The following is a 57,419-nucleotide window of genomic DNA, read 5'->3' on the forward strand; positions in this document are numbered from 1 at the left end:
TTGGAGCGGGTGAAGGGAATCGAACCCTCATCATCAGCTTGGAAGGCTGAGGTTTTACCACTAAACTACACCCGCATATAAAATTATGATGGTCGGGAAGACAGGATTCGAACCTGCGACCCCTTGGTCCCAAACCAAGTGCTCTACCAAGCTGAGCTACTTCCCGTCAGAAAAGCATATGTATAACTGTGTGTATGATACTCGCTAGTAGAAATTAGATGGCGCGCCCGAGAGGAGTCGAACCCCTAACCTTTTGATCCGTAGTCAAACGCTCTATCCAATTGAGCTACGGGCGCATGATGTTTTTGTAATCTTTTGGTGCGGCCGAGAGGACTTGAACCTCCACGGGGTCGCCCCCACTAGGCCCTCAACCTAGCGCGTCTGCCATTCCGCCACGACCGCGTTTTAAAGCGACAAACACTATTATATCGAGGATAATCTATATTGTCAACAACTTTTTGAAAAGTTTTAAAAGTGCGGGTGAAGGGACTTGAACCCCCACGCCTTGCGGCGCCAGATCCTAAGTCTGGTGCGTCTGCCAATTCCGCCACACCCGCATGAATCTGTGATATTTTCGCATTGGCGAAAATGATACTGGTTAGATATTTGCTAATGCAAAAATCTATGGTGAGCCATGAAGGATTCGAACCTTCGACCCTCTGATTAAAAGTCAGATGCTCTACCAACTGAGCTAATGGCTCGTAATGGCTGGGCTAGCTGGATTCGAACCAACGCATGTCGCAGTCAAAGTGCGATGCCTTACCGCTTGGCTATAGCCCAATACTTCGTTAAAAAGTGACGAGGTTTATATAATAGCATGTGCACCTCGATGAAGTCAATAACTTTTTTGAAAAAATCTGGCGGTCCGGACGGGACTCGAACCCGCGACCTCCTGCGTGACAGGCAGGCATTCTAACCAGCTGAACTACCGGACCAGAGTTTTTTGCGCCAGCAAAATAACTTTCATTGCCTTGCGCCAGCAAAGTAACTTTCATTGCCTTGCGCTAGCAAAATATTTCACCTTACTTGCGCCAGCAAAATAGATTCCCTTACCTCGCGTTAGCGAAATATTTCATTAAATAAAAAGGAAATGACCCGTACGGGATTCGAACCCGTGTTACCGCCGTGAAAGGGCGGTGTCTTAACCGCTTGACCAACGGGCCGCGTTTTAAAAGTAGTAATGGCGGAGAAGGAGGGATTTGAACCCTCGCGCCAGTTGCCCGACCTACACCCTTAGCAGGGGCGCCTCTTCAGCCACTTGAGTACTTCCCCATAAAGATGGCTCCGCAGGCAAGATTCGAACTTGCGACCGATCGGTTAACAGCCGATAGCTCTACCACTGAGCTACTGCGGAACGTGAAGTATTTTTACGCTTAACTCGTCTTATCGACTCTTTAGATTATAATGACTCATCGATTTCTTGTCAACTACTTTCAGACACTTTTTTCCCGATAAACGGGCTGTAATCGATAGGCTCGTTTTTCATCTTTTTTCAATCACCATTTCCTTCTCCAATCGAAGCTTCCCTCTGCAGCGGCCACAAACATATTTAGTCGTATTAATCTTTCGCTTTCTTTCAAATTCCCATCCGCACTTAGAACAGACATAAAGTAATAATCGATGCCTCGTCTTCACACTGGGCAGCGAGGAACAGTGTCTCGGCCCCCCCACTTTTTTTTAGAAGACTCTTAAATTCCTGATCTCCATGTTTATACCCTTTTCCTTCTATATGCAAATGATAATGACACAGCTCATGTTTTATGATGCCTATCAATTCATCCAGCCCATGCTCATCAAGATATTTGCGATTAATATCGATGTCATGGCTTCTTAACATATATCTTCCGCCTGTTGTTCTTAATCTCGGATTAAAGTACGCCTTATGAAGGAAGGGCTTGTGGAACGACTGCATTGAAATTTTCTCAACCAACTGTTGTAACTCGGCATTCGTCATCTGAAATCCTTCTTTCTTAATTAGAACATGACAACCTATTATAGCATAAACTAGGTATCACCCTTACTGTTTAGACGCGACAATCTACTCTGGGAATTGCCTTTTTCACTAATGCTTTCTTAGAGACAAGGAGGTTCATCCATGCCTAATTGGCTTGTCAATCAATTAAGGAAAGCTTATTTTGAAAAGGATCGTTATCAAATTAAGCTCCTTAATCAGTGCTGGTACTTTTATCGAAAGAAGAACTGTTCTTCATGAATGCGACCAATCCTAAGGTCGTTCAATCCCATATAGAGAAAAAAAGCTGACCCCCTGATAGTTACCTTATCACGCGAGTCAGCTCCCATTTACTATTTACTCCCTACTGAACCATCGTCAGTGAGACTCTCCCTTTGTGGACGTCAACACTATCCACCCAAACCGTTACGACATCTCCAACAGATACCACATCTAATGGATGTTTAACGAATCCATTTTTTAATTTGGATATGTGGACTAGTCCATCCTGTTTCACACCAATATCGATAAACGCTCCAAAATCAACGACATTTCTTACAGTCCCTTGGAGTTCCATCCCTTGAGTAAGGTCCTCTAATTTCAGGACGTCCTTTTTCAGTAATGGCTTAGGAAACTCGTCCCTTGGATCACGACCGGGCCGAACGAGTGAATCAACGATATCCTTCAGTGTCAATTTCCCGATCTCAAGTTCTTCTGAAACTTTGTTTAAATCCAATTGACTAAGCGCCTGCTTTAATTCTTCTGAACCAATGGCCTCAACATTTAATTCCACTTTAGCAAGAAGCTTCTTCACATCATGATAGTTATCCGGGTGGATCGGTGTGCGATCCAGAAGTTCTTTTCCATCCACGATCCGGAGGAATCCGATGCACTGTTCATACGTTTTGGCCCCAAGCCGTGGAATTTTCTTTAATTGGGCCCTCGATTGAAACCTGCCTTCTTCCTCTCTCTTTTTCACGATATTATTTGCCACCGTCTTTGAGAGTCCTGCTACATATTGAAGCAGAGAAGATGACGCCGTATTGACGTTCACCCCTACTTTGTTCACCGCTGTTTCAACGACAAAGGTTAAGGATTCATTCAACTTCTTCTGAGAAACATCATGTTGATACTGGCCGACTCCGACGGATTTAGGATCGATCTTCACCAACTCTGCCAACGGATCCTGCAATCTTCTTGCAATGGAGACAGCACTCCTCTCTTCAACCTGAAGATCAGGGAACTCTTCTCTCGCCACCTCTGACGCGGAATACACACTTGCCCCTGCTTCATTGACAATCAAATAAGAAATGTTTGCATTTAGATCTTTTAATACATCCACCACGAATTGTTCTGTTTCCCTCGAAGCTGTTCCATTTCCGATTGCGATGACTTCAATCGAATGTTTCTTCAAAATGCTTTTTATTAATTCTTCTGCCTGACTTCGTTTTGATTTAGGCGGGTGTGGATAGACCACATTGATATCAAGGGTTTTCCCCGTTTCATCAATGACAGCCAGCTTACAGCCCGTACGGAAGGCAGGATCTACACCCAATACCATTTTCCCCTTCATAGGGGGTTGAAGCAGTAATTTCCTTAAGTTTTCAGAGAAGATATGGATGGCTTGGTCTTCTGCTTTGTCTGTTAATTCATTACGGATTTCCCTTTCCACCGATGGCTGGATAAGCCTCTTATAACTATCCTCCACGGCTTCTTTCACTAAAGGCGCGGAAATGGAATGAATATTTTTGATGACCTGCTTTTCTAAATAGTGTTGAATACCTTCTGCATCAGGCTGGATATTCACTTTGAGGATGTCTTCCTTTTCTCCTCTATTCATTGCCAGCACCCTGTGGGGAACCACTTTATGAATAGGTTCCTGATAGGAATAATACATTTCAAATACTCTTTTTTCGTCGAGCTCTTCCTTTTTTACCTTCGTTTCAATTAATCCTTTTCGGAATGTGTGTTTTCTTATGTAGTCCCTATATGATGCTTCATCTGAAATGTATTCTGCGATGATATCCCGCGCTCCGTTCAATGCTTCTTCGACAGTCTTCACTTCGTTTTCTCCAGAAATATATCGAGTTGCTTCGCCTTCCAGGTTTCCGTTTGAAGGGAAAGTCAGGATCCATTCAGCAAGGGGTTCCAATCCTTTTTCTTTTGCTACGGTCGCTTTGGTACGTCTCTTTTGTTTATAAGGACGATATAAATCTTCCACCATTTGAAGCTTGTCTGCTTTTTTTATGTTTTGAGCTAATTCATCCGTTAACTTACCCTGTTCTTCTATAAGCCGGATGACTTCTTCTTTTCGCTGTTCAAGATTCTGCAGGTAATTCCATTTATCCATGATATTACGGATCTGCACTTCATCGAGTGCACCTGTCTGTTCTTTCCGGTAACGGGCGATGAAAGGAACTGTATTCCCTTCCTCCAGTAAGGAGATGACGTTTTTTACATTTTTTATTGATAGGTTCAATTCTTTGGATACTTGGTTAAGTAAAGGTTCTTGAATAGTTATGGTTGCTGCCAATTGTATTACCTCCATTTAAAGGATTCCTATATATTTTACCATAATTGTCTTTGAGGTTTGAAAAGCTGCTATTGTAAACATTGCAGCTTTTCAAAGAATCAGGTAGTGGCTGATTGAAATGAAAGATGCCCGCTTTCTAAGGGGGCTGGTGGCGAGACTCCTCGGGCTAAGGCTTGGCTTTATCCAAGGCAAACCTTAGCCTGGGTAACTTATTCTAAAAGAGCCTAATGATAAATAATAAATAAAAAAACTTACCCTAAGACTGTTAGAGTAAGTTTCCTATGATATATGTTGTATCATCTGATGTACCGTCGACTAACGACTGAATATCGCCTAATGCTCCGTGAAGCGTTGGATATCTTTGCAGGATATTCTTTACACCGGAGATGTTTAACCCATCCGAGTGAATGAGGAATCTCGAATTAGGATTGTAATGAAAGCGTTGGGTTTTATACTTCTGCGGTCTTCCAGACAAATAACCCGTCACCGGCAGGGGATAGGTCATCTTTCCTTCAGGTGCATACATATAAAAACGGATATTTCCTACACAACTATACACAAACTCTTTGGAGTGGTAATAGGCCTTGATAATCGCTACTGCAGCCCCGCGTTTTCTTTGAAGGGCTTCGTTACACCGCGTCATAAGTGTTTCCACATCTTCGTGGTGATGTTCTTCAACAATTTCCACGACTACATGTGAAGATTCATAGGCAAACTTACCACTTCCCAAACCATCGGCCAGGACACAGATAAAGTACTCGCTTGTAGACGTATAGTAATAACTATCGCCACAAAAGGGGTTCCCATTTTTCGATACTTGTTCTGCATAAAGCTCTATATCATTTTGTTGAAGATAAGCCATTAAAAGTGACTCTCCGAATCATTCATCTCTTCTTGAATGGCTTCCCTTAGCTTTTTAATCGCTCTTCTTTGCAGTCGGGAGACATGCATTTGTGAGATTCCGAGCTTTTCACCGGCTTCCTTTTGGCTTAAATTATCTAGGTAAGTGTGTTGTATAATAGCTTTTTCCCTATCAGTTAGCACATAAAGAACTTTTTCCAGAACAAGCCTCTGGTTTACTTTCTCATAACCCTCATCCTGATCTCCCACAATATCCAGTATCGTTACCGTACTGCCCTCTGAATCAGCCTCAATGGAGTGATCCACAGACAGCGCCTGATAACTTCTGCCCATTTCCATTGCTTCGAGTACCTCTTCTTCACTCACTTCCAGATACTCTGCAATCTCATGGACCTGGGGAGAACGCTCCAATCTGTTCGTCAACTCTTCAACTGTCGATTTGATTTTCGGACCAAGTTCCTTAATTCTACGGGGAACGTGTACACTCCAGGTTTTATCCCTTAAGAATCGTTTGATCTCTCCGATGATCGTCGGTATGGCGAAGGCTTCGAATGATCTGCCGAATGACTCATCATACCTCCTGATTGCACCCAGAAGTCCAATCATCCCCACCTGGATGATATCCTCATGGAAAGACCTGCCCTTGGAGTACTTTCTGGCAATGGACTCAACGAGATTTTGGTAGTGCAGGATAAGTTGACTTTGGGCATCATCATCCTGTGTTTCCTGATAATCTTTGATCCATTTCAGTACTTTTTCTTTTTGAGCTTGCTGGTTAGGTTGAGATAGTTTTTTCATCCCTCTCCACCTGCTCCCCTGATAGGAATTTAGTCATGAAGACTGTCACTCCCTCCTTGTGATGCACTTTAACATCATCCATCAGGCTCTCAATAAGGTAAAGACCTAACCCACCTTCTCTTAAGAACTCCACGGAATGATCGGCATGATAAGGACCAACAGCACTTCGGATTTCTTTGAAATCAAAACTTTCACCGTGATCTGCAACCATCACCTCAAGACGATCCTCATACAGGGCAAACCCGACAACAACTTCACCATCATTGTCCTTGTAGGCATGCTGTACCGCATTGGTGATTGCTTCACTTGTAGCAATTTTCAGATCCTCAATGGCATCATAATCAAACCCCATACGACTAGCAATTCCAGAAAGCGTCAAACGAATAACCCCTACATATTCCGGCTTTGCAGGGATCTTCATTTCGATGTAATCAAAAGCTTGCATCATTCCACTCCACCTTCTACCTTGGAATTAATATTCATAATATCCCCTAAACCTGTAATATCAAACAGTCTTCGTAAACGTTCAGACAATCCTACAAGATGGAGCTGTCCGCCCCGTGCTTTAACCGTTTTAAACAGGCCGACGAAAACCCCAAGGCCCGTACTATCCATATATGATACTTCGGAAAGGTCGACTGTAATATCTTTATTATCGGCTTCAGCTGATGGTTGAAGCGTTTCTTTAAGTTTTGGAGCAGTATATGCATCAATTTCTCCGGCCACTTTTACAAGCAGCTCGTTTTCTTTTTCTTTCATATCTATTGATAAGTTCATAAAAAGACCACCTTTTTTTGGCAACATTATAATAAGTCTTTATATATTTACCCTGTTTCAATTAAGGATAAACTTCTTTATGAATTTCTTTTTATGATGATCAACGTGAAATCATCCCTGAGTTCAAAGTGCTGAAGCTTCTCAAGTTGTTTATACACCTTATTTACAATCTCCTGCGTAGGCAGATGAGTATATCGGCTAATTAATTGGACCAGGTCCTCCCTCTCGATGAATCCTTCTTCTGTTCGGCATTCCGTTACGCCATCGGAAAGGAGGATGATCATATCTCCAACTTCTACCCGTCGTTCGTACTGCCTGTACTTCGCTTTTTTATCGACTCCCAATAGAAGCCCTTTTGCATCAAGATCTTCATATTCATCGGTTGACGCTCTATAAAAAAAGCCAGGTTCATGCCCAGCTGATGAATATGAAAACAGATGTTTCTCAGTATTATACACCCCGTAGAACATAGTGATGAACATACTTGCATCCACGTTCTGCTCCACGACTCTATTCAAGCTTTCCAACACGGCATTCGGTTCATGGCGATACTCGGGCAGGCTGTCCATCGCGTATTTAATCATGGACATGCAGAGCGCAGCCGGTATGCCCTTTCCAATTACATCTGCAATAGCCACACTGACATGATCATTCTCGTCCTGGACAAAGTGGTAATAATCACCATTCATCTTCTTGGCAGGGACGCTCACAGCTCCAATATCCAGCCCTTCCACTGCAGGGATGACTGTACCAAGCAGGGTCTGCTGCATATTGGATGCTACATCTATTTCATTATTTAATTCCTGTTGTTTCGTTCTCAGGCTTTGGTGCTCACGGTAAGCAAAACCATATCCAATCATTACTTCGAGCAGTATATCGAATGAGTGCAGTACCTGATGCGGTATATCCGGTTCCATTTCCAGTATGACATTCTTATGAAGACTGATAATTTCTTCGGGTGATACGTGATGTTCAATTGATTTACGACTGAATTTCTGCCCCAGGTAAAGGGCTCTTTCATCTTGATCATTTAAATAATGCTCTATAATCTCTCTATATTTTGAATCCATTAATTCTCTGAAATTCATCTAACTCCCCCTAGCGGAGCCACTTAGTTGCCCGTATATCTGTCCCTTCACCGGGTACAGATTCTACGTTAAATTCGTCCATTAAACGCTTGACCCCAGGCAAACCTGCTCCTAATCCGCCTGATGTTGAATATCCATCTTCCATGACCTTCCTGATATCAGCAATACCAGGCCCTTCATCTAAAGCTATGATGCGTACCCCCTTTTTTCCGGAGTCGAATAATTTTTCAATGCAAATTTGACCATAGCCGGCATATAAATAGATATTCCTTGCTAATTCGCTGATAGCCGTAGTAATACGAGCTTGGTCAACGGTGCCGAATCCGAGCTCTTTCGCTACATTCCTCCCTAACTGGCGGGCAGCAACGATGTCCCATTCATTCGTGATTTTCACGCAGGATTGGCTATCCATACCTAGTCCCCCAGTTCCAATTGTAATTTCTCCAGACCTTTTTCCAGGTCGAGAGCGGTTAGGACGTCCTCTAACCTGATTCCAAGCTCGATCAACGTAATGGCTACAGCAGGCTGAATGCCTGTGATGACCACTTTAGCCCCCATCAATCTCGACATGTTGATGACATCTCCAAGAACTTTGGCGATAAAGGAATCTATAAAATCGATGGAGGTAATATCTATCACGACTCCCCTTGCACTCGTCTCGTGAATCTTCTGTAGAAGATCCTCTTGAAATTGAAGGGCTGTTTGATCATCCAGCTCCCACTGAATGGAAATTAACAAACAATCATGCAGCTTTAAAATTGGTATTCTCACTCTAATCCCTCCGCCGAAACAATTTTTCGATTTGTCATTTCAAGAGCCTTTTCTATTCCTTTTCTTAACGTACTATTCGTACTGAACTGATTAAGATCAATTCCTAAGTTGACGATCGTCTGGGCAATCTCCGGTCTGATTCCCACAAGCATACACTTCGCACCGACTAAGCGCACAGCCTCTGCCGCCTGAATGATATGATGGGCAACCATCGTATCTACCACCGGGACACCTGTGATATCAATCAGGACAACTTCCGCCCTATGCTTCACTACACCGTTTAACAGGTTTTCCATGATTAGGCGCGCCCTTTCGGTATCAATCGTCCCAACAAGAGGCATGATGGAAATTTTTTCGAAAACCGGTATGAGCGGCGCCGATAATTCCTGTAATGCGATCTTCTGAAGAGAAACCGTTCTTTCCCAAGATTCTGTATAGGCCTTTACTACCTTGTTGTACATCGGTGTCAGCCACTTATCGAATTTTTCAACCTGAGCAGCATAGTTCTCTTCTGAGATCAGTTGTTCATACTTCATGCCCTCGAATACCACTTTACCAAAGGTACCCAAAGCCGTTGTCACAAACGTCAGAGGCCAACCCAATCTGACAACCTTCTCAGCGAAATCTTCCAAGCGGCTGTCAAATTCTTTCGAATCTCTCAGATTGGAAGCAATCATTTCAACAAACTCATGGCTTGTCTTGGTGAAAACCTGATCAGAAACGACTTGAAGAAATTTCTCATCCGCTTCATTTCTCATTCGTTCCATCCAAATACTAGTGATCTCTGATTTATTATTTTGAACATAATCCGTGACTTCACTAAACATTTAGTTCTCCCCATTCTATCATATGAAATTTAACCTCAGTATTTATGCCGGGTGATGTAATCCAAATTTAAAGTAGTTTACATCCGTGGACGAAAAATGACGTAATTAAGTTAATAGTAACAAATAAACATGGAAAAGAAAAAACCTATGCCTTTTTGGGTATTTCACTGTCTTTTCCCATTATAAATTGTTTACCTTGTTTTGTCATAAAATTGTCTATATTTCCTGTAACCATATTCTTCTTACTTCCTGAATCGGGACGAGAAATGGGTCAGAACATAAAAAAAGGCAAAACAAAAAGGCTCAATGATCAAGATGGTGTTGATCAGCAAGCCTTCTGGTTTGCAGTAATACTGTCCCTATTGTACATGTAGGCATGATTACACACAAGATCGAAAAGAATCCTGGTTAAAACTGGATCAGACCTACACTGATCTGCAGGGCGTCGTCCACTTTTTCCATCATCTCATCGTCCAAGTGGGTTATCTTATCGGTAAGACGTTGTTTATCAATCGTTCGAATCTGTTCAAGCAAAATAACGGAATCACGTTCAAAGCCATAACGTTTTGCATCAATTTCAACATGAGTAGGCAGTTTTGCTTTTTGAATTTGTGCGGTAATGGCAGCTACAATAATGGTGGGACTGAACCTGTTCCCTATATCGTTTTGAATTACAAGTACCGGCCGAACTCCGCCTTGTTCTGATCCTACAACAGGAGAAAGGTCTGCAAAGTATACGTCACCACGCTTTACAATCAAAGGATTAACCTCCGCTTACTAAGCGTTCGACTGTATGTTCTGCCTCATATTCTGCTTGGATCGCTTCTGAAGCGATTGCAAGATTAATCTTCGCCATTTCCATATAGCCGCGTCTCATAGATTCACGTAATTGTCTTTTCTTGCGCTCTCTTAAATACATTTTGGTTGCACGATAAATAAACTCATTGCGATTCACATTTTCTTGATCTGCAAAGCCGTCTAATTCTGTAACGAGCTGTTGCGGTAGACGAATTAAGATTTCTGTTGTTGCGCTGGATTCAGACACAAACTACACCTCCACCAATCACTACATACCGTTTCTGTTCATTAACATATTTATCATACCATCAATTATAGGGAATGAAAAGTTAATTTATCAATCTCTTCTATTATCCGCCATTTAAATTATGAATTATTCATCGGGTGGGCCGTTATTTTCCTGTTGACTGCTTACCCCTGGCTTTAAGAGTTTATTCGATACTTCCGTTGCTTCACCATTTCGAATATAGATGCGAGGGACTCTGGTGGAAATGATGCAGGGTATCTCATAATTAATGGTATCAAGCTTTCCCGCGATTTCATCCATTGTTATGGAGTCATTCCCCTGGCTGCCGATTAACGTGATCCGTGTACCGATTTCCTCGAATTCAGACAGGCGGATCATGCATTGATCCATACAAACCCTTCCAACAATTGGAACTCTCTCTCCGCGAACCAAAACGTCCTGTCCTTGTAATTTCCGGAGCCATCCATCAGCATACCCGATGGGAATCGTCCCGATCCATTCCTTATTGTCCGTCTGATATGTTGCTCCGTAGCTGACTTTCTCCAAAGCTCCGAGCTCTTTAATATGAATGAGTCTCGAATGAAGGGAGAAGACCTCCTTTAAGGGAAATGGAAGCTCCGGCTTCATCTCAATAGAAGGGGTGAGTCCGTACATGGCAATTCCCACCCGTACAGCGTTGAAAAGGGTGTTCGTCTTCCGCAGTGTAGCTGCACTGTTGGAAGAATGAATATAAGGTGGAAGAGATTCCAATTGTTCAAGCATGTGTTCGAATCGTTCCAATTGCTCCTCTAGATAGTCATCATTCAGTTCATCTGCTGTGGCAAAATGGGTGAAGATCCCTTCAAGCTCAAATCGGGAATGGGCTTGGATATACGTCTCGATTCCCTTCAACTCTTCTATTGTCCGGACCCCTATCCGGCCCATACCGGTATCACACTTGATATGAAGGTTTAAACGCTCCCCTTCAGACAATTGCTTTTCAGCTTGGATTAGCCATTCCTTCTGAAAAACGGTTAATGAAATGTCCATATGCGCGGCAATCTGCACGTCTTTTGGCCGAGTAGCACCCAATACCAGGATCGGAGCGGTGATGCCTTCCCTTCTTAGGGAGATTGCTTCATCCAGGAATGCAACAGCCAGGCCGTGCGCCCCCGCGGCAAGTGCCGTCAGAGAAGTTTGTACATCCCCATGCCCATAAGCATTGGCCTTCACAACGGCGAATACATTCACATCATCAGGGATATGCCCTTTAATATTCTTTACATTTTCATATAAATGATCTAAATTAATTTCAGCCCATGTATCTCGAAAGAATTGCGTCTGGGTTTCCACTCTCTTCACTTCCTCATATCTTTACACAAAACAGTGTCATTCTATTCAAGAATACCATGGATTATTCATATTATCATGGATTGTGGTAAGAAGTTTTTCGGGGAAAGGGGATCCAGCATAGAGGCTTCAGGGGAGTATAGGTTTAAGAAAGGACTATGTTCACTCCGAATAGCTTGCATCTTGAAGTCTGTAACTATATATTATCGTATTTCTGAATATAATATCGACTTACAACTTATTTGATTCACTTACGCTGTTTGCTCTTGATTCCTTCCATTGAAAATGAGAAGGGACGGGCTCAAAGAGCCCGCCCCGATCATAGAGTTTATTTCACCATTGAACCTTGTACAGACTGCGCAACCATCACCATTTCCGATGGGGTCAGATCATTTGAAGCAAGCATATAATCTACGCCGTTATTGGTCCATCTGATGGATTGGTCCGTCATGGCCGCTACGGTAAATCCAAGGTCCACTACCTCCCCTTTCAATGAAGTCGATACGGTCATCGTCGGAATGACAGTGGTCTTCTCCTGGACGATCGTAAACGATTTTTCACCATCATAAGTTAGGATCACACGTTTCCCTGTATCCGTTGACACTTCTTTCTCTTCAACCAATTCAGTCCCTGTGATTTCTGACATCGGGTAAAGAACGGTGAACTCCGTATCTTCCACAGCTGCTGTAACAGGAACCTCAAGTTGTGCACCAGTCATGTTCTTCTTCATGTCGAAATCTTTCTTTTCAAATGCCGCTTTCATATCCATTTTGGAGAATTCCACTTTCACAAGTGGGTTTTGGTCTGAATCCATGACGCTTACAGATGCAGGTGTCAAGTCTTTCTTGTTAAAGGCAATTTCCTGTGTAGGAAGCATCTGACTGTTCTGGTAACGTGTTTTTGTCGTAAAGACATAATGATTTTTCGTTTCCTTGAAGGTGGCTTCCTTGTCTTCTAACACATCTTTAACAAGGGATTCGTACAAGTATGCCTGACTGCTGTTTTCAGGCCAGTTGCTTTGGAATCGGAAACTCTTGTTCAAAGCCGGCGTCAGAACGAACACTCCATCGTCATTTCTCAGGATCATCTGGCTTTGATCTTTCGTAGCGTTCTTTAAGGCTACACGGTAATAATTAGGGTCATTATGCCATACTTCTACATCATAGGTCTGGGGTTCATCCCCCACTTGAAGAGTCATCTTGGCATCCGCCTTATACCCCTTCATATCCTCTACTTTTGCCTTAAGGTCCTTGGTTACATCTTCTTTCGATTGTTCTCCACAAGCGGCGAGCGCAAGCACCGCTAGCATGGCGATCACTAGTATCACTAGCTTTTTCTTCATTTTTTCAACCCCTTTTGTCCCAGGATATACGTAATTGAGAGAGGGGAAGGCCAGTCGTCAAAGAATGGACGATCCTTGAAAGAATGCCCGGTTCCATTCGCCAACGAACCGCGATTGTGAGACACCTGACCTTGTCTCTCCTATTGCACTACTGAATATATGAGACAACCCGGGGGATTATGCTGACAAGCTTAAAATTTATTGCTCTATCACAACCTGAGCAGCCGCAAACTCCCTGCTATGAGTAATGGAAAGATGCGCATTCGTTCCCTCCGGCTTTGAAAAATACGGCTTCCCGCTTCCGTCATTACGGATTTCTATATCCTGAAATGAAATCGCCGCTCCGATTCCGGTTCCATTCGCTTTGGCGTAGGCCTCTTTCGCTGCAAAGCGTCCTGCCATGTATTCTATTTTTCTTCGTTCATTCAATGAGTGGAATGAGTCCTCTTCTCTCTCAGTCAATATCCTTTTCACGAACCTTGGTTGACGATCCAGCATTTCCCGGATGCGCCCGATTTCCACTATGTCCATCCCTATTCCTTTAATCATCTGTGACTCCCCTTCTACTTTTGTCCTATACTGCATATTTTGAATAATGAACTCTACTCGTGATTTCTGCCGTTTTCTTATACTATAGTACTAACTAAGTTATTTATCATGCCATGATCTTGTCTAGGAGGATACACTATGTTTGTACGAACGGAAAGCTTTTCTCAATTCTTACGGTTCTATCCTATTATTTCCCTGATTGTATTGATTCATATCGCCCTTTACACAGTCAGCGCCCTCCCCATTTTCCCTCAATTGTGGGTATATGAACAACTGGCAGGAGTGAATTTGTTTATAAAAGAAGGAGAATGGTGGCGATTGATTACCCCCATTTTCGTTCATATGGGCTTTGCCCATCTGTTATTCAACTCCTTCTCCCTTGTACTGTTCGGTCCTCCCTTGGAAAAGCATCTTGGAAAGGCGAAGTTCCTTGCCCTCTATGTAGGGAGCGGGGCGTTTGCCAATATCATCACGTTCCTGGTGAAGCCACTCACCTACAGTCATGTCGGGGCATCCGGAGCGATATTCGGTTTGTTCGGTTATTATATCGCCATGATTGTTCTGAAGAATCATTTCATAACGAGGGAAAGCCGGCAGATCATCCTGCCCATCGTGATCATCGGGGTCGTCATGACTTTTATGCAATCGGGAATTAACATTACCGCCCACATCTTCGGATTGATTGCAGGATTCCTTATCGGATGGATCTCAGGAAGGAAGTAACGAATATGTAAGAAGCGGCCCGCATAAGCTGGCCGCTTCTTCTCTTATTTATTATGGGAAAACCAGGAAGCGATTCTTTGTATATCTTCTTGATCAAGATCCCTGACAGGACTCGCATAGCCCGCTACTCCCGATTTAACTGTGGTCGTAAGACTCCCCAGTTCATTTCTCGATTGGAACCAGCTCACTTTCGCATCCAGTGACTGAATTCTACTCTTCTTCATATACATCGTATTCTTCAGGACGCCTCTATAACGTAACGTTAATTGCCCCCCATCAATCCTAAAGCCTCCTGCACGGTATTGGAAATAGCCAAGAATACCAAAGGGCAGGGCCAAGAGAGTTGCCCAAAGACCATATGGCCAATAGAAATAACAGGCAATTGCGGTCGGCACCAATACCCATGCTGTTTGTCTGAATACATACCTTCTCATGGAGCGTCCCGGCAGCCCCTTGAAATCATTTTCAATGATATAGTCGGGTAACAGACCTGCCAACAACCCAGGTACCCGCTCCTTCTTTACAATCGGGAATAACTTAATGCTCATGCTATCCTTCTCCAAAACAGATCCGCCCGCATTTTCAATATGTACGGTACAATAACCGATCAGCTGCCTGACTGGATTCTCCACAACCCTGATTCCCTGAACCCGATTAAGGGGAACCGTCACCTGCTTCTTCTCAAGGAGCCCCCTGGTGATCACGATATGATCATCGACTACCCTGATCTTAAAATCACCATAAACAATGAATGTCCAAATGATCGAAAGCAACCAGGCAAGAAGCAGCCCCACAAATGCAGTCAATGCGACAATGAAAACTCCATTTTGGATAAAAACGGCCACTTCTTTATACAGGGCCTCATACGGAATAAGTTCATTGAATTGGGACAGGAAGATAGCTACACCCGAAATGATGACACCTACTCCACCAGAAGTTGCCGCCAGTACCCAGATGTCTTTAGACCCCAGGGTGAAAACGGGTTTCTCCTTCCGCTTTTCGGGTTGTTCTACCGGAAGATCCTCTGGCACCTTTTGGCCCTTCTTCTCCTGATAAATCAACTTTTCTAAGTCGGTTGCTTCCTCTTTTGAAATGGCCGTCAGTTCTGCTTCCGATTCCCTGGAGTTTGAGGAACCGGCTGTTTCGACTTTCACCTTCACTAGACCAAACGGACGATGAAGCACCCCTTCTGAGAAATTCAGGCTCTGGATCCGGTCGATCGGGATATACCGTTTTTTCTTTACAAAAAGCCCATATTCAATCCGGAGCTCACCCTCTTCTACCCGGTATGTAAATCGCAGCCATTTAATGATTCCGAATACGAGGACGACGATGAGAACGACAGCCATGGATAAAAGCGGGAGATAATCCCAAAACCCGTTTTTCTCTCCCCGATTGTTTATGACAAACAGAAATACAAAGGGTACAATCAAATCCTTTAATTGCTTAATGAAACTTGCCACTGCCGAAATGGGATGAAGGCGTTTGTGCTCAGACATCATCTTCCGCCACCCTCGCCAATTGTGATATTGAATTCCTCAGCTCATCGGCTTCTTCCATGTTCAATGCCGGAATCTCATGAACGGTGGCTGCAGTCGATATTGTAATCGTTGATAGCCCATACCTTTTTAAAATCGGCCCCTGCACCGTATCGACGTGCTGGACCCTTACCATAGGAACGAGCGTACGCTTAACAATGAAGATTCCCCGCTGCAGTTCAATTTCCTGCTCCCTCACTTCATATCGCCATCTTTTCCATTTTATCTGCGGCAGCAAGTGAGCAAACACATATGTAAAAATAATGAACACCGTGACTGCTATGAAAGTTACCCATTGGGGCCATTCAAATATGTAAGTGAGTACGATGGCCCCGGCTGCAAGCAATGCTACGGCCAGCGACTCCAACCCCCCATATATTCTCCACACCTTCAAGGCCATGGGTGAAATTCTCTTTTGCGGTTCTCCTATCATGCCAATCCCCCTCACATCTCTCTTACTAAATCTTACAATATATATACGATTTGGAACAGAGATGGTTTCAGATCTATTGTAGAATAAACGAACTCTTATCTACCCATTGAATTTCTTTATGCCCTCTAAGATCCTCCACTAATTTGAACAAAGCGTGATCCTTTTTCTTCGCTTCAATCATACAATCGATTTCCTCCACCGTTCCTTTGATTCCGTGAAGGAAGTCTAGAAACATGTCGGGATTGATAAAATCCGCATGGGCTCTAAATTCTTCCTGTGACCGGGGGCTTGAAATATGCATTTTCACCGGGAGCGGGGACTGACTCCACGTTCCAACGACCCTTTCCCAGTCGAGTAGCCAGTCCCTCTCGTGGTTCGCAAGATGATGATGATAATCAAATACAAGGGGAATGCCCATTTTCTCACACAAATAAAGAGCGTCCGCTGCGCTGAAAACCGCGTCATCATTTTCAAGGATGACCATCCTTTGAAGAGAGGCAGGCGTCAGTCCCCAATTATGAATAAATTGCTCAAGGGCCTTTTCCTTATCCTCATAAGCCCCGCCTACATGAAGAACGCAGCGATGGGTTGGATCGATCCCCATACCTTTTAACAATGCCTCATGCATCTTCAAAGTTTTTAGCGTATTCTTCAGCACATCCACATCGCTCGAATTTAAGAGGACAAAGTGATCAGGATGGAAACCCACCCTCAACGGATGAAGCCCGAGGTAATCCTTTATCTCATGGAGTTCATTCTTTAATGGGGAAATGAAATCCCACCCCTTCAACTCCGGATGATTTGCTAAGGGAATCAACTTTGAACTGAACCGGAAGAAATGGATTTCATTCAGGACATTATGCTTTAAGAGCCTGAGACAATTTTGCAAATTCGACCGGGCGATTCGTTCTAATTTGTTGATCGCTGCTTCTCGGTCTTTTATTCCTGCGAATTGCTTATACGTCATCGTTTGAGAGGGAGAGGCATTTTGAAGATTCATGCTCATGGCTACATAGCCAAGTTTTACGAGTGTCATGGGTGATGGACTCCTTTTTGGGGTTAGTATGTGCTTTAGGTGGGGAATTATCTCGTCGGTTTTGAATAGGTGACAGATTTGGTGCACCCTTGGGTTTGGAGCTGAAAGGATTTCAACAGTTTGTAGGCCGTGTTTCTTGAATTTAGATGGAGGAAGTTTCTTATTTCCCTATTGGTCAGGTGGTTGTTTAGGAGTAAGAAGTATTCTTGGATGGCTTTGGTGTGTGCGGTTTTAGAAGAGTTATGGCACTTAGAGCAGGACCACGATGCACTGATTCGGATCATCGGAATGTGCTGGCAATTCTCGCAGCGTACACCGGTGAGGATATCGTTCTTTGATAGGGAATAGGCAGTTAGGATATCTACTTCTGGTTCTTCGTGATTTCTTAGTATAAGTCTTTTCATTTTTAAAAGTTCTTTATTTGTAACGGTCGGGGTGGGATGTTTCTCGTTGAACTCCTTCATCTTATCGATGACATTTTGAGCATGGATAATCTGCTTATAGGGATTGTTCGGCTCCGGGGGTACGGTGTAATTCAGAGTGGTAGATGGGTTGCTGAATACGACAAGGTGTTCGATCGGGGGATGCTTCAATTTATTGGTGATGAGCCATTTCTGCAGTAATAACTTATACCTCAGCACTTGGGATACCGGGTCGACGAACCCTTCTGTCACTCCTTTATGAGTTCGGGTGAGCTGCTTGATGAAAGGGTCTATGGTGACCACTCCTGATATGTTTTTTACTTCGATGATCAAGATATAAAATGGGGTCAGGAGGAGAAAGTCCATTTGAAAATGATTTAAGAAGATGGGGAGTCTTACATTATAAAAGACCTTGTATCTTTTATCTCTTAGAAAAGTGAGGTGGTAGTAGATCGTGGATTCTCCTTTATAGCCAGCCTTTCTTTTTCTTAAGTCTTTTTCAATGAGGGGGATTTTGGGATGCTGATGGAGGATACGTCCTGATAATGCTTCTGTTTTTTCAAGGATAATCGGGATTTTTAGTTCTTTGCAGATCAATTGATCACTCTCCTTATGTGGTTATGGGTATTTAGTTCGCCGCAGACCGGAATATTCCTTCTTCTGATTTGGAAATATTAACATATTAATAAGGATTGCGTCATTATTGGCCCTGATTGCGTCTTTTTCTTCATAATTGCGTCGTTTTTTTATTTATTGCGTCTTTTTCAGTGATAATTGCGTCATTTTACAAATATTGGAACAACACTCCTCTCAAGCTCTCCCAAAACCATAAAAAAACACGACAACCCCTAAAGGTCATCGTGTCCTATCTAATAATCAAGAATTGTTATAAGATTTACGCTTGCTTGAAGATTGTGGTCTGCCGCCGCCAGTACGGTTGCGATCTCCGCCACGGCTTCCGCCTCCGCGATTTCCACCGCCGCTGCGTGAAGATCCACCGCGGCTTCCGCTGCGAGCTCCACCTTTGTATCCACCGCCGCGATTTCCACCGCCGCGATTTCCGCCACCACCTCTTGATGGTAATGGACGCTCTTCCGTGATTTCAACCGGAGTTGTATCAGGCTCTTTCGTCAATACACGGATCGCTGCTGCTACCGCTTGAACAGGATCGTGATCTCCCAGGAACTCTTCAGCTAATTGATAGTAATCTTTAATATCACTTTCTTTCGCTGCTTCGGCTAATTTTTCTAGAGCCAGGCGTTGTTGACCTTCCAGGGCTTCGTTTAAGCTAGGTGGCTTAAGGGCTGTCATTTTCTTCTTCGTTGTTTGTTCAACAATTTTCAGGTAACCCATCTCTCTTGGTGTTACAAACGTGATGGACATACCCTTCTTACCTGCACGACCTGTACGTCCGATACGGTGAACGTAGCTTTCAGGATCTTGAGGAATATCAAAGTTGTAAACATGTGTTACACCAGAAATGTCTAATCCACGAGCAGCAACGTCTGTCGCGATCAGGATATCGATACGGCCTTCTTTGAACTTCTTAAGAACCGTCATACGACGGGCTTGAGAAAGATCTCCGTGGATTCCTTCAGCCAGGTAGCCGCGGATGCTAAGAGCTCTAGCTAATTCATCTACTCTACGCTTTGTACGACCGAATACAATCGCAAGCTCAGGTGATTGAACGTCGATTAAACGGGAAAGAGTATCGAATTTTTCTTTTTCACTTACTTTTGTGAAGAATTGTTCGATGTTCGAAACCGTTACTTCTTTTGATTTAACCTTGATTACTTCCGGCTCTGACATGAAGCGGTTTGCAATGCGGCGGATTGGATCCGGCATTGTGGCAGAGAATAGAAGTGTTTGTCTTGTGCTTGGGACTGTTTCAAGAATGCTTTCAATGTCTTCGATGAAGCCCATGTTCAGCATTTCGTCTGCTTCGTCAAGTACAAGTGTTTCAACATTTTCAAGGTTAAGTGTTTTACGTTTGATATGGTCAAGTAGACGACCTGGTGTACCCACGATGATATGAGGGTTCTTTTTCATCGCGCGGATCTGACGTTGGATGTCCTGTCCTCCATAGACAGATAACACGCGAGCACGTTTGTCGGCTCCGATACGATATAACTCTTCAGAAACTTGGATCGCAAGTTCACGAGTTGGCGCAATGATAAGAGCTTGAACGTTTGGATTTTTTACGTCGATTTTCTCAATCATCGGAATACCGAAAGCTGTTGTCTTACCTGTTCCAGTTTGTGCCTGACCGATAATATCTTTACCTTCTAAACCTACTGGAATTGTACTTGCCTGAATTGGTGTAGCTTCTTCAAAGCCCATACGTTTGATTGATTTCAACGTAGATGCGCTTAAGTTTAAATCTGCAAACTTAGTCAATGTTACATTCTCCTTTAATTTACATCTTTTATAACTAATCAATATCTGATTATATTTTTAGGTCGGAACGAAATCTTACCCACCGAAAGACTTCGGTATCTAATCTAAAACCGTCTATATGAGATGTTTAGTTTTATGTTTGGTACAAAAAAATACACTCTTCAAATTAGAAGAGCTAGCACGTCCAACAAAATAAGAACTATGTTGTAGTAATGTTACCACTTCTAGAAATGAATTTCAATCTAATGTCAAATAGTCAATCTATTCACTTTGAAGAAATTGGTAGATCTTATCAAAAAGATCGTGCTTATCTTCGCTATGACAAATCAAGTGTTTTGCTTCTGGGGAATAGAATACGTTTTTCTCTTTTGAGGAAATAGTCTCATATATATATTTCGCTGCTTTAGGGGGGACTATTCCATCATTTTGTCCTTGGGCGATAAAGGTCGGGATATTCACCTTACGAAGAAGTGGACGAGCGATACGGACGACTTTCCTGAATTCGTATGTGGAAAGAATGGGAGTTTGTGTCACTTTAAATTTATACCGTTTGTACAGCTCGTTTTCAACTATATTGCCTTGCATTCCTTCTTTGATCAAATTCCCAATATCTTTCAGTATCTGTTTGACATTTATATAGTAGGCTGCGGCGCTTAAGAGCACGAGCTTACCTATGTCGTATTTCACTGAAAGATAGGAAGCAATTAATCCTCCCATTGAGAAACCGATGACATAGACCTCGTCACAGGTATGAAGCAAACCCTTCAGTTCAGTCTCAGCATGTTCAATCCATTCAATATGCTTGATCCCTTTCAAATCGAGGGTTTCCCCATGCCCTGGCAGGGTGGGCACGACGATTTTCCAATCGGTCCGTTCTTGAAGGAACTCTGCCAATGGTTCCACTTCAAACGGGCTTCCTGTAAAACCATGGATTAATAAACAACCGATCATGTTATCCCCACTTACTTATCCTATAGTAGGGAGCGAGCCATACTCCCACATCTTCTACAAGCTCATTTTGTTCATTTTTATAGGGGTTTAAACTCAAGTTTTCAAGCTATCAATGATTTCTTCAAGCTTCATCCCTCTGGACGCCTTGAATAAAATCAGTTCATCCCCTTTAATGGTAGATGCTAATACACTCGTCAGCCTCTCTTTATCTGTAAAAGAATGAACCCGTTCTTCCGGGAAATTCTCCAGGGCACCTGTTGCAATCAAGGTTGCAAGCTTACCGAATGTAAACACTTGCTGGATCTTCTCAGAGTCGATCATACGCCCGATCTCTTTATGAAAATCTTCTTCGTTCTCCCCCAGTTCCAGCATGTCACCAAGAACGAGAATCTTCGTACGGAAACCTTCAAGCTCCGACACAAGCCCAATGGCGGCTTTCATGGAAGTCGGACTGGCATTATAGGCATCGTTAATGATGCTTTCGCCCTTTGTTCCTTCCAACATTTCCATTCTCATTTGGGTCAGCTTCAAGGACTGTAAGCCCTCTTTCATTTCATCTATACTCAGTCCGAAATGACGGCCGATCAGGATTCCGGCAAGGGCGTTATGGATATTATGCTGACCTAGGACAGGCAGGTAGAATGTTTCACCCTCCGCGAAAGACGTTTCAAAGTAGCTTCCTTGATTATTCATTTCGATTTTTGTCGGGTAAATCGTATTGGAACCGCTTCTTCCGAATGTCTCCATATGCTTCAGGCCGAGACTTTTAACACCTTCCTGCAGCAGCGGTTCATCTCCGTAATAGGCAAACAATCCGTCAGCTTTCAGCCCCTTGACAATTTCAAGCTTAGCCTTGGCAATGTTTTCCCGGGAGCCTAGGTCCTGAAGATGGGATTCACCGATATTCGTAATGATGGCTGCATCCGGCTGGGAGATTTCAGATAGGAGTTCAATTTCCCCGAAACCGCTCATCCCCATTTCAAGCACCGCCACTTCCGCGTCCTGAGGCAGGGAAAGAATGGTTAGTGGGAGACCGATATGGTTATTATAGTTCCCTTGTGTTTTATGAACCCGGTATTTCACGGAAAGCAGATTGGCCACGATATCCTTGGTGGTTGTTTTTCCGTTACTTCCTGTAATGCCGATGACCTTTAGTTCCAGTTCATGTCGGTACTTGTTCGCCAATTCCTGAAGGGCAAGGAGTGGATCCTCCACTACCACCACGGGTATGTCCTCAGGGGGATCAGGGACATGAACATCCCAGAGTGCAGCAGACGCCCCATTTTCAATGGCTTGTCGTACAAACTGGTGACCGTCCACATTCTCCCCTTTAAACGGAACAAATAAATTGCCGCTTTCAATTTTTCTCGTATCGATGGAAACACCTTTTACCACTACAGAATCAAACGCGGAAAGATCGTTTTTCACATCAATCATGATACAGATATCTTTAATCGTCTTATCGATCATTCGTTTTCTCCTTTTCCTCTTTTTATCATCAAAATAGAGCAGGGACTGCCTTTTGGCGGTCAGTCCCTAGTTGTTTACATCGTATGTTTAATGGTTTGTTTGTCTTGATATCGTTCCATACCGAGTTCCACAAGTTTCCCGATCAGGGTAGGATAATCGACTCCAGTGTGCTTCCATAGAAGCGGGAACATACTAAATGGCGTGAAACCAGGCATCGTATTCACTTCATTCATATAAATTTGACCATCTTCAGTCAAGAAGAAGTCCGCGCGTACAAGTCCTGAACAATCAAGGGCTTTATAAGACTGGATCGCAATGTTCTTCATTTCATTATAGGTGCCGCCTTCTACTTCCGCAGGGATGATAAGGGCTGTATCCCCATCCTCATATTTCGCTTTGTAATCATAGAAATCTTTCTTAGGGACGATTTCACCTGCGACAGAGCATTCTGGCTGATCATTTCCAAGTACGCCAAGCTCGATCTCACGCGCCTTCACGCCTTCTTCAATGATGATCTTGCGGTCGAATTGGAATGCTTCTGCGAAAGCCGTGTCGAGTTCTTCCCGTGACGTACATTTGCTGATTCCAACAGATGAACCCAAGTTTGCCGGTTTCACGAAACAAGGATAGCCAATCTCTTCTTCCACTTGTTTATAAGCAGCTTCCGGATTTCCTTTCCATGTGCTGCGGATGAACCATGTGTAGTTGACTTGTGGAATGCCCGCCTGAGCAAACAAATTCTTCATGATGACTTTATCCATCCCGGCTGATGAAGCAAGGACGCCATTCCCTACATATGGAAGATTCAGCAATTCAAGCATACCTTGAACCGTTCCATCTTCCCCGTTCGGTCCGTGAAGCAATGGGAAAATCATATCGTAACCTTCAGATTCAGAAGGAGAGATGGATGTACTCAACGCATTAGGGGCGATCTCCTCCCCTTCTTTAAATTGCAATGCTTTCACGTCTTCAACGGGAGCGTTCAATTGTGGACCCTTGACCCACTTGCCTTCTGTCGAGATAAAAACAGGGTGAATGTCATATTTATTTAAGTCCAGGGCACCGATCACGGCCTTGGCTGTTTGCAGAGATACATTATGTTCAGCAGATTTACCACCGTACAGTAAGCATAACTTGGTTTTCATGTATGAGTTACCTCCAATATTCACAATAGATGTTTCTATTTTATCACTTTCATGGGAAAGGGAAAGAATGATTCCATTGGAAATCAAAAATTACCACATTTGTCTTGATTCAAATGGCATTCGGATCAATGCCCACTATATATGTATGCAAACGAAAACCAGTCCTGCGACAGTCTTACCATTATTATTCTGAATACACTTAAGATTTCGCCTATTTAAAAAGCTATTAAAATTTCACTCTATAAGGTGTATAATCCTCCTATTAAAAACATTTGTACTTTCAAGGAGGACACCCAGATGAGAAAGCTCGGTTTACTGCCTAAAATCCTTTTAGGTATTGCGTTAGGTATTGTCATTGGTGCATATGCCCCGGAATGGTTTGTGAAAATCTTCGCTACATTCAATGGATTATTCGGAAACTTCCTTGGTTTCGCGATTCCGCTGATCATTATCGGCTTTATCGCCCCAGGAATCGGATCCATGGGTAAAGGCGCAGGGAAACTTCTTGGATTAACCACCGCTCTCGCTTATGGTTCCACAGTGCTTGCAGGTTTGCTCGCCTTTGTGGTTGCGAAGTCTATTTACCCATCTTTGCTCGCAAATCAAACGTCCCAATCATTTGAAAATCCGGAAGAAGCTCTTCTCAAAGGTTTCTTCACAGTGGACATGCCTCCGGTCATGGGCGTGATGTCGGCACTCCTTATCGCGTTCACCATCGGCCTTGGTATGGCGGCCATCAAAGGGGACACTCTTCAAAAAGGGATGGATGAATTCAAGAACATCATAGAACTTGTGATTGAAAAGATCATCATTCCGCTGTTGCCGATCCATATTCTTGGGATCTTCGCCAATATGACGCAAGGCGGACAGGTGAGCGCCATCATGTCTGTATTCGCAAAAGTTTTTGTCATGATTATTCTATTACATCTTATCTTTTTAGTGATTCAATATACAGCTGCCGGTACATTGCGAAAGCAAAACCCGCTTTCCATGATGAAAGGAATGCTTCCTGCTTACTTCACGGCACTTGGAACTCAGTCTTCTGCGTCTACCATCCCGGTGACGCTGGAACGTTCAAAGAAGATCGGTTCAAGGGAACGCATTGCCGACTTTTCTGTTCCTCTTCTGGCAACGATTCACTTATCAGGGAGTACCATCACTCTTGTCAGCTGTGCCATGGCGGTCATGTTCATACAGGGTGAGGCCCTGCAGTTCACTCAGCTGTTTCCATTCATCTTGATGCTCGGCATCACGATGATTGCAGCACCAGGTGTTCCAGGTGGCGCGGTCATGGCAGCACTCGGATTACTTGAAACGATGCTTGGATTCGGACCGACCATGACGTCCCTGATGATCGCCCTATATCTCGCACAGGACAGCTTCGGAACAGCCTGTAACGTAACAGGAGACGGTGCCATCACATCCATCGTCGACAAATTGACCCAAAACAAGAAAGCACGTGTATCTTCTATTAAAGCAAGCTGACCTGCGAGAGGTCCGTCCCTCCACTTTGAGGGACGGACCTCTGCTTGATGTTTGGAGGATTTGTCCATCTGCCCTTGTAGGTGCCCTTTAAAGAAGAATGGCCCTTCCACCGTTTCACCGGGTTGCTTCTTGCGGGCAAGATCCTTGTTCACTTTCCATCACTGTCCCTTTCATCCCCTCTGCATCTTCCCTGAAGCATTCTGTTATTTTCTGTATAATGGAAATAGTAACATATGAAAGGAGTGCTAATACATTGAAATTAACCGGTCAGCGTGTAACACTTAGAAAAATAGAAGAGAGAGACCTTCCTACCCTATGGGATTATATTTATGGTGATCCATCTCCTCAGTGGAAAAAGTGGGACGCTCCATATTTTGAACATAAGTACGTTCCCTTTGAAGAATATATGGAGTCATCCATCCGGAATAAAAATCGCAGCGATGAATTTCAGCGGATCATCGAGGTCGATGGGGCCATCATTGGAACCGTGGCATACTACTGGGACTATGAACCAACCAGATGGCTTGAGGCAGGGATCGTCATATATGATCCGGCATACTGGAACGGAGGGTATGGAACCGAAGCCTTATCCCTGTGGATCGACCACCTTTTTACCACAAAAGAAATCGGTCGGGTCGGCATCACGACATGGTCAGGAAATGAACGGATGATGAAGGCCGCAGAAAAAGTCGGCATGCAGCTTGAAGGACGCATGCGAAAATGCCGCTATTATGATGGCGTCTACTACGATTCCATCCGCATGGGTATGATCCGGGAAGAATGGGAAGAACAACGCGCTCTCTAAAAAAGGAGATCCTTAATGAAGACAATCATCCTGGTCGGTGGCGGTCACAGTCACCTTCACTGTTTAAAGAAAATAGATGCTCGGGAAGAAAGCGTGAAGTGGATTCTCATTTCCCCTTCCCGTTATCAATATTATTCGGGAATGTTCTCAGGTTACACAGAAGGGATTTACGCACTGGAAGAGACCCGTATTGATTTAAAAAACCTATGTGAGGGGACCGGCTGTGATTTTGTCGAGGGGACTGTCCTCTCCATTGATCCCGATCAACAGCATCTCCTTACAGATCAAGGCGACATTTTCACGTACGACTTTGTTTCCTTCGACATCGGGTCACGGAATGACTCAATGGAAATTGAAGGCTTGCATGAGCACAATCTAGCCATCAAACCGAACTATCGCCTCCCTGAACAGATCGAGAAGCTTCATAACAGCAGAAGAACCGTCTTTATCGGTGGCGGAGCGGCGAGTATCGAAATGGCATTATCCTTAAAGGCATGGAAAATGGACAAGGGTTATGACGAACATTCCATAGCGGTTGTCCACGCCTCCCCCCTTTTAAAAAAGGCCGGGTCCTTATCATCTAAAAAGATGACGGATGTCGCTCTTTCAAAAGGCATTGAGTTGCACCCGGGGCGGGTGACAAAGATTGAGGGGGCTCGACTGCATACTGATGAAGATGAGACCTTAGACTATGATGAAGTGATTTTCTTAGGTGGACCTAAGGCACCACCGTTGTTCGGGACCAGTGTGCTGCTGAACGATGAAAAAGGTTTCCTGTTAGTAAACAGCTATCTTCAATCAGTGGAATATCCTAACGTGTTCGGAGCCGGGGACTGCGCGACTTTACAAGACTTCCCTGACCTCCCGAAAAACGGGGTCACGGCTGTGCGGCAAGGTCCTGTGTTATGGAAGAACCTGACCGGTGCAGCGGCGGGTGGAAAGATTATTCCCTTTGAACCACAAAAACGATACCTTGCGATTATGTCCCTTGGAAATAAGCAGGGCTTCTTAACATACGGGGCATTTTCACTGGTCAGCGGATGGGCTTGGCGGTTGAAAAATTGGATTGATGTGAGGTTTATTGGAAAGTATGAGGGGTGAGGTGATAGGTTTTGATGTTGGTGTTTCCGGTGTTGGGGAGGTTCATGGACTGAACGATCTTAAGAGCTGTCTTTCTGGATGACAAATGGAGAAATTTCCTTACCTGTTTATTCGTTATGCTGTGTCCTAATAATAAAGAATAGTCAACGAAAGCAGATATATGTGCGCCTTTTGATTTACCACCGCACTTTTGACACTCATCGGGAAAGTTTATTAACGGTGTATGCTTTTTCACTAATAAACTTGATATTTTTCTAATTTGTTTAAAGGGATGGTGCTCTCTTCCATGGGATTTCAGGAGAGATAGAATTCTTTCCTCTACATTTATTTAGAAATATACCCCAAATAATAATCTAATTGTAACTCCCCTCTGTATCCGGCTTTTCGTTTAGCTAAGTCAGCTTTGACGACCTCCCATAGTGAATGGTTAGGCCGCAATCTCTCTACTAACCTATCGTTCATTAAAATCCTTCGTGGAGTTTCTCTGTCTTTAGCAATCAATCTATCAACTCCTCCTATTTCATTCTTTATCTATTCGACAGAGGAGAAAAACACCCTTTATTTTTCCAAATATAATAGTGTTTCGTGAAGATTTGTCGGTGTGAACTGCCACCTATAATCGAACTTGTGCCACTTACCGAACATGTGCCACTCGCCAACTCTCCACCACCACACAAAAAAACACGACCACCTCACCAGCGGTCGCGCTCTCCAATATACATCCTTATCGAAATAACTCCACATATTTCTTACTCAACACAGGCAGGACGCCGTCAAACAGTTTCTCTCTCCAATACAAGTCCGCCGTTTGCTGTACAGCTGCTGCGTGATTAGGGTAAGGGTAGACCATATTGGACAGGGAACCGATCTTGCTCCCTTTTTCCATGGCATATATGACGGGCTGCATCCAGTCACCTGCACCGGAACCAACGGCATGGGCGCCGAGTATTTTCCCCCTCGAGTCTGTGATGATTTTGACGAGACCTTCTGTTCGGTGATCGGCGACGAAACGGTCGACCTTGTCCAACGTTGTCTTGTACACTTTATATTCTATTCCTTTTTCCACGGCCTCTCCTTCAGTCAGTCCAATATGGAAGATTTCCGGAGTGGTATAGGTCGTCCATGGCAACTTACTGTAAGAAACCTTTCGTTTCAATCCAAACACGGCATTTTGGACGACGAGCTTCCCTTCCATTCCGGCTCCGTGGGTGAACGGGTAGCGGCCGTTCACATCCCCGATGGCGAAAATATGGGAATGGTTCGTCCTCAGTTCATCATTCACTTTAATGAAACCGTGGTCGTCAATCTCGACTCCGGCAGCGGACAGGTTCAATGATTCTGTCCCAGGTTTGCGGCCGGTTGCTAAAAATAACAGGTCCCCTTCCACAGATTGCTCTACTCCGTCTTTCATATAGTGAACCGTCTTCTGCCCGCTATCCTGCTCTGAAACCCGTTTGATTTCCGCTCCATACACAAACTGAATATCCTTTTCCAGTAGTCCGGTTGCCACTTTACGGATTTCCTTATCTTCTTTCACTAATATCTCATCATTTTGTTCAAGGACCACAGCCTCTGCACCCAAGTGAGAAAATGCCTGGGCAAGTTCAAGCCCAATCGGACCTCCGCCGACGAATACAACCTTACTTGGCAGCTCCTCAACGTCAAATACCGTTTCGTTCGTATGATACTCTACCTCAGAAAGGCCGTCGATATCCGGCACGTTGGGGCTTGATCCAGTCGCCACGACAATCCTTTTCCCTGAAATTCTGTCCTCTTTCTCCACCAGTATGGTGTGAGAATCCAGGAACTCGGCTCCTCCAAAGTAAATATCGACTCCCATTTGCAGGAACCGATCAGGATCATCATGCTGTTGAATATGTGATATGGCGCCTTTGACTCTTTCTTTCACCTTCTTCATATCGACGGTACCGTTGGTTTCGAACCCAAGAGCACTTCCATTCCGGATGGTCGAGACTTCTCTTGCTGCCTGGATGAATGCCTTTGATGGGACACAGCCAAAGTGAAGGCAGTCTCCACCAAGGAGTCCGCTTTTTTCGATGAGGGCCACTTTGGCTCCAAGGGAAGCGGCTCCCGATGCGACGGTCAGCCCACCTGCGCCTCCGCCTATGACTATTAAATCGTATTGTTCCATCTCCATCTCTCCTTATGAAAGTAATCGTTTCGCTTCTAGAAATCGTTGAATACCCGTGTACAATTCAACTGCAAAAAACAGTAAGGTCGTCCACAGGACAATAGACGGAAATAACATCATGACACTGAACAGGATAAATCCTTCCGTCCTTTCTGCTAGCCCCGCCTGGTAATAGAATGACTTCATGCCCTGCTTTTCCGATACAGCTCCGACAGCCAGAAAAACGGTCATGGAAATGATGATGGAAACACTCAGTAAGAGGAGGGCCCACATGATGTCAGGGTGAAGAAAGGCAACACCGAGGATGACGCTGATCTCAACAATCCGATCAAAAGTCACGTCCATGACGGTCCCAAAGGGAGACGGCTTGGTCAACCGGGCCATCGTACCGTCCACTGCGTCGAGGAATCCGGACAACCATAATAAGATGACGGCGGGAATCGGGAACCCCAGGAAATATACCAATCCGGTGACAGCTCCCACGACAAAGGCCGTGACCGTCACTTGATTGGCCGAGAGCCCCTTCTTCAAAAACAGCCTTGCCGTTCCTTCTATACTCGGCTGCACCCATTTGCGGGCGTGTGTGTCTAACATATCGTTCCCATCCTTTACTTATCTTCTTTACCCGATAATCCCAGCCATGCTTTCATCTTCTTTTTGAAAATGATTGGTACGATGATCATGACCAGGAAAAATGCGAGGGCGAAATATAATTTCGTTCGGTCTTCTCCTACCAAGCTTGACCCCAGGAAGACGTAGCCAAACGTACCTGGTAAAATTCCGATGGCCGTCGCGAGAATGAATGGTAGGTATCTCACCTTTCCCATCCCTGCCAAATAGCTGATCAAATCAAAGTTCAGGAATGGCACGAGGCGTAAGAGCAGGACATAGAAGAAGCCGCTCTCATCCATTTTGTCCCGTATCTTCTCTAAGCGTGGGGATGGCCTTTTCAGCCATTTTGCCCCCAGGAAGGTGGCTGCATAATAGGCGACCGTGGCACCACCGAGGGCTCCGATAATAATATAAAAGAAGCCTTCCACAGCACCGAATGCGAGCCCCGCCGCAAGGGAAAGGATGGAAGCAGGGAAAAGGATCAATGGCCGGATCGTGTAAGCGGCGATGAATACAATGGGAGCCCATATGCCAAATGACACAATCCAGTCCCTGATATCATGGGGCTTTACATGAAAGAAATTCCGGCTCAGCCACATGAGGAACAGTAATACCGCAATGAATAACATGATCTTGCCGATTTCCTTCTTCTTCATTATACTTCCCTCCTATTCCTCTATCTGAAACGTTCGAATGTTCTCTTCCTCTGCATAGAGCCAAACCGTATCGTTTATTGAGTCCCAATCAAGGGGAAGGTTCAGCTCCTGCCTTAGTTCTTCAACCCATATTTCATAAATATCCGTTCCTGCCATGAATAATTTTTGGCGTACCCTCCCTTTCCAACAGGGTGAGCTGAAATCCTTTCCGGAAGAAACCACTTGAATATGGGAAGCATGAACAAACCGCTGCCCTTCCAGGATGAGGCCATCACTCATAAATGTCGCAACGAAGGCGGAGACGGGATGGTAATAGACATCCTCGGGACTACCGATTTGCACGAAACGACCTTCTTGTAACACTGCCACGCGATCTCCCATCTCATATGCCTCATCACGGTCATGGGTCACGAATAGGACCGTGGTCTCCTCTTCCTTTAGAATGTTCCGGACCCATTGTCTCAACTCTTTCCTCAGCTGCAGATCAAGACTGCTGAATGGTTCGTCCAAAAGCAATAGTTTTGGCTTCAGTATAAGGGACCGGATAAGGGAAACCCTTTGCTGCTGCCCCCCGGAAAGCTCTGAAGGGTAATGGTGAACGAATTCCCCGAGTCCGACTCTTTCTATATAATCCTTCGCTCTCTTCTTGTTTTCCTTATTGCTCCCTTTCATTTTTAACCCGTACATGACATTTTCAAGAACGTTCATATGGGGGAAAAGTAAGGGCTGTTGAAAGACCATGCCTATGGGGCGGTTCTGGGGCTTGATGGAGGAAATATCGCTGCTTTCTATTAACACTTTTCCCTTCGTGGCAGATTCTAAGCCTGATAGAATGCGGAGTAAGGTCGACTTCCCTGAACCTGAAGCTCCAACGAGTGACAGAATCTCTCCTTTTTCCAAGGCAAGGGTTGTGTCGGACAATATTTCTTTTCCTTTAAATGTTTTGGATATCCCTTGTATCTTTATAAATGAACTCACCTTTTCTTCCTCCCTCTTTGCTGCTGATATGGGAGCATGAACGTTAAACACCCCTCAAGAATGAGATAAAACGCAATGGGGATGAGGGCGAACACAATGGAGAATGCTGCCATGACCGCCTCATCTGCCGTATTGGTAAACGGATAGTACACCATCGCCAGAGTCACCACGTTCCCTCCCCCAATGATTGCCGTCAAAACGTATTGACTTAAAGAAATGACAATCGTCAGGAATAATACACTTCGGATACTTGGTAACAGAAGCGGTAATTCAATATGGTACAGACGCTGAATGGCACTCCCTCCAAGGATGGTCGATTGTTCGATTAATTTGGTACCGATGCGTTCATAGCCTGTTTTAAACATTTTGATGCTGTAAGGGATGGTCGGAACCAAATGAACAAGGGCCACACCCAGCCAGTGATCGGAAAGGCCGTATCGTATGAACGTGATATGAAGTCCGATCGCTACAACCAATACAGGTATAAAGAGGGGGAGCATCAGAAGTGCTTCAAGCACCGCCTTTCCCCTGAAAGAGGATAAGGCAGAGGCTTTTCCTGAGGTGAGCCCGATCAGCAGATTGAGGGCAAGGACAATAAGGGCAATCCAAATCGAAACTCCGATGGAATCGAGGAATTCCCCTTCATGCCATAACAGTCTCCAAGCCCTTACGTGTGGTTCACCCATATCCGGACTCCCCCATACCCATACACCAAAAAAGCTTTTGTAAAGCAGAAAGAGAATGGGAAAGACGAAAAGGATGAAGGAAATACTGTAAAATAACGATTTTCTCATGTTAACACCTCTAATTCCCAATCCCTTTAGTGATGTGCATCCGTATCTTGTTCGTGCTATAAAGGACGGCCCACATGAAGATCCCGATGACGAGACCTGTCAGGACAAGGGAGGCAAACGCCAGTGGACGGTCACTCCAGTTGCCGCTGTAAAACCAGTCATATGCAAGGATTGGAAGCATCTGCGGGGACGTCACCCCAAGCAGCTGAGGAACCTCAAATGCGGTAAATATGAAAGCAAATAATATTGCACCGGTTTCAATAAACACCGGCAAAATCAAAGGCCATTCCGCCACCCAAAAAGCTTGATACGGACCCGCTCCAAGTAAGGAAGCGACCTCTTTATAGCTTTTTGAAAGGGTTGCATATACTGGGAGCAGCATCAGAGTCACAAACGGAACCTCCTTCCATACATATGTCAGGATAATACCGATCCCGCCCCGGTCCTGAACCAAAATCGGAAATTGACTGCGATCGTCAATCCATCCAATCATCCCGGAAATAGTTGAAAAAAACCCGCTCTGATTAAAAAGTAAGTAGACAAGATAAGCCCAGACAAAATGGGGAACGAGCATTGGGATCCACACGAGCAGTTTATGTCTGGTTTCCTTTAATAAAGGAGAGAATGCCTTCACGATCGCCAAGCCGATCACAAGGGCCAGGACGGTGGAGACGGTCGTCACCGTCAAGCTGAAGAGGATAGATGAGACAAAACGATCCTCTTCAAACAACTTTCCGTAATGCCTGAAGGTGAAGACTCCCCCATCCCTAACACTTTCAAGGATCGCAAGGACGATTCCCAATCCCGGAATCAGGAGAAAGAAGAGGATGCCCGGTATGATCAGAACGGCATTATTGACCTTCAGCCACTTCATGGATCCAGTTCTCCTTTAACCATTCTACATAAGCAGCATCGAGCTCACCATTAAAGGATTCTTCAAGCGTAGATGCCTCCAGCACACTTTCTCCACGTTCGATCTCCATGAATTTCTTCTTCCAGTCTTCATCAAGCTTTTCATAAGAAATCGGTGAGCTTTCCCCCCAATAATCCGGCTTCAGTTTCTCGTACTGTGCTTCCGGGGATAGGAACTCATTAATGGCCACCATGGCCCCCTCTTTATTGGGGCTGTTGAATGGAATCGACAGGAAATGAGTATTTCCGATCGATCCGACGTCTTCAAGGAGGAAGGACTTTGTGCTTTCAGGAAACACTCCGTCTTTGATCAAATGCTCAGCCCTTGCTTCGTTATAGCCCATCGTCATCCATACTTCTCCCTGGCTGTACAGCTTATCCAGATCCGTCAGGGTGGAAGGGTAGGTCTCACCATTCCTCCACAGGTATGGCTTCATTTCATTCAATTCGGTCCAGACATCCTTTCCGATTTCGTTCGCTCTTTCTTCATCAAATCCAACCTGTGCCAAATTCTTGTCGGTTTTCGCATAAAGAAGATGTCTAAGAAAGGCATTCCCCGTAAAATCACTCGGGTTAGGATAAGTGAATTTCCCCGGATTTTCTTTCATGAAGGCTTTTAACTCTTCAAAAGTAGCAGGAGGATTTTGCATTTTTTCACTGTTATAGAAAAAGACGAATTGAACTTTTCCCCACGGGGCTTCAAACCCCTCTGTTTCGGTCCCGAAGTCGTATTTAAACGCGTCACTATTTGTATCAAAGTATTTTTTATAGTTCGGCAGTTTGTCCGTGAAGGCTCCTGCCAGGAGATCATTTTCTTTTGCATTTTTAAAATTTTCTCCGTTGACCCAGACGATATCGATCGTTCCCTTTTCTTTGCCTGCCCGCTTCTCAGTTTGTAGCTTCTGAAGGATTTCAGCTGTATTCAATGGTACCCGGTTCAGTTCTATGTTGTTCCTTTCTTTCAGCAAGGGAACCATGACGTCATCAATATACCCGTTGATCCCGTCGTCTCCTCCCCACATGAATAGATTCACTTTGCTCCCTTTCGCTTTTGAAGCGATGCCCTCCCAATCATCGTCCGGAAGTTTACCCGTATCACTTGCATCCGAAGAGCCACAAGCGGATACTAATAGTAAGGAAATCATGCTCATCATAGCCAACCATTTTCTCATCCATCCTACTCCTCTGCGTTTTACTATAATTCTATTGTACTGAACACAATAATATAAAAAAGTAATCTGCCTTACATATAGCCTATTGGAAGAAATGAGGAAGAGGAGGAACACATCCTCCTGTGTCTTCATGCTCATCTTCCATAAGGTGTGTAACCTTTTGCATCATAACATGTCTACTATGGTAAGGAGGTGACGTTCAACATGAAACGACTAATGATGATGACGATCATTCTTATGGCGGGGTTGACCGGATGTGGGACGGCTGATGACAATGGCAGCGGGCCGACGAATAAAGGAACAGACCAGGAAGCAGGTGAAGATATGTCTGTACAGAAAGGGATTGTTGCAGGAGCAATGGAACCTTCATTAACAAAACAAGATTCGGAAGATCAGAATGTTTATGTATATTCAGTAAAAAACCAAACAGAGCAAGAAAAAACGTTTATCTTTTCATCGGGTCAGAAAATCGACTATGAACTGAAGAACGACAAAGGTGAAGTCATATATAAAGATTCGAAAAATAAGATGTACACCCAGGCAATACAGGAAATCACAGTGAAGCAGGCCGAAGAATTTTCTCAGAAGATTGTTCTGCCCAAACTCGAAAGCGGTACGTATACCCTAACGGTTTGGATGACGGCCAAAGGGGATCAAGATTATAAAGCAACGGCAAAAGTCCAAATCAAATAGGTATATAAAAAGGATTAATCTTACACACATTGTGAGATTAATCCTTTTTCGTATATACAGGTATAGGTCCATCCAAAGAGATGCGATCGGGCGTCACGATGCAGCTTCTTCCAAAGAAACGGACACCTTGATATGCGGCCATTTCCATCACCTGGGCAAAATGGGGATCGATTTCAGGCGCGGAGGTGATTCCCCGTAAGTCCTTCCGCTGGGCAATAAATAAGACCGCTGATTGGTAGTTTCCCTTCCTTTGCAAATGGGTGAGTTCCTCTACATGCCTCGCTCCCCTTGCTGTAACGGAATCGGGAAATTTACCTATTCCATTTTCCACCATGGTGACGCTTTTTACCTCAAGTAGTAATTTTTGATCATTTTGTTTATGTTTAAGTAAGAAGTCAAAGCGAGACCCCCCTACCTTATATTCGGCTTTTTCGAGGCGCCAATCGTTTAGTTCCTCTAACGTTTCCAATTGCAGGGCTTCACGTACGAGGGTATTCGGGTATTGAGTATTCAATGAAACATAGATATCGTTTGTGGGATCGTGGGTCATCACTGCCGACCATTTCGTTTTCCTTTTGGGATCTTTGGATTCCTGGAGCCAAATTGGTCCTCCGGGTACCAAAAGGTCCTTCAATCTTCCGGGGTCAGGCAAGTGGACTTTTTCTCTTGAACCTGAAGGAAGCTGACACATTAACACAAACCGATTGAGTCTCTCAAGAAAGATCCCTTGAACCAGGGTATCCTGGAATGGTATCTCTATCAAGGCTTCACGCCCCCTCATTTAAGCAGAGCACTCCAGCTCTTCGTTTTTCGGTCAAAGGATAATAAGCCGTTGGCAGGTGACTTCCGGACCTGTTTATAGTCCTCCGCCATTTCATCCATGTCATAATAATCTCCGATCACCCAGATGGGAATTTCAATCTTCCCTCTGCTTAGTATGGCTTTTTCAAGGGAAATGACCATTCCCTCTTTTAATTTATCTTTGAAGGAATGAATGACTTCTTTCCCGATCACAGGGTAAGGTTTCTCCTTTTTCATGCCGAACAGGCCTTTTCCACCCTTGACGCTGCTGAGCTTTGAAGAAAGAGTCGATCCAAGCATATGATAAAAGTCCTCGAAGTCCCGGTAATATACTTTATTGAACCAGCCATCATCATGGGAAAGATAGGCATATCGATTATTCAGCTTGGAATAAAAAGGAGGATGTAACGGCTGCTTGATATGTCCCATATAGAGGAGTTCTGCAATTTCCTGGCCGTTCAATTCATCGACTCCCACTTCTTCCTCAAAGTCGATCCAGCAGAAATCTCCATAGTTCTGAACCCCATCGTTCATGAGCTTCTTCATTTCTTTCTGCTCCACATATTCCATATGAGTATGTATATTGAAAGAACCTTGTTCGTATTGGTGTTTAATTAGAAGTAAGTTCTTTAAAGGCTTACGGGCATTGTTAACAAATTCATTAAAATGGATTCCGTAAGAAACGACATACTGACGATCCGGATTCTTGTGAACATAGATGATATCTTTAACTTGGTTATTTGCCTTCAAGAACATTCCCTCCATCTGATTAACACGGTGCACAGTTCATATATTCTATTTTATCAAATAACGAAGCTACTTGTACTTTTCTATTTCATTTCAAAATGATGACAAAAGTCGCAGGGAATTGTCGAAAATAGTCATATTATGGTACTTGAGGCTTGATCTATACTAATTCCCGAAGGCTGTGACAAATATTATCAGGAGAAAGGCGCTGGTTGATCTTAAGAATAGCCAATCAATATGTTGGTTTGATGACTTTATTTCTAAAGTCGAGGGTCGATATGGACTTCTAAACTAACAATTAATTTATAAAATCAATTTCAATATTAATCACAAATAAGGAATATGTAATAAATGGAATCTTCTTCCTCTATTTTTCCAATGAATCCTACTGCTATCAACATTCCGAATGAATTCATTTCCACACCTGTTCTGAATACCTGCCACATACCGACAGAAGTTAACGAATTTGTCTGGTCATGAGTAGAAATTTCCCTTCATTTCTATTAGACTAAGGAATGTGAAATCTTTAGAAATTCAGGTGAATAGAATATGGAAACTCGCCAGCGATTTGCTGATAAGATCGATTGGGGTCTTCTCTTTTTACTCATGCTGTTCTTCATCGTAAGTGCAATGGGAATCAGCAGCGCCCAGACCTCAGGGCAATATGGAACAAACTTCGTCATTAGACAGGCATTTTGGTATGTTGTGGGTGGAATCATTATAGGGGCAGCATTATTCCTGGACTCAGATCAGTATAAGCGGCTTGCCTGGTACATATACGGTGCGGGAATTTTCTTGCTCGTTTTATTATTGATTTCACCAGAGAGCATCGCACCTCATCGGAATGGGGCCAAAAGCTGGTTCATGCTTGGACCGCTCGGGTCTATACAGCCTTCAGAATTCATGAAGACATTCCTGATCCTTGCTCTGGCACGCGTCATTACCAATCATCATGAACTTAACCCAAGAAAAACGGTACAGACAGATTTTCAATTGTTAATTAAAATCGGCTTGACCACCCTTGTTCCCCTTGCGTTCATCATGCAGCAACCTGATTTAGGGACATCACTGGTCATCCTTGCCATTATGACAGGGATCATCCTCGTATCAGGTATAACGTGGAAATTAATCGTTCCCATCTATGCGTCCATCGGGGTCTTAGGAGCGGGCATCCTTTCACTGGTGATTTGGGCACCGGAATTATTAGAAAAGTATTTGAATGTAAAACCCTATCAATTCGGACGTATTTATGCATGGCTAGATCCGTATAACTACGCGAAATTAGAGGGTTTTCACTTAATCAACTCCCTTAACGCCATTGGCTCCGGCCAGATTTTCGGAAAAGGTTATAGCGACCGGGAAGTGTATATCCCGGAAAATCATACGGACTTTATATTCAGTGTCATCGGTGAAGAGTACGGATTTATCGGGGCAAGTGTCGTCATCAGTTTATACTTCCTGCTGATCTATCATTTGACCAAGACGGCCCTTGATACGAAAGAACCCTTCAACGCTTACGTGTGCGCAGGAATCATCAGTATGATTACATTCCATGTGTTCCAAAACATCGGTATGACGATCCAGCTACTGCCAATCACCGGGATCCCCCTTCCGTTCATCAGTTATGGAGGAAGTTCCCTCATGGGGAATATGCTGGCCCTCGGACTTGTATTCAGTATGAGGTTTCACCATAAAACGTATATGTTTTCTTCAGAGGATTCTTAATTACTGGTTGCATTCATCCTCTGGATGTGTAAAATAATAGTAATTAGATATCGACATTCAATGAAGAAGAGAGTAATCCTGATGTTGAATCAAAAGCGAGCCGGGGGAGGTGAAAGCCCGGTATGAAACTCTGGATGAACCGCACTTCCGAGAAGTTTTTCTTGAAATCAGTAGGGAAAAACCGGGATCTCCCGTTATACAATGAGCGCCCTTTCGGGAATAAGAGTGGTACCGCGAGCTAAACTCGTCTCTATGTTATATAGAGGCGGGTTTTTTTATGTTTACTATTAATGGAGGTGCACAAAGATGGATTTAAAATCAATACTGGCCCATCAAATAAAGACTCAGCTTTTATCAGATTGGTGCGAAGAAGATCTCTGCAACTTGATCGAAACACCAAAGCATAGCCATTTAGGGGACCTGGCATTTCCCTGTTTCCAACTGGCAAAATCCCTGAAGAAAGCTCCGGCACAGATCGCCAAAGAGTTTGCCGCTGCACTTTCCTCTCCCCTTTTCACCAAGGTGGAGGCAGTTGGACCATATATCAACATCCATTTCGACGGGGCAAAAGCCGGAAAGGAAATCGTGTCGGGAGTTTTGGCGAGAGGAAACAATTATGGTACCCATACCTTCGGAGAAAAGAAAACCATTGTATTAGACATGTCCTCTCCCAATATCGCCAAACCATTCTCCATGGGACATCTACGTTCAACGGTCATTGGCAATGCCATTTCAGCCATAGCTGAAAAATGCGGCTATACAACTGAGAAAATAAATTATGTTGGGGATTGGGGCACACAATTCGGAAAACTGATCGTTGCTTTCAAAAAGTGGGGAGATCCCGAAAAAGTGAAAGAAAATCCCATCTCCGAATTATTTGTTCTTTACAAAAAGTTTCATGCTGAGGCGGAACTCGATCCTGCCCTTGAGGATGAAGGAAGAAAAGCCTTCAAGTTACTGGAAGATGGAGATGAGGAAATAACGGAATTGTGGAGATGGTTCAAGGATGAATCCCTCCAAGCCTTCAAGACGATCTATTCCTTACTGGGGGTGGAATTCGATTCCTACAACGGGGAAGCGTTTTTCAATGACAAGATGGAAGAAGTGGTAAAAATGCTTCAGGAAAACCAACTTCTTGAGGAATCCCAAGGGGCTCAGGTAGTGCGCATGGAAGATGGGAATCTGCCTCCATGCCTGATTACGAAATCGGATGGGGCCACTCTCTATGCCACACGTGACCTGGCTGCTGCCCTCTACAGAAAGCGTCAATATGACTTTGATGAAGCCCTGTATATCGTCGGCCAGGAACAGACCATCCATTTCAAGCAAGTGATGAACGTGCTGAAACTGCTTGGGTACGAGTGGTCAGATGATATGAAGCATATTCCTTTCGGACTGTATTTGAAGGACGGGAAGAAGATGTCGACACGAAAAGGCAGAGTCATCCTGTTGGAAGAGGTCCTTCAAGAGGCGATTAAAATGGCAGAGGAAAACATTAAACTGAAGAATCCCGGCTTAGAAAATGCTCACGTTGTTGCTAGAAATGTCGGGGTCGGTGCGATCATATTTCATGACCTGAAAAATGACCGGCTCAATGATATAGAATTCTCCCTGGAGCATATGCTCACATTCGAGGGAGAAACCGGTCCTTACATTCAATACACCTATGCAAGAACACAGTCACTGCTCAGAAATGCAGGGATCATGTCTCCCATGAAGTTCGAAGGTCTGGCTGATGCCGAAAGCTGGGAAGTAATCAAGCAGCTTCGCCTATTTCCGGAGACCATCGAAAAAGCATGGCAGCATTACGGCCCATCCGTCATTGCCAAATATTTAATCGATACATCCCAAAGTTTCAACCGTTATTATGGTAAAACGAAAATCCTTGCAGGAGATTCACAACAAAACTCCCGCCTCGCTTTGGTTCAAGCTGTCGGGATCGTCCTATCCGAAGGTTTGCGTTTGCTCGGCATGAAATCACCTTCAGAAATGTAGAAATGGAAAGAATTCTGTCACTATTTCCCGAGAAATAGAATGATATGATTGGGATATTTCATGACTCCCTATATGAAAAGTGATATACTTTCTTATGTTCTATTTAAATTGAAAATAACGCTTTATTCATAAAGGAGAGTACTATGTCTGAACTACTTCACACGTTCGAAGCCTGGTTATTGGATTATGGTGTATGGGGACTGATTCTTGTTTCGTTCGCCGACTCATCGTTCTTCCCCATCCCACCTGATGTGTTACTGATCCCACTTTCAATCGCCAACCCAAACAGCGCATTACTTTACGCACTATATACGACGGTCGCGTCCGTCATCGGATCCCTATTTGGATGGTGGATCGGTAAAAAGCTGGGACGACCGATTCTGGTTCGTTTATTCTCAGAGGCCCGCATCCAAAAAGTAGAGGAATATTTCACGAAATTCGGGCCCATGGCACTCTTGATTGCCGGTCTGACACCAGTTCCTTATAAAATCTTCACCATTTTCGCAGGGGTTTCCGGCGTCAGGATTCGCGTACTGGTGATCTGGTCGATTATCGGAAGAGGTATCCGTTTCTTCTTGGAAGGGGCCATCATCCTGACCCTCGGGGCAAAGGCAAAACCCTTTATCGAGGAAAATTTCACATTCCTTACCCTTGCAGCCGGAGGAGTGTTGATTGCTGTATATCTTGTCTACCTGATCATCAAAAAGAAAAAAAGAACCCCTTGATCAAATGACATAAAAGGAGCATGGCGTACGTTACACACGCCATGCTCCTTTTTTCTTTAGTCCGGGGAACCCACTACAAATCGAAGATGCTTCTCCAGCACTTTCAGGGACTGACTGCTCCCCTCATATAGCTCCCCATCCATATCAAGCTTTTCGTCTTGCCCCAGTTCAATATGGGCTTCCTTTGCCTGAATATGCATGATGTCATCATATTCCTCACTGATATTTCCTGTACTTTTAATGACCAGAAATTCCTTCAATAATGGGAATCCACTTTTCTTCACGATATAGATGTCCATCAGGCCGTCACTCATATCGATACAGATTGGCAGGGGATTAGATCCGATGGAACGTCCGTTGGCGACCAACAGCATGACTACCTCTTCTTCCACCGTCTCGTTTTCCGTTGTGACCTTTACCCTGAGAATGGGAGAGTCTTTAATGGACTGGAACGCACTGATGTAGTAACTTAATTTCCCCAGTACGCTTTTTGATCCCACATCGATATTATCGCTCGTCTGGGAGACCAATCCCGTCCCCCAGAAATTACTGAAATACCTCTCCCCCGCCTGGACGATGTCGACGTCCTGTTCGGAAGTCTGTTCCGTTATGAGCCGGACCGCTTGTCCAATGTTCATCGGTATGTGCAGGGAACGGGCAAAATCATTACACGTCCCACCTGGAAGGATGCCCACAAGGGGACGATCTTCGAGGGCAGCCAGGCCATTGATGGATTCATGAACCGTGCCGTCCCCGCCCATGATCACGACCAGCTCATATTGGCTTCCTGATTCCCTGCAAACCCTCTCAGCGTCACCTTTTTCTTTTGTCTTATGAATGATCAGATTCGTGCATATATCCAGTAATGGAGGTACAGCGTCCTTCAACAGGACTTCAAGTGTCCCTTGACCTGCCTTGCCGTTGCATATGAATAAAACATCCGAATATTTCGCCATGAAAATCGTCACCTGACTCTTCAATTAGTTTAATCAATAAAAAGAGGCTGACCCAAAACGATGAGTGATAATCATCCTTATCGGACCAGGCCATAGGCTTTCAGATTACTGCTCTATAACTCGGGGATTCTTGACCGAAAACGTGAAAATTCTTGGATCAGCCTCTTTTACTATGCTGTATTGGAATCATCCTGGGGGACTTGGAGTAAAAATCGATGGGCAATTCCAAGACGCCCTTTAATGTAGCTTTGGGGATCATATGGAATATGCCGATTCTGCATACGATGGAGTTCCATTTCCGCAAACATGGCCAGGGCACGACTAACCTGATCCAAAGCCATGGTTATACTCCCGGGATCTGAAGGCTGCTCCCGGCTCATACAATAGTATGAAATCTCATCTGCCTTCTTTCTGATCTCCTTTAATGCTTGTAGATCAAACATCATTCTCTCCATGCCTAACCCTCCTCTTCACCTTACGTATAGTATATCGGGGAGAAAGAGGAAATATGTCTGTCCAATCATTCTCGGGTGAGCGGGTTTATGAATCTTGTGTTAACGTCTTAGGTAATGGTTGATACTGCTTTAGTGAATGAAGGATTTCCCGTCTTGATTTCGTTTTTGAAATATTAACTCCGACGTTCGACAATTTCGTTATCACTTTTTTAAAGCGATCGTTCTCCTTTACCACGTTATTCACCTCTTTTATAATATCGTTACCTATTTGTACGTTTTACTCTGCAAAAGGTTTCACTTAATGTTATATGATTTCCCTTTTCCCTAAAAATGCAACGATAATCCTATTTTTACACATTTCAGAAGAATAATTTGTTCCGAATTACACAATTTATACTCATGAAGACGAAACTATCCCTCTTTCTCATTACATCAATCCTAGTCTATAGCCTATTTGTTCTACCTATTGCAGCTGCAGAAAGCACGTATTCTGTTAAAAAAGGAGATACTTTTTGGACCATTTCAAGGATATTTCACATGGGATTGTCAGAATTGATCAAAGCGAATCCTCAAGTAACGAATCCAGCTGTCATTTTCCCCGGCCAGACAATTAATATTTCAACAGCCTCAAAGGATTCAATTGAAGACCGGGTCACTGCATTGATCAATCAGGAAAGGCAGAAAAACGGGCTCTACCCCCTTCAGACAGACGGGCTTCTCTCCATGATCGCCCAATACAAGTCCCGTGATATGAGAGATACCGGGTATTTCTCTCACAGGAGCCCAACCTACGGGTCTCCTGATGATATGTTGAAGAGCTTTCACATTTCATACCGGCAGGCTTCTGAAAACATTGCCGCCGGACAGGAGAGTTATGAAGAGGTTGTGAAGGAATGGATGACCAGCCCGGTTCACCGCAAGAATATCCTCAACGGGTCCTATACCCATGTAGGCGTTGGATATGCCAAAGGTGGAGCTTACGGTACGTATTGGACGCAGCTTTTCATTTCGAAATAAACAAGACGGTAAGGTCCGTCCCTCTTATAAAATCGAAATCATTTTGGAAATAACGTAGTGGATATTTCCTATACACAAGGAAATGTCTCTCAGGTTATGTCACAACAAGTTGTGACCGTTTCTCCGGAGGCTTCTGTCGAAGAGGCTTCGGCTTTAATATCCAGCATCAGGTGCGCCGTTTACCAGTAGTTGAAAACGGTCAGCTTGTGGGGATGCTGGCTTTAGGGGATTTGGCAGTGCAGCAGAAATCCGATCAAAGCGCGGGTAGTGCCTTAAGCGGGATCTCACAGAACCACCCTTCCCTAACAAAAGGCTACAAAAGCACAAACTTCATATCTTTCATTAAACAGAATAAGGGGCTGGTGGTACAGCCCCTTATTTGCTGTTTAATGAGGTCCGTCCCTCTCTTCGACTTGTTTTGACTTAAAGGGGGGCCAATCGTCATTATTTTCATGTAAAGGGAGGATTTTCTTTATTTGTGACGAATATGTGATTTAATACAAATGGTGTTATGGAGGAGGAGGTTTTGTATGAGTCGTACTGCACGCTCGTACCGAAAGGAAGTTCGTCATTTTAAACGTGAGAACCGAAAAAAAGTCTTCGCCGACAGCATTCTTGATTTCTTATTTATGTTATTTGGGATTTCTATGATTACGGGTATTTTATTATTTATGCTGGGGTTTTGGAATTTTTATTAGTTTATTTGATTATCACCGCTATCATATTTCTATTTTCTTATCGGGATTTTATTTTGCTGCCATGGATCTCTATGGCTTTTTTTTATGATGACATTTATGAAATCCGTACAGAAAATAGTATTCCACTATCTTTCATTATATTATTTCAATATAATTTTACACCTTATTATCGGTGGCCTAACACAGTCCAGAAAACCTTTATTACTATGATAAAATAGTTCGCTCTCCAAAATAAAACCTGGTAATATTTTAATATTCAGATAATAACTTGAATTTTATTTGAAATTTTCAGATAATAATCTATGTAACCGACACAAATTTCTGAGGGGGTTATCATGGATATTTTAAACCATTTAGTCACGGAAGCAAATTCAATCTTATGGGGGTATATTTTAATTGGTGTACTACTCATTTTAGGATTATACTTCACCATCGGATCTAAATTTGTTCAAATTCGCCATCTAGGTGAAATGTTTCGTTTATTAGGAGATAAAGATGTGGTCGAAGCAGAGGGAGAAAAGCAGATTTCATCCCTGCAGGCATTCTTTATCGGAGCAGGTACTCGAATTGGTACAGGTAATCTAGCAGGAGTAGCCATTGCCTTAGCAATTGGAGGACCTGGAGCGGTCTTCTGGATGTGGCTTGTCGCCATTCTCGGAGGAGCCAGCGCCTTTGTTGAAAGTACATTGGCACAGATTTACAAAGAAAAAGATAAGGTTGGATTCAAAGGCGGCCCCGGCTACTATATGAAGAAACAATTGGGCAAACCTTGGATGAGTTCGATCTTTGCAGTCACAATCATCCTTTCTTTCGGGACAACCTTTAATGCGGTTCAAAGTAATACGATTGCTACAGCGTTCAGTAACTCATTTAATATCAATACGTTGGTTATCGGGCTTATTTTGGCTGGGTTGACCGCATTGATCATCTTTGGAGGAGTCAAGCGTATCGCTAACTTTTCGTCCTTCATCGTTCCGATCATGGCAGGATTTTATATTGTACTCGCATTATATGTCGTCATTACGAATATCAATGAAATGCCTGGCGTCATCGCCCTTATTTTCAAAAGTGCATTTGGCTTTGATCAAGTGGTGGGGGGCGGAATCGGTGCCGCTATCATGAACGGGGTAAAACGTGGATTATTCTCCAATGAAGCCGGTATGGGTAGTGCACCGAATGCGGCGGCTACGGCATCTGTTTCCCATCCGGTTAAACAGGGATTCATCCAGGCACTTGGCGTATTCTTTGATACCATTCTTGTCTGTTCGGCAACGGCATTCATCATTTTAACATCAGATGCTTACGGATCAGGCTTGACGGGGATTGAATTGTCTCAAGCAGCTATGTCAGAACATTTTAACTCATGGGCCGGTATATTCCTGGCGATTGCCATCTTTACTTTCGCCTTCAGTTCCATCATTGGAAGTTATTATTATGGGGAAGCCAATCTTCCATTTATCAATAAGAGCAAAACAGGTTTACTCATCTATCGTTTCATTGCACTCGGGATGGTGATCTTCGGTTCCGTTGCAAGTCTTGATATCGTTTGGAGCCTGGCTGATTTCTCCATGGCATTGATGGCCCTTACAAACCTCGTTGCCATCGGTATCCTTGCCCCGATTGCCTTTAAGGCACTCGACAACTATATGGCCCAGCGCCGACAAGGATTGGATCCGGTCTTCTATGCAGATGATATTCCAGGGTTACGTGGAGTTGAAAGCTGGCCGGAACGTCGTAGAGAAGTGCCTAAAAAGGCAGTGAATGAATAAGACAAAGCATCTAAAAAAGAGCAGGCTCGGTATTGACCCCAAAAAGTTAGTTTTCTACTCTAACTTTTTGGGGTCGATACCCTTCTGCTCTTTTTTTCTTGTCATTTTTTTCTATTCCATTCTCAGGTATACTAGTCATAGAAAGCTAGTCAAAGGAGCCTTAACATTATGAGTATCCTATCTACTCTACTGGGAATATTATTTTTTCTAAACCTGATCCTTGCAGCCGTGATTATTTTTCTGGAACGGAAGGATGCGGGGGCGACCTGGGCCTGGCTGATGGTATTGTTCTTTATTCCATTACTGGGATTCATCCTCTATTTGGTCTTTGACCAAAACTTAAGCAGGAAGCGGTTGTTTGATTGGGATGATATGAAGAAAATCGGAATAGAGGGTTTAATACAGAATCAAATCCATACATTGAAAGAGCATCGATTTCCTTTCAGGAATGACATTTCTTCCCGATATCAGGATCTTATTTATATGCACTTGATCAATAATGATGCGCTACTGACCCAGGATAATGAAATTGCACTATTTACACACGGAGAAGACAAGTTTCAAGCACTATTAGAGGACATGGATGCTGCACAGGATCACATTCATATCCAATATTACATCTTCAAGAAAGACCATCTGGGAAAGCGAATCTTGGAGAAACTCACTGAAAAAGCCCGACAAGGTGTTAAGGTCAGGGTCCTGTACGATGAGATGGGGTCCCGGCGAACGAGGCGCAGGTTCTTCAAGGATCTCCTCTCGGCAGGGGGCGAGGTGGAGGTATTCTTCCCTTCGAAGATTCCCTTTATTAATCTTCGCTTAAATTACCGCAATCATAGAAAGCTTGTGATACTCGATGGGAAGGTCGGCTACGTTGGCGGCTTCAACATCGGGGATGAATACTTGGGTTTAAATCCGAAGTTCGGTTATTGGCGGGATACCCACCTGAGAATTGAAGGCAGCTCTGCTCTGGCCATGCAGACCCGCTTCATACTGGATTGGAACCAGGCAAGCCGTTCCAAGAAGATTGCCTATGATTTGAGATACTTCCCCCTCTCTTCCTTTTCGGGTAAAGCAGGCGTTCAAATTGTCACATGTGGACCGGACTCGGAATGGGAGCAAATTAAAAACGGTTATATCAAGATGATTTCGTCTGCCAAGAAGTCCATCCTCATTCAGACTCCTTACTTTATTCCGGACGTAAGCCTCCTCGATTCATTGAGAATCGCCGCTCTTACAGGTGTGGTTGTCAGGATTATGATTCCGAATAAACCGGATCACTTATTTGTGTACTGGGCCACCTATTCCTATATCGGGGAACTGTTGAAGGCGGGGGCCAAAATTTATATTTACGACAACGGGTTTATACATGCTAAAACCATTGTCGTAGATGAAGCGATTTCGTCTGTCGGCACAGCCAATATCGATGTGCGAAGCTTCCGATTAAACTTTGAGGTCAACGCATTTCTATATGATCAGGCACTCTCTGCAGACCTGACCTCTGTGTTTATGGATGATATTGAAAAAAGCAGGGAATTAACACTGGAAGAATATCATCAAAGACCATTGATGATTAAGTTGAAGGAGTCCATATCGAGGCTTTTGTCCCCCATCTTATAAAAAGAGGTGTTCAGACATTGCCATGAGGTGCGGGAAAAAGGCATAATAGAGGTAATCTGCTAATGAATAGAGAGGAATGAGATCATGAGTGTTCATAAAGAGATTTCCAAGCATTCCAACAAGCAAAATCAGCTGGTTCAGAAATTCCTAAAGCTGGATGAAGAGAGGGAAAGCGCTATTGACGAAGCGGTTCAACTGTGTTCATCAGGGAAGCCGTTTACAACGGAGCGCATCAACCACGTAACAAATGAAATAAATGTCCTTGCCCGTCAAGGTGTGGTTCCCCAAAGAAAACTTGTCACATCCGAAATGGTTGAGGAATACGTTGGGAGACTGTCCTAACCGTTACGTCATTTCAGACAATATAAATAACCCTGACTCACATCTAACCATTTACTGGTGAAACCTGAGTCAGGGCTTTTTCATTTCGCAAGGGTTTAAGCTTTTAATGCGCTATTCCACCCATCATAAACAAATACGGGCTGGGAATCATTTTCCGCTCGCTCAATGACCACGTAATTTTTGTGAGCTACAACGGTTTGGTCATCCGGCAGATCCAGCTTCTTCGCGAATTCCCGATCCATTTTTACAATGACGGTATTTTCTCTTAACGTAGTGACCACACCATTGATGACATGTTTCTTTCTTTTGAACTGAATTGTATCTCCAAGGTTGGCATTCTCTTTTGAGTAAACAAATGTATTTTCCATTTTAGTATCCCCTTTTTATATAATGTATGAGTTTCTCTGTTTAATTGAAAGAATTTTCTAATAATATTATTTTAACGTGTATTTGAATAAATATCAATGAATCACTTACCCTTTTTGTACCACAATTTAATAAAGTCAAAACCTATTGGGGAGAAACCTTTTTTACAACCTGCTATCCATAGTGGAACAGGGCACTTGTATATACTTATACAACGATAGAGGAAAATCCTTCCTTTCCAGGGTTTTATATAAAAAATAGGCATCCGTGAGTATCGGATGCCTGATAATGCCAGATTAATAAGCCAACGCATTCTTCTTCTCTTCCTTCATGAGAACGAAGCATAGGAAGATCCCTAGCAGCGACAGCACAGCGAAGAAAAGGTACACTGTGTAAATGGAGTATGTTTCATAGATGAAGCCTCCCACAAAGGTGCTGAACCAGTTCCCAAGACCATTTCCAATGGCTGAGTATACAGTCACGGCTGTGGCTGTAATGTGAGCCGGGGTAATTTCCTTAATATACCGTAGGCCTGCCGGAATGAATAAACCAATGGCGAGGCCCTGCATAACCGCTGATGAGTAAACCAGCCAAAGACTTGGTTCTGTGAAGTAAAATAGCCAGCGGATCATGGAAGCTGCACCTGCCAAGGCTGCCACCGTCAGGAGACCAAACTTATCAATCCACCCTCCAGCGATCCTCATGAACGGGACTTCAGATAATACAGCAATTAAGAATGCGAGGCCGATTCCAGCGTACGTACCTCCGGAGTCTTCTACAAATAGCCCAAAATACACATTGTTAGCCAAATTCGGTCCAAACACCAGAAAGGTGACGGCCAGGAAGATCAGAAATTTCTTCATCGTAAATAATTCCTTCATCCCTGCTTTTAGGTCGAGCTTAGCAGCCGCCCTCTCTTTAGGAAAACGGAATGAAAGGAATCCTGAAAGGACCAGGCAAATAAAGAATGAGTAGAAAATGATCGTCGGTCCGATGAAACCTTCAGAGAGCCTTCCCATGATGAAGACCGCAATTCCGAATCCCAGGGAGCCAAATAGGCGGATATTTCCATAGTTATATCGAACTTTACTTGTGTACTTCAGGCTGATGCTATCCGATACAGGGATGATGGCACTTTGAAAGATTGCGACCAGAATTGCAACGACCAGCAATCCGTAGTAAAAATCCATGAACAAATATCCCAGTGCAAAGATACCGGCTATTAAAGATGTGATTCCTAACACGAGGGTTGGACGATTGGTTGTGTCGCTTACCATTCCCCATATGGGTTGGAAGAAGATCATCATGATGGGACCGACGGACATGATGGTTCCAATTTGGTAACCGTTCAATCCTACGCTTTCACTTAAATATACACTGAGTAGAGGGTATAGACTCCCCACCCCGAAAAACGTCAATAAATAAAACCCTTGTAACGTAAAAATTTGATTTCGTACAGTTCTTTCCACTTCCGTATCCCCCAAGATGTTTTTTGTCTATTTTATACTAGACCCTGATCGTGCACTTGTCTATGAGTTTATACCTTTTTATGGATAAAGTCATGGTTTTTCAGAGAACCTGCATGTCTGGCCGTAGCAAGCCCCTACGCTTTTGGTTCATCCAGCTACGCCTGCCAGGCCCCTTGAGGTCATATAAATTTCCGGTTTGACTTTTTCGGTTAAACCCTTTAAAGTATGGAAGTATGTTTTAAATCAACTAAATAACATATCTTCTTATCCAGAGAGACGGAGGGACTGGCCCAAAGATGTCTCGGCAGCGGACTCATATTGAGTGCTGTGCCACATCCAGCAAGCGTAATGCTTGAAAGATAAGAGGAGTGTTTCGTTTGAATGAAACCTCTTCTTATTTTGGAAGAGGTTTTTTTATTTGGTTAATTCTTATTTAGACGACAAAGGAGTGTATAGCATGAATCAAGAAAAAGGAAATGTATTGGCTTTATTGCCCTTGATCATATTTGTTTCACTGTTCCTTGGAGCAGGCATTATCTCAGGAGACTTCTATGCGTTTCCTGTACTCGTATCCATCATCATTGCAGCCGTTGTGGCACTCTTGATGAACCGGAAAGAGACATTGACAGCCAAGATTGAACGGTTTGCTAAAGGAGCCGGGCACCCGGATATTATGATAATGGTCTTTATCTTCTTATTGGCAGGTGCGTTTTCCGGTGTGGCTGAAAAGATGGGAGCCGTTGATTCAACCGTGAACTTCGCTCTATCCGTGCTTCCAGGCAACTTGGTCATTGTCGGTTTATTCATCATCGCCGCTTTCATTTCCTTATCAATGGGAACCTCCATGGGTACGATCGCAGCATTAGCACCGATCGGGGTGGGGATCAGTTCCGGCGCAGATATTTCAATGGCCCTGACCATGGCGACGGTCATCGGAGGGGCAATGTTCGGGGACAACCTATCGTTTATTTCTGATACGACCATTGCTGCCGTCCGTACACAGAAAACGGAGATGAAGGACAAATTCAAAGTGAACTTCTTCATTGTATTACCTGCAGCCATCGTCACCATGGTCATTCTTTTTATTCTAACAATGGGGACTCCATCCTCTGTACAAGCAGAGAGCTTTGATTGGGTGAAAATGATTCCCTACCTCGGAGTCATAATCGGGGCGCTTGCAGGTTTGAACGTATTTGTCGTCCTGTTAGGCGGGATCCTGTTCGCAGGGATCATCGGATTTGTGGATGGAAGCTTTACCCCATCCAGTTATTTCGGCAGTGTGGCAGACGGTATGACGGGTATGGCAGAAATTGTAATCCTTTCGATCCTGATTGGAGGAGTAGTCGAATTGATCCGTCATAACGGTGGAATTCAGGCCATCCTTTATCACGCCACCCGCAAGATCAAATCCCCACAGGGAGCACAGCTTGCAACGGCGGGATTAGTCAGCTCGACGAATCTTTGTACAGCCAATAACACCATTTCAATCATCATCGCAGGTCCTCTGGCTAAAACACTGAGCGATCAATATGGTGTGGATGCCCGTAAGTCAGCGAGTATCCTGGATATCTTCTCTTGCGCCGTTCAAGGCTTGATCCCATACGGGGCACAGGCGCTGCTCGTAGCAGAAGTAGCAGGGATATCGCCCATCAGCATCATTCCCTATGCTTTCTATCCTGTGTTGATTGCGATTTGCGGATTGATTGCGATTCAGTTCGCCCTTCCGAAGTTCACGCGTAATAGGGCTTCTGATGGAGATGCTGTCCGGAGTTCATGATTGGTAAAGAAGAGACAGATCCTTTGGGTTTGTCTCTTTTTTTATTATGGCAAAAGGGTTAGAAGATGTGTTAAGGTCGCTCCATTGTGGATATAATTGGTAAAATACGCAATTATAATAGAAATGACGCAATCACTCTGGAAAATGACGCAATTAACTGGTCAACTATTCCGAATACTTTTATAGATTCCTTCAAAAGAAGGGAATCACTCTTTCACAGGACATATTTCACTACAAACCACAAAAAAAAGCAGATCCCGCTCCCGGAATCTGCTTCTCTCTTATAATAAATCATTCACGTGATAAAGCTTACCGCTCTCAACATCATTTTCTGTTATCAAGTTCAGTAGAGCATCCGCAACCGTTTCCGTACTACGTAGCATCCCTTCTTCTTTGTAACGCTGGAAGGATTCAACATCTGCAAAGGATTCTTTGGAGGACGAACGGATTTCCCCCTGCATGTCCGTATCCATCACCCCTGGACTGAATGCGATCACCCGATGGCGGCTATGCTGATTGGAAAGCTCCAGGCTTACCGTTTCCGTCAGCATGTTGATTCCCGCTTTCGTTGCACAATAGGTGCTCCATCCATATACGGGACGACTTCCCGCTCCTGAGCTGATATATACCATGATCATTTTCGAATCAGAGCCTTTGGCTGCTTTGATCATCTCATTGGTGGCAATCATAGGAGACAGTAAATTGACATGCACACTCGTTTCAAGTGCTCCGTTGTCCACTTCACCAGACGGGTCGATCGGCGTCACCACACCGGCATTTTGCACGACATAAATCGTCTCAGCTTCAGACCCCAACACCTTTGTCCCCACTTCGCGGAAAACGGCTTCTGTTTGTCCTGGTTGAGAAAGATCACAGGGAAAGAATTCATACGACACTTCATTTTCCCCGGCAAGCTTCTGTAAACGGCTATTATCTGTACGGGAAATATTCATGATGCCAATTCCCTTCTCTATAAAGAGTTTGGCGACGGATTCCCCTAATCCCCTTGTTGCTCCTGTCACAACTGCATAATCCATATGGAATCATCTCCTTCTTATCTACTGATTATAAGGGAGAGTGACCCTTTCACAAATTATTAAGCATCCGATTAACAGAAGTTTTACAATTGATCATCGAATGTCAAACGATCAAGGCATGCTCTCATCAATCAAATGATACTCCGGTATGAGATCTGATAGTGGCACAATTGACGCCTTCTTCTCATAAAGGGGAAGGAATTCCTTTAACATGGTTGCTACCTTCATTCCTGTCACCCCTACATGGCCGATCGCTATGGTTGCATCGTCACTATCCAATTCTTTGGACAAAAGCCTCGCCTGCTTTCCGATATGCTGGATCGTGTAGACATCATCAAAAAATAATTCATTTTCCAGATACGGCACACCCATTTTTTTAGCAAGCTCAGGGATCACGCTTTTCCCGGTTGTCTTACTATCCAGATAAAATAATCCCTTTTCTTTGCATACGGTCAGTACGATCCGCATGACCCTTTCATCTGCCGTTGCCTTCGAACCCATATGATGGTTGACACCAACTGCATAAGGCACCTCTTTGATCGCACCTTCTACCCTCTTTCTGATTTCTTCATCAGTTAGAGATGTGGTAATGGCGCCGGGTCCAAGCCAGCTCGCTTTCCCGGTCACCGGTTCCATAGGAAGATGGATGATAACTTCGTGCCCATTTTGGTGGGCTTTTTCAGCATCGGCCCTGGTAGTGGGCAGAAACGGCATGACGGCGATCGTTAACGTGACGGGTAGGCTCAGAATTTCATTTGTTCCTTTCATGTCGTTCCCCAAGTCATCTATGACAATCGCCAGTTCATTATGATGAGCTGAAAGGGGAAGAATGTTCCTTGCTGATGCAGACGTTTGTATGGTAAAAGACATTAGTAAACTGACGAGCAGGATTTTCATCTCACATCACTCCTTTCCCTTATAATGTCCATTTTGAATGGGATATACAAATGAGGTCCGTCCCTCCAAAATCAGCAAAAAAGAAAGCCGGAAAGCGTAATGTCGCTTTCCGGCTTTGCTTTTAGGAGGGACGGACCTATTGACCCCAGGCTTTGGTGGGACGGTCTTCCGGATAGCCGTGGGTCTGGCGGTAGGTTTTTCTTTCGGCTGTGAAGTCCCACCAGTTCTTGGTGCTATCCGGATGATTGGCGTGGTGGACGACACATCTGAGGGAGTCTTCGACGCAAGGGTCCATCCAGACGCCATGTTTCTTTTCTAAATCGATGATCAGGTCCTCCCCCTTCTCATCTTTCATTTCTACGAAAGTATAAAACCCCAGATCTTCCACAACATTGTGAGCCATATTGGGGCCGATGGATGGAATCTATTGAAAAACAGACATGGCGACTAAGTATCGCGCTCGCTCTAATGGGATGTCCAGTATTTCACCGAGATGTTCAGGTGAGAAGTCTAATATGTCTCTCAGCCGGACCTTCCCTTTACGCAGGTTCGATCTTTCCTTATCCGTGAGGGGTAATTTCGGACTCTTCCTATTCATATTGTCTCCTCCTACCCTTTAAAGGATTGCCGGCGTATAAATTGGAAATCTTCCACCGCCGGGGTGTTCGCTTTCTTCTTTACTAATGTAGGTTTCGCCTTGATTGGCTTGTTGTTCACAAGGACCCCGACCTTCGTTTGCTGGATCTCCTTCACACCCTGTACGATGAGCTGCATGGCGATGATCGCAATCATGAAGGCGACTAACGGAGCAATGACAATCCAGTACTTGCCCGTCATAAGAGAGTTCTTCGTGGAGCTGATCAACCCTGACCATTCAAACGTCCCTGATTTCGGTGGATCCGGCACAAGCCCTTCGGTTATAATCGTCCCTCCCAGGAAGAGATGGAATAATCCTAGATGGACAAGAATGAGCAGCGTCTGGATAAACTGCTGCCCCCAAATGATAAAGAGCCTCGGGGCCAGGTGAGGGAAGAGATGCGTCCAGAGAAGGTGTTTATTGCTCCCTCCCAATAGCTTCGCTGAGAGGACAAAATCCTGTTTTCCTATTAGTTTCATCTCATTACCGATCAATACGGTCGTTAAAGGCAATACGAGAATCGTTAACACGACCGCTTCAAATACAAGTCGTTCAAATATCGAGTGGTCCCAGCCTAAAACAGGCAGCCCCCACAGGACCGGTCTTAAAAGGAGATAGGCGATAAGACTTAAAGGAAGGAAGTGTACGGAATCAACCATTCGATCCAGCCAGTTCTTCCTGCTTTCTTTTAAGTGAAAATGATAGGCAATACCAAGATAGAATCCTCCGATTACCCGTAAAGAAGCTACTATCAAGGCAAAAAGCAGGGTATATTTGGCTCCCACAATAAGCTGATCCAGGATACTATAACCAAAGAAGTCTGATCCGAGGATCATGTCTCCAAATGGTTTATGGGGAGGGGCACTGATGATTCTGCCCTCGTCATTCTTCATGAATTGAATTTGTTTTATCGGCTCTTCTTTAAACGTTGAATACAGGAAACTGGCTGCAACCAGACCAAAAATCACGCTGAAGCCGACGGCAAACTTACCGTTATGCATATGCTGCCACCACAGCCTTCGGATGGTCGAAAGGAAGCCCCATATCTTCCATTCTGTCCACTTTGTTTTATCTCTTTTATATTTCGTGTAATCTTCACTGCTCTCATGGTTGATCCATAGATACACTCCCTGATACACCAGAAAAAATGGCGTGTAAATCATGATCAATGAGATGGCGATCACCATAGGTCTGAAATCCTGGATGATATAATACGTGATACCTTTCATATTGAAGATCGTTTCAATGATGAATAAACTCGACAGCATACCCCAGATGATAAGCTTTCCATGATAAAACAGGCTTGGGGAAATATTTTTCAGCACATGGGAAAACAGAATCCTGCCTTTCGACATCCCCTTACTCTGAGCAAATTCAATGTGGGGCTTGAGCAGCTCTTCTTCCATAATAAAGAGCATGATCCGGAAGAATGAAATCATCGGAATGATGGATAACGTTACCATCGGGGCAAGGAAGACTTTTTCCTCGCCATATTCTGCAAAGTTCATCAGCTCCACTCCGAAATATTTAAACACATAGACGATTAAAAGCTGGAGCATGAACGCGAACATCAAATCCGGCACAGTCTCTAACAGGTTCAGGCCTTTCTTCAGAACAGAAGTGACAGACCGGGGTAAAAATACGGTGAAGATGGTGAGGATGAAGGCAAAGCCAAGCCCTATTCCCAACGCACCCCCTACAATCTGCAGGGAGTATACATATGGATCCCACAGTATATCCAGAAAACTGACGGTGACCCCTTTGTACGAATAACTCCAATTGGCACCATCGAGGAAAATAAAGATAAACCTCACAAATTCCTCAAGATATCCTACAACGTTGTACAGCCCCCTCTCCCTGAATACTTCAGGTGCTATACTCACGGCTAAAATCCCAAACAGACCAAGAACATAATAGAATATCAGTTTAACCGGATAGATGAGAAATTTCATAGTATGGATCCCCTTTTTCCTCAGTTTAATTGAAATGTAAATTTTTTTCAATTTTATTTCAAGTCTGACAATTCCATAACAAAAAAGGACTCCCTTAATAGAGAGTCACTCTTCTGTTATGCCAACAGCCGGCTCGGCCTTCCTAAATAAAACCCCTGTCCGATGGTGATCCCGATTTCCTTGGCCACCTGCATATCCTGTTTCGTTTCGATGCCTTCCAATACAATCAGTGTATCATTTCCGTAAAATTGACTGAAGAAAGAAAGGAATCTCTGTTTCTTTTCATCCTGAGCCAAATTCATGGCAAAATAGCGGTCCAACTTGATGATTTCCGGTTCATACTCAATCGATTTCTTTATGGAGGATGTTCCTTGTCCGAAGTCATCAATGGCATACCAGATACCATATTGCTTCAATTCTTTCAATGACTCTTTTAATAATGGATTCTGCCACAACTCTTCTGCACTGGATTCATTAATCTCCAGTACAAGTCGTCCCTTTATGGCAGGAAAGCGGTTCATAAGATCTGAAAAATACGTGTGGAAACTCGGATGCAGAATCGTTGTGATATAAATATTGAGAAACAACTTACAGTGCTTGAGTCCATTATTCGAAAAACTTTCAAGGGCCTTAGAAATGGATAGGGTATCAAGCTTATACAGGATATTGGCTTTCATGGCCGATTGAAAGACACTTTCTGGATTCTCGTTGAACTTATTTCGTAACAGTCCCTCATAAGCATAGAGGGTTGGGTGTTCACCCATATCATATAATGGCTGAAAATCGTGATAGATAAAGTCGTCTTGAAAAATAGTAAAGATGTTCATAGGACCCCTATACTCTCTCTTTTATTTTTTCTATTCCATAAAAAAACCACACAAAAACGCATTCCCCGCGTTCGCATGTGGTCGGTTGCGCTACTGGCTCCCCTAAATGTAAGCGCCCATCTATCATTTAGGTTCACAGCCCCCCAGTCGAAATGTCCGTTTATGAAGGCGTTCATAAGAAAAATATACCACAAACTAGTACTTTTGGGGTGTGTTTTACTACAAATTATTTGAAAATTCATAAAGAAAGTGTTTATTTCGACA

Annotated in this window: 59 protein-coding genes, 11 tRNA genes, 1 pseudogene, 2 riboswitches and 1 other annotated feature (1 of these 74 running past the window's edge); of the genes and pseudogenes, 16 read left to right on the plus strand and 55 right to left on the minus strand. The window is 44.0% G+C overall.

Translation table 11 applies throughout. The features are described from left to right. Position 1 precedes the first annotated feature (1 nt). The 12 genes and pseudogenes from JI667_RS18385 to JI667_RS18440 all read right to left on the minus strand — a co-directional run bounded on the left by JI667_RS18385 (position 2) and on the right by JI667_RS18440 (position 1,954). Positions 2-75: transfer RNA gene (locus tag JI667_RS18385), tRNA-Gly, on the minus strand. A 14-nt stretch (positions 76-89) separates the two neighbouring features. Continuing rightward, positions 90-166 (minus strand) — tRNA-Pro (locus JI667_RS18390). A gap of 53 nt (positions 167-219) precedes the next feature. Beyond that, positions 220-296: transfer RNA gene (locus JI667_RS18395), tRNA-Arg, on the minus strand. A gap of 20 nt (positions 297-316) precedes the next feature. After that, positions 317-402: transfer RNA gene (locus JI667_RS18400), tRNA-Leu, on the minus strand. Between the two features lie 73 nt (positions 403-475). Next, positions 476-557 (minus strand) — tRNA-Leu (locus tag JI667_RS18405). Positions 558-625: 68 nt separating this feature from the next. Continuing rightward, positions 626-701, minus strand: a tRNA-Lys gene (locus tag JI667_RS18410). A 4-nt stretch (positions 702-705) separates the two neighbouring features. Further along, a tRNA-Gln gene (locus tag JI667_RS18415) sits at positions 706-780 on the minus strand. Positions 781-858: 78 nt separating this feature from the next. Further along, positions 859-935, minus strand: a tRNA-Asp gene (locus JI667_RS18420). 156 nt (positions 936-1,091) lie between these two features. Then, a tRNA-Glu gene (locus JI667_RS18425) sits at positions 1,092-1,163 on the minus strand. Positions 1,164-1,181: 18 nt separating this feature from the next. Then, a tRNA-Ser gene (locus tag JI667_RS18430) sits at positions 1,182-1,272 on the minus strand. 7 nt (positions 1,273-1,279) lie between these two features. Next, positions 1,280-1,354, minus strand: a tRNA-Asn gene (locus tag JI667_RS18435). Between the two features lie 128 nt (positions 1,355-1,482). Next, positions 1,483-1,954 (minus strand): annotated as a pseudogene (locus JI667_RS18440) (SprT family protein). Between the two features lie 141 nt (positions 1,955-2,095). On the opposite strand from JI667_RS18440, the gene cmpA reads away from it, so the two are divergent. Continuing rightward, the gene (gene cmpA, locus JI667_RS18445) at positions 2,096-2,212 is read left to right on the plus strand and encodes a cortex morphogenetic protein CmpA (protein ID WP_206857719.1); all 117 of its coding nucleotides are present in this window, start codon (positions 2,096-2,098) and stop codon (positions 2,210-2,212) included. 103 nt (positions 2,213-2,315) lie between these two features. Here the strand turns inward: cmpA and JI667_RS18450 are convergent, their stop codons facing one another. From JI667_RS18450 to acpS, 14 genes are all read right to left on the minus strand, one after another. Next, entirely contained in the window at positions 2,316-4,499 is a 2,184-nt protein-coding gene (locus JI667_RS18450) for a Tex family protein (RefSeq protein ID WP_206857720.1), read from the minus strand. Between the two features lie 250 nt (positions 4,500-4,749). Continuing rightward, on the minus strand, positions 4,750-5,346 hold the full coding sequence (locus JI667_RS18455) for a PP2C family serine/threonine-protein phosphatase (RefSeq protein ID WP_206857721.1): 597 nt from the start codon (positions 5,344-5,346) through the stop codon (positions 4,750-4,752). Next, on the minus strand, positions 5,346-6,143 hold the full coding sequence (gene sigB / locus JI667_RS18460; RefSeq protein ID WP_206857724.1) for an RNA polymerase sigma factor SigB: 798 nt from the start codon (positions 6,141-6,143) through the stop codon (positions 5,346-5,348). Before sigB ends, JI667_RS18455 begins: the two co-directional genes overlap by 1 nt. After that, a complete protein-coding gene (gene rsbW / locus JI667_RS18465; protein WP_044340442.1) occupies positions 6,121-6,588 on the minus strand; it encodes an anti-sigma B factor RsbW in 468 nt (155 codons plus the stop codon). Before rsbW ends, sigB begins: the two co-directional genes overlap by 23 nt. Further along, complete coding sequence (locus JI667_RS18470) at positions 6,588-6,920, minus strand: anti-sigma factor antagonist (RefSeq protein ID WP_206857726.1); 333 nt, start codon at positions 6,918-6,920, stop codon at positions 6,588-6,590. Before JI667_RS18470 ends, rsbW begins: the two co-directional genes overlap by 1 nt. 77 nt (positions 6,921-6,997) lie before the next feature. Further along, positions 6,998-8,008: a PP2C family protein-serine/threonine phosphatase gene (locus JI667_RS18475; protein WP_206857729.1), complete on the minus strand. Its 1,011-nt coding sequence runs from the start codon at positions 8,006-8,008 to the stop codon at positions 6,998-7,000. Between the two features lie 10 nt (positions 8,009-8,018). Beyond that, positions 8,019-8,420 (minus strand): anti-sigma regulatory factor, encoded by a 402-nt coding sequence (locus JI667_RS18480; RefSeq protein ID WP_044340428.1) that lies wholly within the window; start codon positions 8,418-8,420, stop codon positions 8,019-8,021. Between the two features lie 2 nt (positions 8,421-8,422). Next, positions 8,423-8,779: an STAS domain-containing protein gene (locus tag JI667_RS18485; protein ID WP_034763058.1), complete on the minus strand. Its 357-nt coding sequence runs from the start codon at positions 8,777-8,779 to the stop codon at positions 8,423-8,425. Further along, positions 8,776-9,606: an RsbT co-antagonist protein RsbRA gene (locus JI667_RS18490; RefSeq protein ID WP_206857731.1), complete on the minus strand. Its 831-nt coding sequence runs from the start codon at positions 9,604-9,606 to the stop codon at positions 8,776-8,778. The genes JI667_RS18485 and JI667_RS18490 overlap by 4 nt, the downstream gene beginning before the upstream one ends. Before the next feature lie 408 nt (positions 9,607-10,014). Continuing rightward, on the minus strand, positions 10,015-10,365 hold the full coding sequence (ndoA, locus tag JI667_RS18495; protein WP_034763063.1) for a type II toxin-antitoxin system endoribonuclease NdoA: 351 nt from the start codon (positions 10,363-10,365) through the stop codon (positions 10,015-10,017). 4 nt (positions 10,366-10,369) lie between these two features. Then, entirely contained in the window at positions 10,370-10,651 is a 282-nt protein-coding gene (locus JI667_RS18500; protein ID WP_032085355.1) for a CopG family ribbon-helix-helix protein, read from the minus strand. Positions 10,652-10,777: 126 nt separating this feature from the next. Then, positions 10,778-11,983 carry an alanine racemase gene (gene alr / locus JI667_RS18505; protein ID WP_206857733.1) on the minus strand — a complete coding sequence of 402 codons (1,206 nt, stop codon included), beginning with the start codon at positions 11,981-11,983 and terminating at the stop codon, positions 10,778-10,780. Between the two features lie 325 nt (positions 11,984-12,308). Further along, positions 12,309-13,322, minus strand: a complete 1,014-nt coding sequence (locus JI667_RS18510) for a LolA family protein (RefSeq protein WP_206857736.1) — start codon at positions 13,320-13,322, stop codon at positions 12,309-12,311. 198 nt (positions 13,323-13,520) lie between these two features. Next, a complete protein-coding gene (acpS, locus tag JI667_RS18515; protein WP_206857738.1) occupies positions 13,521-13,871 on the minus strand; it encodes a holo-ACP synthase in 351 nt (116 codons plus the stop codon). Between the two features lie 138 nt (positions 13,872-14,009). Here acpS and JI667_RS18520 point away from each other — a divergent pair, with 138 nt between their 5' ends. Next, positions 14,010-14,594: a rhomboid family intramembrane serine protease gene (locus JI667_RS18520; RefSeq protein WP_206857740.1), complete on the plus strand. Its 585-nt coding sequence runs from the start codon at positions 14,010-14,012 to the stop codon at positions 14,592-14,594. A 44-nt stretch (positions 14,595-14,638) separates the two neighbouring features. Here the strand turns inward: JI667_RS18520 and JI667_RS18525 are convergent, their stop codons facing one another. The 8 genes from JI667_RS18525 to JI667_RS18560 form a co-directional block, all read right to left on the minus strand. Beyond that, positions 14,639-16,096: a PH domain-containing protein gene (locus JI667_RS18525; protein WP_244668391.1), complete on the minus strand. Its 1,458-nt coding sequence runs from the start codon at positions 16,094-16,096 to the stop codon at positions 14,639-14,641. Continuing rightward, positions 16,086-16,565 (minus strand): PH domain-containing protein, encoded by a 480-nt coding sequence (locus JI667_RS18530; RefSeq protein ID WP_206857741.1) that lies wholly within the window; start codon positions 16,563-16,565, stop codon positions 16,086-16,088. Before JI667_RS18530 ends, JI667_RS18525 begins: the two co-directional genes overlap by 11 nt. 73 nt (positions 16,566-16,638) lie before the next feature. Next, positions 16,639-17,601: a UV DNA damage repair endonuclease UvsE gene (gene uvsE / locus JI667_RS18535; RefSeq protein ID WP_206857742.1), complete on the minus strand. Its 963-nt coding sequence runs from the start codon at positions 17,599-17,601 to the stop codon at positions 16,639-16,641. A gap of 47 nt (positions 17,602-17,648) precedes the next feature. Continuing rightward, entirely contained in the window at positions 17,649-18,620 is a 972-nt protein-coding gene (locus tag JI667_RS18540) for a nuclease-related domain-containing protein (RefSeq protein WP_206857743.1), read from the minus strand. A gap of 279 nt (positions 18,621-18,899) precedes the next feature. After that, positions 18,900-20,420: a DEAD/DEAH box helicase gene (locus JI667_RS18545; RefSeq protein ID WP_206857744.1), complete on the minus strand. Its 1,521-nt coding sequence runs from the start codon at positions 20,418-20,420 to the stop codon at positions 18,900-18,902. A gap of 261 nt (positions 20,421-20,681) precedes the next feature. Then, positions 20,682-21,371: an alpha/beta hydrolase gene (locus tag JI667_RS18550; RefSeq protein WP_206857745.1), complete on the minus strand. Its 690-nt coding sequence runs from the start codon at positions 21,369-21,371 to the stop codon at positions 20,682-20,684. A gap of 93 nt (positions 21,372-21,464) precedes the next feature. Continuing rightward, complete coding sequence (locus JI667_RS18555; protein WP_206857746.1) at positions 21,465-22,841, minus strand: UDP-N-acetylmuramoyl-tripeptide--D-alanyl-D-alanine ligase; 1,377 nt, start codon at positions 22,839-22,841, stop codon at positions 21,465-21,467. Between the two features lie 74 nt (positions 22,842-22,915). Then, complete coding sequence (locus JI667_RS18560) at positions 22,916-23,986, minus strand: D-alanine--D-alanine ligase (protein WP_206857747.1); 1,071 nt, start codon at positions 23,984-23,986, stop codon at positions 22,916-22,918. A 297-nt stretch (positions 23,987-24,283) separates the two neighbouring features. Here JI667_RS18560 and JI667_RS18565 point away from each other — a divergent pair, with 297 nt between their 5' ends. The 3 genes from JI667_RS18565 to JI667_RS18575 all read left to right on the plus strand — a co-directional run bounded on the left by JI667_RS18565 (position 24,284) and on the right by JI667_RS18575 (position 27,377). Next, a complete protein-coding gene (locus JI667_RS18565; protein WP_206857749.1) occupies positions 24,284-25,471 on the plus strand; it encodes a dicarboxylate/amino acid:cation symporter in 1,188 nt (395 codons plus the stop codon). Positions 25,472-25,724: 253 nt separating this feature from the next. After that, positions 25,725-26,276, plus strand: a complete 552-nt coding sequence (locus JI667_RS18570; RefSeq protein WP_414635250.1) for a GNAT family N-acetyltransferase — start codon at positions 25,725-25,727, stop codon at positions 26,274-26,276. A 15-nt stretch (positions 26,277-26,291) separates the two neighbouring features. Beyond that, on the plus strand, positions 26,292-27,377 hold the full coding sequence (locus JI667_RS18575; protein ID WP_206857751.1) for an NAD(P)/FAD-dependent oxidoreductase: 1,086 nt from the start codon (positions 26,292-26,294) through the stop codon (positions 27,375-27,377). A 724-nt stretch (positions 27,378-28,101) separates the two neighbouring features. On the opposite strand, the gene JI667_RS18580 is transcribed toward JI667_RS18575, so the two are convergent. The 7 genes from JI667_RS18580 to JI667_RS18610 form a co-directional block, all read right to left on the minus strand. Continuing rightward, entirely contained in the window at positions 28,102-29,529 is a 1,428-nt protein-coding gene (locus JI667_RS18580) for a dihydrolipoyl dehydrogenase family protein (RefSeq protein ID WP_206857753.1), read from the minus strand. 12 nt (positions 29,530-29,541) lie between these two features. After that, positions 29,542-30,123: a CDP-alcohol phosphatidyltransferase family protein gene (locus JI667_RS18585; protein ID WP_206857754.1), complete on the minus strand. Its 582-nt coding sequence runs from the start codon at positions 30,121-30,123 to the stop codon at positions 29,542-29,544. Between the two features lie 14 nt (positions 30,124-30,137). Beyond that, entirely contained in the window at positions 30,138-30,797 is a 660-nt protein-coding gene (locus JI667_RS18590; protein WP_206857755.1) for a TVP38/TMEM64 family protein, read from the minus strand. A gap of 12 nt (positions 30,798-30,809) precedes the next feature. Next, a complete protein-coding gene (locus JI667_RS18595) occupies positions 30,810-31,775 on the minus strand; it encodes an ABC transporter ATP-binding protein (RefSeq protein WP_206857756.1) in 966 nt (321 codons plus the stop codon). Next, positions 31,772-32,461 (minus strand): ABC transporter permease, encoded by a 690-nt coding sequence (locus JI667_RS18600; protein ID WP_206857757.1) that lies wholly within the window; start codon positions 32,459-32,461, stop codon positions 31,772-31,774. Before JI667_RS18600 ends, JI667_RS18595 begins: the two co-directional genes overlap by 4 nt. A 118-nt stretch (positions 32,462-32,579) precedes the next feature. Next, the gene (locus JI667_RS18605; protein ID WP_206857758.1) at positions 32,580-33,443 is read right to left on the minus strand and encodes an ABC transporter permease; all 864 of its coding nucleotides are present in this window, start codon (positions 33,441-33,443) and stop codon (positions 32,580-32,582) included. Beyond that, the gene (locus JI667_RS18610) at positions 33,421-34,653 is read right to left on the minus strand and encodes an ABC transporter substrate-binding protein (protein WP_206857759.1); all 1,233 of its coding nucleotides are present in this window, start codon (positions 34,651-34,653) and stop codon (positions 33,421-33,423) included. Before JI667_RS18610 ends, JI667_RS18605 begins: the two co-directional genes overlap by 23 nt. Positions 34,654-34,857: 204 nt before the next feature. On the opposite strand from JI667_RS18610, the gene JI667_RS18615 reads away from it, so the two are divergent. Next, positions 34,858-35,346, plus strand: a complete 489-nt coding sequence (locus JI667_RS18615) for a BsuPI-related putative proteinase inhibitor (protein ID WP_206857760.1) — start codon at positions 34,858-34,860, stop codon at positions 35,344-35,346. Positions 35,347-35,383: 37 nt separating this feature from the next. Here the strand turns inward: JI667_RS18615 and sfsA are convergent, their stop codons facing one another. Next, the gene (sfsA, locus tag JI667_RS18620) at positions 35,384-36,109 is read right to left on the minus strand and encodes a DNA/RNA nuclease SfsA (protein ID WP_244668392.1); all 726 of its coding nucleotides are present in this window, start codon (positions 36,107-36,109) and stop codon (positions 35,384-35,386) included. A 14-nt stretch (positions 36,110-36,123) separates the two neighbouring features. After that, positions 36,124-36,897, minus strand: coding sequence for a hypothetical protein (locus JI667_RS18625; RefSeq protein ID WP_244668393.1), 774 nt, complete (start codon positions 36,895-36,897; stop codon positions 36,124-36,126). 546 nt (positions 36,898-37,443) lie between these two features. On the opposite strand from JI667_RS18625, the gene JI667_RS18630 reads away from it, so the two are divergent. The 3 genes from JI667_RS18630 (at position 37,444) to JI667_RS18640 (ending at position 41,339) form a co-directional block, all read left to right on the plus strand. Then, positions 37,444-38,619: an FtsW/RodA/SpoVE family cell cycle protein gene (locus JI667_RS18630; protein ID WP_206857765.1), complete on the plus strand. Its 1,176-nt coding sequence runs from the start codon at positions 37,444-37,446 to the stop codon at positions 38,617-38,619. A 51-nt stretch (positions 38,620-38,670) separates the two neighbouring features. Continuing rightward, positions 38,671-38,874 (plus strand) — a binding site (T-box leader). A 51-nt stretch (positions 38,875-38,925) separates the two neighbouring features. Beyond that, positions 38,926-40,614, plus strand: a complete 1,689-nt coding sequence (argS, locus tag JI667_RS18635) for an arginine--tRNA ligase (RefSeq protein WP_206857767.1) — start codon at positions 38,926-38,928, stop codon at positions 40,612-40,614. A 143-nt stretch (positions 40,615-40,757) separates the two neighbouring features. Beyond that, a complete protein-coding gene (locus JI667_RS18640) occupies positions 40,758-41,339 on the plus strand; it encodes a YqaA family protein (RefSeq protein ID WP_206857768.1) in 582 nt (193 codons plus the stop codon). Positions 41,340-41,395: 56 nt separating this feature from the next. Here JI667_RS18640 and JI667_RS18645 read toward each other — a convergent pair whose 3' ends face one another. The 3 genes from JI667_RS18645 to JI667_RS23015 form a co-directional block, all read right to left on the minus strand. Next, a complete protein-coding gene (locus tag JI667_RS18645) occupies positions 41,396-42,295 on the minus strand; it encodes a diacylglycerol/lipid kinase family protein (protein ID WP_206857769.1) in 900 nt (299 codons plus the stop codon). Between the two features lie 170 nt (positions 42,296-42,465). Continuing rightward, positions 42,466-42,750: a hypothetical protein gene (locus JI667_RS18650; protein ID WP_244668394.1), complete on the minus strand. Its 285-nt coding sequence runs from the start codon at positions 42,748-42,750 to the stop codon at positions 42,466-42,468. 85 nt (positions 42,751-42,835) lie between these two features. Next, entirely contained in the window at positions 42,836-42,994 is a 159-nt protein-coding gene (locus tag JI667_RS23015; RefSeq protein ID WP_306471845.1) for an Lmo0850 family protein, read from the minus strand. A 293-nt stretch (positions 42,995-43,287) separates the two neighbouring features. Between JI667_RS23015 and JI667_RS18655 the strand changes: the two genes are divergently transcribed. The 6 genes from JI667_RS18655 (at position 43,288) to JI667_RS18675 (ending at position 48,193) form a co-directional block, all read left to right on the plus strand. Next, positions 43,288-43,767, plus strand: coding sequence for a CAP domain-containing protein (locus JI667_RS18655; RefSeq protein ID WP_414635251.1), 480 nt, complete (start codon positions 43,288-43,290; stop codon positions 43,765-43,767). A 96-nt stretch (positions 43,768-43,863) separates the two neighbouring features. Then, positions 43,864-43,956, plus strand: a complete 93-nt coding sequence (locus tag JI667_RS23210) for a hypothetical protein (protein ID WP_368077919.1) — start codon at positions 43,864-43,866, stop codon at positions 43,954-43,956. A gap of 341 nt (positions 43,957-44,297) precedes the next feature. After that, positions 44,298-44,465, plus strand: a complete 168-nt coding sequence (locus JI667_RS18660) for a hypothetical protein (RefSeq protein ID WP_206857770.1) — start codon at positions 44,298-44,300, stop codon at positions 44,463-44,465. 335 nt (positions 44,466-44,800) lie between these two features. Further along, a complete protein-coding gene (locus JI667_RS18665) occupies positions 44,801-46,234 on the plus strand; it encodes an alanine/glycine:cation symporter family protein (protein WP_206857771.1) in 1,434 nt (477 codons plus the stop codon). Positions 46,235-46,402: 168 nt separating this feature from the next. Next, positions 46,403-47,851 carry a cardiolipin synthase gene (gene cls / locus JI667_RS18670; RefSeq protein ID WP_206857772.1) on the plus strand — a complete coding sequence of 483 codons (1,449 nt, stop codon included), beginning with the start codon at positions 46,403-46,405 and terminating at the stop codon, positions 47,849-47,851. Between the two features lie 84 nt (positions 47,852-47,935). After that, complete coding sequence (locus JI667_RS18675) at positions 47,936-48,193, plus strand: YpbS family protein (protein WP_206857773.1); 258 nt, start codon at positions 47,936-47,938, stop codon at positions 48,191-48,193. A 95-nt stretch (positions 48,194-48,288) separates the two neighbouring features. Here JI667_RS18675 and JI667_RS18680 read toward each other — a convergent pair whose 3' ends face one another. Continuing rightward, positions 48,289-48,561, minus strand: coding sequence for a DUF2187 family protein (locus JI667_RS18680; protein ID WP_206857774.1), 273 nt, complete (start codon positions 48,559-48,561; stop codon positions 48,289-48,291). Positions 48,562-48,855: 294 nt separating this feature from the next. Beyond that, positions 48,856-50,028, minus strand: coding sequence for an MFS transporter (locus JI667_RS18685; RefSeq protein ID WP_206857775.1), 1,173 nt, complete (start codon positions 50,026-50,028; stop codon positions 48,856-48,858). 261 nt (positions 50,029-50,289) lie between these two features. After that, a riboswitch (SAM riboswitch) is annotated at positions 50,290-50,394 on the plus strand. Between the two features lie 91 nt (positions 50,395-50,485). Here JI667_RS18685 and JI667_RS18690 point away from each other — a divergent pair. Continuing rightward, complete coding sequence (locus tag JI667_RS18690) at positions 50,486-51,805, plus strand: Na+/H+ antiporter NhaC family protein (RefSeq protein ID WP_206857776.1); 1,320 nt, start codon at positions 50,486-50,488, stop codon at positions 51,803-51,805. Between the two features lie 281 nt (positions 51,806-52,086). On the opposite strand, the gene JI667_RS18695 is transcribed toward JI667_RS18690, so the two are convergent. The 7 genes from JI667_RS18695 to JI667_RS18720 all read right to left on the minus strand — a co-directional run. Beyond that, entirely contained in the window at positions 52,087-52,842 is a 756-nt protein-coding gene (locus JI667_RS18695) for a (S)-benzoin forming benzil reductase (RefSeq protein ID WP_206857777.1), read from the minus strand. A gap of 111 nt (positions 52,843-52,953) precedes the next feature. Then, on the minus strand, positions 52,954-53,739 hold the full coding sequence (locus JI667_RS18700; protein ID WP_206857778.1) for a divergent polysaccharide deacetylase family protein: 786 nt from the start codon (positions 53,737-53,739) through the stop codon (positions 52,954-52,956). A 136-nt stretch (positions 53,740-53,875) separates the two neighbouring features. Next, complete coding sequence (locus tag JI667_RS23085; protein ID WP_368077920.1) at positions 53,876-54,163, minus strand: helix-hairpin-helix domain-containing protein; 288 nt, start codon at positions 54,161-54,163, stop codon at positions 53,876-53,878. After that, entirely contained in the window at positions 54,164-54,337 is a 174-nt protein-coding gene (locus tag JI667_RS23090; RefSeq protein ID WP_306465471.1) for a hypothetical protein, read from the minus strand. Between the two features lie 11 nt (positions 54,338-54,348). Beyond that, a complete protein-coding gene (locus JI667_RS18710) occupies positions 54,349-56,328 on the minus strand; it encodes an ABC transporter permease subunit (RefSeq protein ID WP_206857779.1) in 1,980 nt (659 codons plus the stop codon). A gap of 116 nt (positions 56,329-56,444) precedes the next feature. Beyond that, positions 56,445-57,155, minus strand: a complete 711-nt coding sequence (locus JI667_RS18715) for an EAL domain-containing protein (protein WP_206857780.1) — start codon at positions 57,153-57,155, stop codon at positions 56,445-56,447. A 70-nt stretch (positions 57,156-57,225) separates the two neighbouring features. Continuing rightward, a riboswitch (cyclic di-GMP riboswitch) is annotated at positions 57,226-57,307 on the minus strand. Between the two features lie 101 nt (positions 57,308-57,408). Beyond that, on the minus strand, positions 57,409-57,419 hold the final stretch of the coding sequence (locus tag JI667_RS18720) for a DNA-3-methyladenine glycosylase (RefSeq protein ID WP_206857782.1). 574 nt of this gene lie beyond the right edge of the window; 11 of the gene's 585 nt are visible here — the last part of the coding sequence; its start codon lies beyond the right edge, outside the window; the stop codon is at positions 57,409-57,411.

It is taken from the genome of Bacillus sp. NTK074B, assembly GCF_017303375.1.
Taxonomy (GTDB): domain Bacteria; phylum Bacillota; class Bacilli; order Bacillales; family Bacillaceae_B; genus Rossellomorea.

Coding starts and splice junctions, on each gene's coding strand:
- cmpA (WP_206857719.1), top strand. CDS start 2,096: ATGCCTAATTGGCTTGTCAATCAATTAAGGAAAGCTTATTTTGAAAAG.
- JI667_RS18450 (WP_206857720.1), bottom strand. CDS start 4,499: ATGGAGGTAATACAATTGGCAGCAACCATAACTATTCAAGAACCTTTA.
- JI667_RS18455 (WP_206857721.1), bottom strand. CDS start 5,346: ATGGCTTATCTTCAACAAAATGATATAGAGCTTTATGCAGAACAAGTA.
- sigB (WP_206857724.1), bottom strand. CDS start 6,143: ATGAAAAAACTATCTCAACCTAACCAGCAAGCTCAAAAAGAAAAAGTA.
- rsbW (WP_044340442.1), bottom strand. CDS start 6,588: ATGCAAGCTTTTGATTACATCGAAATGAAGATCCCTGCAAAGCCGGAA.
- JI667_RS18470 (WP_206857726.1), bottom strand. CDS start 6,920: ATGAACTTATCAATAGATATGAAAGAAAAAGAAAACGAGCTGCTTGTA.
- JI667_RS18475 (WP_206857729.1), bottom strand. CDS start 8,008: ATGAATTTCAGAGAATTAATGGATTCAAAATATAGAGAGATTATAGAG.
- JI667_RS18480 (WP_044340428.1), bottom strand. CDS start 8,420: ATGGATAGCCAATCCTGCGTGAAAATCACGAATGAATGGGACATCGTT.
- JI667_RS18490 (WP_206857731.1), bottom strand. CDS start 9,606: ATGTTTAGTGAAGTCACGGATTATGTTCAAAATAATAAATCAGAGATC.
- JI667_RS18510 (WP_206857736.1), bottom strand. CDS start 13,322: ATGAAGAAAAAGCTAGTGATACTAGTGATCGCCATGCTAGCGGTGCTT.
- acpS (WP_206857738.1), bottom strand. CDS start 13,871: ATGATTAAAGGAATAGGGATGGACATAGTGGAAATCGGGCGCATCCGG.
- JI667_RS18520 (WP_206857740.1), top strand. CDS start 14,010: ATGTTTGTACGAACGGAAAGCTTTTCTCAATTCTTACGGTTCTATCCT.
- JI667_RS18525 (WP_244668391.1), bottom strand. CDS start 16,096: ATGATGTCTGAGCACAAACGCCTTCATCCCATTTCGGCAGTGGCAAGT.
- JI667_RS18530 (WP_206857741.1), bottom strand. CDS start 16,565: ATGATAGGAGAACCGCAAAAGAGAATTTCACCCATGGCCTTGAAGGTG.
- uvsE (WP_206857742.1), bottom strand. CDS start 17,601: ATGACACTCGTAAAACTTGGCTATGTAGCCATGAGCATGAATCTTCAA.
- JI667_RS18550 (WP_206857745.1), bottom strand. CDS start 21,371: ATGATCGGTTGTTTATTAATCCATGGTTTTACAGGAAGCCCGTTTGAA.
- JI667_RS18555 (WP_206857746.1), bottom strand. CDS start 22,841: ATGATCGATAAGACGATTAAAGATATCTGTATCATGATTGATGTGAAA.
- JI667_RS18560 (WP_206857747.1), bottom strand. CDS start 23,986: ATGAAAACCAAGTTATGCTTACTGTACGGTGGTAAATCTGCTGAACAT.
- JI667_RS18565 (WP_206857749.1), top strand. CDS start 24,284: ATGAGAAAGCTCGGTTTACTGCCTAAAATCCTTTTAGGTATTGCGTTA.
- JI667_RS18575 (WP_206857751.1), top strand. CDS start 26,292: ATGAAGACAATCATCCTGGTCGGTGGCGGTCACAGTCACCTTCACTGT.
- JI667_RS18580 (WP_206857753.1), bottom strand. CDS start 29,529: ATGGAACAATACGATTTAATAGTCATAGGCGGAGGCGCAGGTGGGCTG.
- JI667_RS18585 (WP_206857754.1), bottom strand. CDS start 30,123: ATGTTAGACACACACGCCCGCAAATGGGTGCAGCCGAGTATAGAAGGA.
- JI667_RS18590 (WP_206857755.1), bottom strand. CDS start 30,797: ATGAAGAAGAAGGAAATCGGCAAGATCATGTTATTCATTGCGGTATTA.
- JI667_RS18600 (WP_206857757.1), bottom strand. CDS start 32,461: ATGGGTGAACCACACGTAAGGGCTTGGAGACTGTTATGGCATGAAGGG.
- JI667_RS18605 (WP_206857758.1), bottom strand. CDS start 33,443: ATGAAGTGGCTGAAGGTCAATAATGCCGTTCTGATCATACCGGGCATC.
- JI667_RS18610 (WP_206857759.1), bottom strand. CDS start 34,653: ATGAGAAAATGGTTGGCTATGATGAGCATGATTTCCTTACTATTAGTA.
- JI667_RS18615 (WP_206857760.1), top strand. CDS start 34,858: ATGAAACGACTAATGATGATGACGATCATTCTTATGGCGGGGTTGACC.
- JI667_RS18630 (WP_206857765.1), top strand. CDS start 37,444: ATGGAAACTCGCCAGCGATTTGCTGATAAGATCGATTGGGGTCTTCTC.
- argS (WP_206857767.1), top strand. CDS start 38,926: ATGGATTTAAAATCAATACTGGCCCATCAAATAAAGACTCAGCTTTTA.
- JI667_RS18640 (WP_206857768.1), top strand. CDS start 40,758: ATGTCTGAACTACTTCACACGTTCGAAGCCTGGTTATTGGATTATGGT.
- JI667_RS18645 (WP_206857769.1), bottom strand. CDS start 42,295: ATGGCGAAATATTCGGATGTTTTATTCATATGCAACGGCAAGGCAGGT.
- JI667_RS18650 (WP_244668394.1), bottom strand. CDS start 42,750: ATGGAGAGAATGATGTTTGATCTACAAGCATTAAAGGAGATCAGAAAG.
- JI667_RS18655 (WP_414635251.1), top strand. CDS start 43,288: ATGGGATTGTCAGAATTGATCAAAGCGAATCCTCAAGTAACGAATCCA.
- JI667_RS23210 (WP_368077919.1), top strand. CDS start 43,864: ATGTCACAACAAGTTGTGACCGTTTCTCCGGAGGCTTCTGTCGAAGAG.
- JI667_RS18660 (WP_206857770.1), top strand. CDS start 44,298: ATGAGTCGTACTGCACGCTCGTACCGAAAGGAAGTTCGTCATTTTAAA.
- JI667_RS18665 (WP_206857771.1), top strand. CDS start 44,801: ATGGATATTTTAAACCATTTAGTCACGGAAGCAAATTCAATCTTATGG.
- cls (WP_206857772.1), top strand. CDS start 46,403: ATGAGTATCCTATCTACTCTACTGGGAATATTATTTTTTCTAAACCTG.
- JI667_RS18675 (WP_206857773.1), top strand. CDS start 47,936: ATGAGTGTTCATAAAGAGATTTCCAAGCATTCCAACAAGCAAAATCAG.
- JI667_RS18680 (WP_206857774.1), bottom strand. CDS start 48,561: ATGGAAAATACATTTGTTTACTCAAAAGAGAATGCCAACCTTGGAGAT.
- JI667_RS18690 (WP_206857776.1), top strand. CDS start 50,486: ATGAATCAAGAAAAAGGAAATGTATTGGCTTTATTGCCCTTGATCATA.
- JI667_RS18695 (WP_206857777.1), bottom strand. CDS start 52,842: ATGGATTATGCAGTTGTGACAGGAGCAACAAGGGGATTAGGGGAATCC.
- JI667_RS18700 (WP_206857778.1), bottom strand. CDS start 53,739: ATGAAAATCCTGCTCGTCAGTTTACTAATGTCTTTTACCATACAAACG.
- JI667_RS23090 (WP_306465471.1), bottom strand. CDS start 54,337: ATGAATAGGAAGAGTCCGAAATTACCCCTCACGGATAAGGAAAGATCG.
- JI667_RS18710 (WP_206857779.1), bottom strand. CDS start 56,328: ATGAAATTTCTCATCTATCCGGTTAAACTGATATTCTATTATGTTCTT.
- JI667_RS18715 (WP_206857780.1), bottom strand. CDS start 57,155: ATGAACATCTTTACTATTTTTCAAGACGACTTTATCTATCACGATTTT.